The sequence below is a fragment of the Rhodococcus zopfii NBRC 100606 = JCM 9919 genome (genome assembly GCF_001895025.1).
Taxonomy (GTDB): domain Bacteria; phylum Actinomycetota; class Actinomycetes; order Mycobacteriales; family Mycobacteriaceae; genus Rhodococcus; species Rhodococcus zopfii.
On record NZ_BCXI01000050.1, the window covers coordinates 1 to 52,981 of the forward strand.

Sequence of the window (52,981 nt, forward strand, 5' to 3'; positions counted from 1 at the left end):
TGCAATTCTCGATCCTCGTGGCAGCGAGGATCGAAAGGTGCGAGGAAGCGCTCCCTCAGCCCACCTGGATAGGTCAGATAGCTTGGCGGTGTGCAATTCAGTGCGTTTGAGACTTATGCGGCCGAGCTGGGGATGGCTGTTGCGGTGACTCCGGAGATGCAGAACAGCGACTACGAGTCGGGCGTTGCCCAGCTCGGCGACGAGATGTGGCATATCCGGACTGCGCGAATCACCCCGACCAAGCCGGGTGCTTTTGTCGCCTTCTGGCAGCGGGACTCGGGCGGAACGACGATGCCCTTCAGCGATGACGATCCCGCCGCTGGCCTGTGCGTCTTCGTAGAACAACAGGGCCGACGGGGCGTGTTTCGGTTCACCGGCGCGCATCTCGCCGAGCTCGGCATCACCTCAGGGAGGCGTCCGGGTAAGCGCGGGTTTCGGGTGTATCCGAGCTGGTGCACGGGGTTGAACACTCAGGCCACGGCCACGCAACGTGCTCAGGCGTCCGCGTTCCAGGAGTATTGAGATCACGCCGTGCTGGTGAGCCAGTGGAGGGTTGCGGCGAGGCAGAGGCCGGCGTGGTAGTTGCGGGCTGTCTTGTCTGAGCGCATCGCGATGCCTCGCCATTGCTTGAGCTTGTTGAAGCAGCGTTCCACGACGTTACGGCCGCGGTAGCGGGCGCGCTGTGTGTCGCCGAAGTCGATGGGGCGACCCGGCTTCTTGCGGCGGTGCGTGATCTGGTCGTCCCTTTCGGGGATCGTCGCGGCGATCCCACGCTCGCGCAGCCATGCTCGGTTCGCTTTTGATGGGTACCCCTTGTCGGCCATCACCCGATCTGGTCTTGTCCGGGGGCGGCCTTGTCCGGCGGGCACCCGGATCTGCTCGAGCGTGGTCGCCATCATTCTGGTGTCTGCGGCCTGCCCGGGGGTGAGGACGCAAGCGAGGGCGCGACCTTTCCCGTCGCAGACCAGGTGGTTCTTCGTCGTCAGGCCGCCCCGGGAGCGTCCGATCGCGTGATCGGATGGCTCGTCACCAAACTTCTTGTAGTTCGACAGAGCCCCCTGTGCTGCGCGGCAGGGTCGCGCCGTGCTGGTGTACACGGACAATCGTGGAGTCGATCGAAGCGATCCAGTTCAGGTCGCCGGACCGTTGCGCGAGGGACTGCACCCGCTCCAAAACCCGAGCCCACACGCCCTGCTTGGACCAGCGGTTGAAGTTCCTGTAGATCGTGCTCCAGTTCCCGAACCTCTCCGGCATGTCCCGCCAGGGCGCACCGGTCCGGAACCGCCATACCGTCGCCTCAACTTCCGTGCGCCGATCCACCGGCGGTCGACCCGTCGACTTCACCGTCGGGAACAACGGCCCGATCACTGCCCACACTTCATCCGAGATCACATCACGCGACACGACATCCAGAATCTCTTGCGTGGCACTCAAACAGGTTTAGCAACAAGCCCTAGCTAGAACCCGCCCCGGAATACCTGCTCAGACTTCAACCGGAGCCGACAGCCTGGATGCCGCGGTTTTCGACAAGCGAGTGTGCGCGTGCGCTCAGGTTTCGTTGAATGCGACGACGAGGACCTGGGAATCGTCGCCTGCGGTGCTTCGGATCTTGTGTCCCATCGAGGCATCGAAGTAGGCGCAATCCCCGGTGTCCAACGACACGAGGTTTCCGGCATGGTCCAGTTCGATTGATCCCGAGATCACAAACACCAGCTCCTGACCTTCGTGTGCGGGATGAGGATCGGCAGCAAACTCGGTGCCCGGCCGGACGAGGAACGGCGACATTCTCTTGCCAAGCATCGCCGGCGCGATGGCCTGATAGCGCTCCGTGGCCGCTCGGGAGCCGGCGCGATCAACGGTCATTCGCGTGCCCGAGGCGTCGTCCGCGAAGAGCTGCCCCACATCGACACCCAGCGCCTTGGCAACCTTCATCGCCGCGGCGATGGATGGGTTGCTCTGTCCGCGTTCGATTTTCGACAGGTAGCTCTTTGTCAATCCGGTGTCGACAGCAAGCATCTCCAGTGTCAGGCCCCGCTCCTTGCGGAGCGTGCGCACCAGCTGAGTCACAGTTGCACTCCTCACGTTCATTCGGTCTGCAAGGAGTCTACGAGGCCTCGCGCGTATGAATCCCGCTTGATAGGACACTGTGTGTCCTATAGTGTACGTAGTGTCATTTGATCGATGCATAGGAGTCAGCGCGATGACCGAGACCTTCACAGCGACCAAAGCGGAGTTGATGCACCGGGCACAGGACCTGATGCGCACGCACATGGCGGATACTTCTTCCTGGACGACACGCCAAAAAATCGCGCTCACGTGCCGAGCGCTGTACGACGGTGGCCACGACTCGGGCCTGGCCGGTCAGATCACCGCCCGCGCCGAGCAGCCCGGCACGTACTACACACAGCAACTCGGCCTCGGATTCGATGAGATCACCGAGGAGAACCTCCTGCTGGTGGACGAGGACCTCCAGGTGCTCGAGGGCTCCGGAATGGCAAACCCAGCGAATCGATTCCATAGCTGGATCTACCGCGCGCGACCGGATGTGCAGTGCATCGTGCACACTCACCCGTTCCACGTCGCAGCGCTGTCCATGCTCGAGGTCCCACTGGTCGTGTCCCAGATGGACATCGCTCCCCTCTACGACGACTGCGCCTTTCTCCCCGACTGGCCGGGTGTTCCCGTTGGCAACGAGGAAGGCGAGATCATCAGCGCCGCCATCGGCGACAAGAAGGCCATCCTGCTCGCTCACCACGGGCATGTCGTGGCCGGCGCTTCCGTCGAGGAGGCCTGTTCCCTCGCAGTTCTGATCGAACGTGCCGCAAAGCTGCAACTGACCGCGATGGCAGCAGGAACGATCGCCGAGCTTCCCGAGCGACTCGCGCGGGAGGCTCATGACTGGACTCTGACGCCCAGGCGCAGTCAAGCCAACTTCGCCTACTACGCCCGCCGCGCGCTCGCTCGGCATCCCGACGCGATCAACAACTGACCCCAAAATTTGGTAAACCCGGCCGTGAGCTGGGTAGTGAGCGCAGAGGAAGACCATCACGATGAATACTTTCGAAGGCATCATCGCCTACCCGATCACCCCGTTCACCTCACGGGACAATGAATCCATCGACACCGTCGCGCTTGCGGCCCTCGTTGATCGACTGATTACCGACGGTGTCCATGCCATCGCTCCGCTAGGCAGCACTGGGGAGAGCGCTTATCTCACGGAGAAGGAGTTTGACACTGTCCTCGACACCACCGTTTCCGCGGTGGGTGGACGTGTACCGGTGGTGGCCGGTGTCTCCGACCTGACCACCGCCAACACTGTGCGTCGGGCGCGCCGCGCACAGGAGGTTGGCGCGGAAGCCGTCATGGTGCTCCCAGTCTCCTACTGGAAGCTCACCGACCGCGAGATTGCGTCGCACTACGCGACGGTGGCTGCCGCCATTGACATCCCGGTCATGGCCTACAACAACCCCGCTACCAGTGGGATCGACATGAAGCCAGAACTGCTGGTGTCGATGTTCGAGAGCATCGACAATCTCACCATGGTCAAGGAATCGACTGGTGACTTGTCCCGGATGCTGCGGATCACCGAACTCAGCGATGGACGTCTGCCCTTCTTCAACGGTAGAAACCCCCTCGTCCTCGACGCCTTGAAGGCCGGCGCGGCAGGATGGTGCACCGCAGCGGCCTGCCTGCGCCCGCAGTCGTGCCTCGACCTCTACTCAGCTGTTCGTGCAGGTGAGCTGGATCGAGCGCAGGACCTGTACGACGACCTGCAGGAGCTGCTCAACTTCATCGTGGCCGGTGGTCTTCCCGCCACGGTGAAGGCCGGCCTATCCATTCTCGGAACCGAAGTAGGAGATCCCCGCACGCCCCTGCTTCGACTCGATCCTGAGAGACACGAAGTACTCACCAGACTGCTGACGGCATCCTGATCGCATGCCTGGCGTGGCGCCGGAGTGCCACGCCAGGCATGAACCGTCTCGGCGCTCCCATATCGGTGACGGCTCCGGTTGTGGAGTCGACAGGTGAGCGTAGTACGCCGCCTCGAATTCATCCGGCGGGACGTATCCGAGACGACTGTGCAGGCGACTGCGATTGAACCAGTCGACCCACTCCATCGTGGCGTACTCGACGTCCTCGATGGACTTGCAGGGACCCGGATGGAACGGGTTTCCCTTGGCGATCACTTCGGTCTTGAACAACCCGATCGTGCTCTCGGCCAGAGCGTTGTCGTACGCGTCTCCGACGCCGCCGCTCGACGCGGCAATACCCTCCAGCACAAGGGTTTCCGCGAAAGGAGATGGAAGTGTACCGACTGCCGGCATCGCTAGGGTGGATCAACCCTGAGCCGACCGGGTGGCCCGTGTGGTCACGTCGCCACAGTGCGATCTTCACGGCGGTGGTGACCATCGCGGTGTCCTTGACACGGCGCGGTGCCCGTGAACGCACGCAGCCCCGCGGGCTGGTGAATCGTGTGGGGTCGTCGCCGATTTCGGCGAGGACGCGAGCGGCCAGGATTGGACCCTGCCGCAGGCGTGGCTGCTCGCCGAATGGCCCGACGGTGCAGCGCAGCCCACCGACTTCTGGCTCGCCACCCTGCCCGAGGACACATCCCTGTCGGAGTTGGTGCGTCTGGCCAAGATCCGCTGGCGCATCGAGCGCGACTACCGGGAGCTGGAAACCGGTCTCGGACTCGACCACTTCGAGGGTCGTTCCTGGCTCGGCTGGCATCGCCACGCAACCCTGGTTACCGCCGCGCATCTGTTTCTCACCACCGTGCGACCGACCGACCCAAAAGTGACCGGGCAGGCCTGACCCTTTACGCCGTCGTGTGCAAACTCCAACGTGCACTGGCTAATTGGATCGGGACCTGCCCGACGTGTCACCACAGGTTCCCGACCTGACAAAGTCCTACTAGGCCGTGTTCACAAACGCGCGCCCCGAAGCCGAGGATTGACCCCACGGCAGCAAGAGGCCCCTTCGCCGACACGGATCTGAATGGCTCGCCCACCGGTAGCGTTCAGGCCAGGCCCTTGAGCATGAGGTTCCAGTACATGAAGGGCAGTCCGTGCTTCTTCAGGTACCAATACGGACGATGCGGCTTTGCGGGATCGAGTATCGGAAAGGTCGGTTTCATCTGCATCGAATAGTCGAACTCGGCAAGCAGCATCGCGGTCGACGACGTGACGATCGGGCACGACGAATAGCCGTCGTATGCGGCCGGCAGGGGTCGGCCGCGCAGGAAGGCATCGAGGTTGGCGGCCACGACCGGTGCCTGTTTCCGTACGGCGGCACCGGTCTTGGAATTCGGTGTGGATCCGGCATCGCCGAGTGCGAACACGTTGGGATACCGCACGTGCTGCAGCGTGTGGGCGTCGATGTCGACGTATCCGTTGTCGTCCCCCGTCGACAACGGTCCGGCCTTGATCCAGTCCGGCGCCGACTGGTGCGGAGCGACATGCAGGACGTCGTAGGGCAGGGTCGTGCCGGTACCGCCCTCGGCGACGCTCGCCACCGTCACCTTGCGGCCCGAGGCATCGACGGAGGAGACCTCGGCGGAGGTGTGCAGGTGGATGCCGTAGTCAGCGACGACCGCGTCGAGACTGTCGGCGATCTCCGGGATGCCGAAGGTTCGCGGAGTCGGCAGGACCAGGTGCACCTCGATGTCGGACAGTACGCCTTCCCTCCGCCAGTGGTCGCACGCCAGATAGGCGATCTTCTGGGGTGCGCCGCCGCACTTGATCGGACCGGACGGCATCGTGAACACCGCAGTTCCGGATCGGGTGTTTCGGATGAACTCCCACGTTCGGGGGGCAAGGTCGAACCTGTAGTTCGACGACACGCCGTCCTTGCCGAGCGCGTCCTCGAGTCCTTCGGTGCGATCCCAGTCGAGTTGGAGTCCGGGACTCACTACCAGTACGTCGTACTCGTAGGTTGCTCCGTCGGTGCAGGTGACGATGTTGCTGTCGGGATCAATCGCCGCGGCGGCGTTCTTGATCCAGGTCGCGCCCTTGGGCATGACGGAGGCTTCGGGACGGGCGGAGGTTGCCGCAGTCGCCTGACCGCCACCCACGAGCGTCCACAGCGCCTGGTAATAGTGGGTGTCGGAAGGCTCGACGATGGCGACGTCGGAGTGGCCTTTGCGGAGCAATCGGGCCGCGACCGTGATGCCGGCCGTTCCGCCGCCCAGGATCAGGACTTGATGTTTCGCGGTTGTCATTACGGTTCTCCTCGTGTTTGTGCAGCTCGAGCTGCTTGTTCCCCGTACGGCGTGCCGGCTCAGCCGAGGACCCGTTGGTCCTCAGGCCATTCCATGTATTCGGGCGGTTCTATGCCCTGTTGTCGCATGAGTAGATCGATCTGGCCCAGGTGGAAGCTGTGGTGGCCGAGGACGGTCCACAGGAATCCGATCACGGTGTATCGCCGGCCGGCGAAGACGATTTCCTTTGTCACGTCGGCCTCGGTCGGTGCCTCGAGTTGTGAACGTCGCTCCGCGTAGCTCCTGCGGTACGTTTCCAGCAGTGGTGCACCGTCCGGGATCCCTTCGAGCACCGCGGCGTTGCTGGGGAACGGGATCACCCCACCGGGGGAGACTTCACGAACCTGCTCGAACCAGTGCGCCTCTGCGAGAAGCAGGTGTCGCACCAGGGCCCCGATGGCGATCTTGTCGACCCGCGTTCCGAGGAACAGGGCCGGCGTGTCGACGGGGACCGCGGCGTAGCCTGCGCGATCGACGAGTTCTGCGATCGTCTGGTCGACCACTTGGTCGAACAACGCCAAGAAGCGATTCGGTTCGGACATGGAATCCCCTTAGTTCCGATGCGTCATGACCGCGGTCTTTGATCCTCTCTACACGGGTCAATATACCCCATGGGGTATTAGGCGCCGCTAGTGTCGGCGTGGAATGCCCGCGTGCAACGAGGTGCCGGCGCAGAGGTCGGTGGGGCAGAGCCTGCCGGTACGGGCATGGGCCGGCCACGAGCGCGGTCGATCCGGGACGTTGCCACTCGCGCAGCGCAAATCTGCGGCGCGGCCCTCGGGGTTGTTGCCGATGCGCCGGGCAATCCCGTTTCGGGATCCAGTCCTCGCCGGGCGGCCGCGTCACGTGACACGGAAGCGACCCACCGACCTCGATGGGGCCCTGGTGGCCGCACCGCGGCCTCCGCCGGTCTTGGCCGGTCTTGGCGGACGCCTGGTCGCCGCCCTCCCGGACGGCGAGTGTGCCGTTGCTATCGAGGAATTCGCAGCCTCGCGGGACCGCATTGTGCGGTCGGTGCCATGATCACCACCTGGCACCGTCGCGACCGGGCTCTCTGCGGTCCCGTCTGCGACCTCGGTCCGAATACGCTACCGCTGCCGGCCGACGGCCGCGTCCTCCCTGAGGCCCGAATTCTCTTCTACAACAATCTATCTTGCATCCCATCGACGAGGAGTTCGCGTTGTTGCCGGACCGGCTGGGGCGCGTTCCCGTCCCGGGACTACTCGCCGGGCAGGGCCCCGACGGTGCCGCCGGTGCGTTCGAGGACGCGCAGCGAGCCGGTCACCGAGACCTCGGTGAACTCGCCGCTGTCGAGTGCACGGCAGTAGATCTCGTACGGCGGCCGGCCGCCGTCGGCGGGGTCGGGGAACACGTCGTGGATGATCAGGGCGCCGCCGACGCGCACCCACCGCGCCCAGCCCTCGTAGTCGGCCTGCGCGGCCGCGCTGCTGTGACCACCGTCGATGAACACGAATGACGCCGGCGTGCGCCAGAATCCGGCGACCTGAGCGGAAGCGCCGAGCACCGCGATCACGTGCGCTTCGAGGTCGGCGTCGGCGAGAGTACGGCGGAGACGCCCTGCGGTGTCGAGCCGGCCGCTGTGCGGATCGACGAGCGTCTCGTCGTGGTACTCCCAACCGGGCTGGTGTTCTTCCGACCCGTGGTGGTGGTCGACGGTGACGATCGTGCCGCCGGTCGCCTTCGCGGCCGCGCCGAGGTAGACGGTCGAGCGCCCGCAATACGTGCCGATCTCGACGCCGACCCCGTCTCCGAGATACCGCACCGCCGCGTCGTGCAGCGCCGTCCCCTCGTCCTCCGGCATGAAACCCGGTGTCGCCTCGGCGAGTTCGACCATCTCGCGGGGCAGGGTGGTGCGAGTCATCGGCGCGGTCTCCGTTCGCTGGATTGCGGTTCGGTGGCCCACACTACCGACGTCGACGACGTCGCGGAACCGCCGTCCCACGGACGGGATCCCGCGTGGGTGGGCGTCGACGTGGTATCGGGCACGGTCCGGCCCGCACCCCGGTGCGCGTGACGGAAGCGACGACGCACGAGCCCGCCACCGGGTCTACGACCGAGCGCTGGGCGGGAAGGCCCAACTCCCGGTGAGGATCTCCCGCCGTGGGCGGTGGCGGCGTACGAGATAGTCCCAGCCCTCGGTGGCCGGGATTGTCGTCGGTTCCACCGAACCGGACCGACTCGTACCCGCCGATCGGCAGCCCCGGATCCACCCCGATGCCGGTGGCCTCCTGGGGTCGGGAGCTCGCCCCGTGCCGTCGCCGCCCCGCGGGGTGGTCCGGGCACAGAGCATCAGCGCGTCGGGTCACGAGCGTGCCGCGGCCTTGCGCTGGTGCAGCACCTTGCCGACGGTGGTGTCGAGCTTGGTACCGAGCGGCCAGCCCACGTAGTGGCACAGGAACAGCGCGATCTCCCGCAGCTGCTCCTCGTCGAGCTCCTCGTTGTGCAGGGCAGCCCCGATCTGGATCTCGGCGACGTCGGTAAGGCCCTGCGCGGTCAGCGCGCCGAGCAGCAGCAGCCGTCGATCGCGGATGCTCAAGCCTGGCCTGGTCCAGATCTCCCCGAACAGGTGATCGGCGGTGACCTCGAAGTGACTGCCCGGTCCGTCCTGCATCTCCCAGCCGTAGACCTTCGACATCATGTCGAGGCCACGCTGCCGTCGTTCGTCGGTCACGCGTTCTCCTTCATCGAATACTGTTGTGCCAGTTCACCGGGACCGACACCGAGTCCGGTGCCGAGGTCGGCGAGAGCCTGGGTGCCGAGCGGAAGTTCGACACCGAGCCGGTCGCCCAGCTCGAGCGCCAGCGTCAGGTCTTTCTCGCCGAGCGATCGCGCGTGCGCGAGTATCGGGAACCACGGATCGTCCGGGGCCAGCGCAGCGGTGGTGTCGCGCAACATGATCGCACCGGCGCCGCCGGTGATCGCGTCGGTGTGCCGCACCACCTTGCCGAGCGCGGTGATGTCGAGCCCGGCCGCCTCGGCGAGCCGCTGCGCCTCCGCGGCGGCGTTGAACGAGATGAAGTGCAACAGGTTGCGCGCCAGCTTCATCCGGGTTCCGGATCCCACCGGCCCGGCGTGGATGACGAGGCCGGCCCACGTGGTGAACGGTTCACGGACCTTCGCGAACGCCGCCTCGTCCGCCCCGACCATCACGGCGAGGGTGCCTTTCCGGGCACCCGCCGCCCCGCCCGAGACCGGGGCGTCGACGAGGTCCACGCCGCGTTCGGCGCAGACCGCCGCGAGGTCGACGGCGGTGGCGTCGGAGATCGTCGAGTGGACGGCGATGACGGTGCCGGGCCGCGCGGTGGTCAACAGGCCCCCGGGTCCAGTGACGACGTCGCGGACCTGGGCGTCGTCGAGCACCGTCACGGAGATGACGTCGCAGCCGGCGGCAAGTTCGGCGGCGTTCGCGGCTGCGGCGGCGCCGGCCGCGGTGAACGGCTCGACGGCTTCGGGGCGGGTGTCGAGCACGGTCAGGCCGCCGGGCCACTCGAGCAGTCGCTCGGCCATCGGCGCACCCATGTTGCCGAGCCCGATGTAGCCGACGGACACGTCGGAGGGCGCGGTCACGACCGGATCACCTGGCCGCCGTCGACGTTGAAGATCTGGCCGGTGACCCAGCCGGCCTCGTCGGACAGCAGGAACAGGCACATGCCCACCAGGTCCTCGGGTGTGCCCATCCGTTTGAGCGGGAGCTTTCCGACCATGTCCGCCACCATGTTGCCCGGGGTGACGGTCCGGGTGGCCTCGGTGTCGATGGGACCCGGGGCGATCGCGTTGATGCGGATGTTGTTGCCGCCGAGTTCCACCGCGAGCTGCTGGGTCAGACCGTTGACCCCGACCTTCGCCAGTCCGTAGAACCCCGAGTAGAGCCACGCGGCGGTCGACGACTGGTTGACGATCGAGCCGCCCTTCTTCCGCATGTGCGGCCACACGGCGCGGGTGACGTTGAGTGCGCCGTCGAGATTCACGCTCATGAACTTCTTGTAGTAGTCCCACGGCACGGTGAGCAGCAGGTCCAGTTTCATGCCGCCGTAGATCGCGGCATTGTTGACCAGATGGTCGATGCCGCCGAATATTTCGACGGTCTCGGCGGCAAGCTCGGTGGCGGAGTCGGGGTCGGCGACGTCGACGGGAATGAAGACGGCGCTGCCGCCGTCGGCGACGATCTGCTTGGCGACCTGTCGGCCGGCGTCGGCGTTGAGGTCGGCGACCACCACGTTCGCGCCTTCGGCGGCGAGCGCGCGGGCGTAGGCCTCGCCGATACCCTGCGCACCGCCGGTGACGATGGCGGTGCGATCGGTGAAACGTCCCATGTCCGTAAACCTTTCTTAGGGTGCCGCGGGCTCCGCGACGAGCTTGGTCTCCAGGTATTCCTCGAAGCCGGCCACACCCATTTCGCGACCGATTCCGGACTGCTTGTAGCCCCCGAAGGGAGCGTCGGCGGCGTACCAGATGCCGCCGTTGACACCGAGGGTGCCGGTGCGGATCCCGGCGACGACGTGGGCGACCCGATCGGGGTCGGTGCCCCACACCGAGCCGGACAGGCCGTAGGGGGAGTCGTTGGCGATGTGCACCGCGTCGTCGTCGCCGTCGTGCGGCAGGATCACCAGGACGGGACCGAAGATCTCCTCCTGCGCGACGCGGGCGCTGTTGTCCAGGCCCGCGATCAGGGTGGGCTCGACGAAGAAGCCCTTGTCGTGCTCGGCAGGGCGGCCGCCGCCGACGACGATCGTGCCGCCCTCCTCGACCGCAAGTCTCAGATAGCCCTCCACGCGGTCGCGTTGGCGAGCGGAAATCAACGGCCCGCAGATGGTTCCGGGTTCGTTCGGATTGCCCGGGCGGATGCCACGCAGGACCTTGGCGGTGATGTCGACGGCTTCGTCGTAGCGTTCGCGGGGAACGAGGAGCCGGGTGGTGATCGCGCAGCCCTGCCCGGCGTGCGTGCACACCGTGAACGCGGCGATCGAGCAGGCGGCCTTCAGGTCGGCGTCGTCGAGGACCACGAACGCGGACTTGCCACCGAGCTCGAGGAATACCTTCTTGAGGGAGTCGGATGCCGCGCGCATCACGGACTTGCCGGTCGCGGTCGACCCGGTGAAGGAGACGAGGTCGATGCGCGGGTCGGTGGTGAGCTGCGCGCCGACCGAATGGTCGCTCGACGTCACGATGTTCACCACGCCCGGCGGGATGTCGGTCTCCTCGGCGATGATCCTGCCGACGAGCGCTGCGCACCACGGGGTGTCGGGGGCGGGCTTGAGGACGACGGTGTTGCCGGCGGCGAGCGCGGGACCGATCTTGGCGAAGTTGATCTGGTGCGGGAAGTTCCAGGGGGTGATCGCGCCGACGACGCCGACCGCTTCCTTGAGCAAGTATCGGTGCGTGGGGACGCCCATGGGGGACGCGTTGCCGAGATCCTGTTGCCATTCGTACTTCTCGGCGAGGTCGGCGAACCAAAGGAGGTCGTCGACGGGGCCTTCGAGGTGTGCGGCGGAGGTGAGGAATCGGGGTGCGCCGACCTCGGTGATGGTGATTTCGCGCAGCTCCTCGATGTGCCCGCGGAGCGCGTCGCGCAGCCGGCGCAGGCAGCGGGCGCGGAAGGCGTGGTCGCGGGACCAGTCGGTGGTGTCGAAGGCCTGCCGGGCGGCGGCGATCGCCGCGTCCATGTCGGCTGCGGTGCCGTCGGCGGCGTAGCCGAGGATGTCCTCGGTGGCGGGGTCGAGGATCTCGAAGGTGCCCCCGGATCCGGGGACGAGCTTGCCGTCGACCAGCAGCGAAGAGCTGTCGTTCGGGCTGTCTGTCGGGCGCAGGGCCATGGTGTGGTGCTCCCCGTTCTTGCGGTTCGGTGCAGACGTCGAGCGTGTGACGGTCCTCATAATCTGGACACTTGTCTGGACTATAGTTCGGACAGATGCGCGGTGCAATATCGCGCCGGACCGAAGGGGCGACATGACGGGTGGGGTGGCGATCGTGACCGGAGCGAACCGGGGCATCGACGCCCACCTGACCGGCACGTTCCGGACCTGCCGTATGGTCGCGCCGCGCCTGGTGGCGCGCGGAGGCGGTGCGATCGTCAACACGAGTTTGTTCGCGTTTCTCGGCGACTACAGCGGTACCGGCCATCCGGCGGGCAGGGCGCGGTAAACAGTCTCACCCTCGCGATCGCCGCAGAGCTGCGTGAACATCGGGTCCGGGCCAATGCGGTGTGCCCGGGTGCGCGGACGCGGCTGTCGACGGGCGAGGAGTACGAGCGGCAGATCGAGCAGCTCCACCGGCGAGATCCTCGCCGGTTCGGGATGTTTCGTCGGGCGGCTCCCGCGTCCGCAGCCGAGCCTGCTGGCGTGGCGCGACCACAACGCCGAGCCGCCGTGGACGATCGGGGAGATCGCGGAGATCGCGCGGTTCGTCGGCGGCGCAGCCGGGTAGGGAGGTCAGTCGTGTGAGGGCGACGGCGCGATCGCCGAGAGTGCGCCGTCCACTACCGTCTCGAAGATGTGGTCGAGGTCCATGTCGTCGCCGAGGAATCCGGTTCCCTCGATCATGGCGAATCCATGCACTGCGGCGAACAGGGCGACCGCGGTGTCGAGCGAATCCTCCTCGGGGACACCGTACGAGACGAGCACTGCGCGCAGGGCGGTATTCGCGTCGAGTGCGGCCGCCATCAGGGCGGCGCGGTCGATCGGGGCGGTGGTCAGCGCCCGATAGTGGCGGTGGTTCTCCACCGTCCACGACCGGTAGGCCGCGATGAGCTTGCGTAGTCCGTCGATTCCGCTGCGGCCCATGGCTTCTTCCCGCAGCCGGTCGCCGAGAGCGGCCATCGTCCGGATCTGGACCTCCGACCGGACGTCGTCGAGTCCGCGCACGTGGTTGTACAGCGACGCACCGGTGACACCCACCCGGGTCGCGAGCGTGCTCATCGTCAACTGCTCCCACCCGTGCTCGTCGACGACGGCGAGCGCGGCGTCGATCACCTTGTCTCGGGTGAGCGTCCTGCGTCGGACGGGGCGCTCGTTGTCACGTGCCATAAATCCATCCTACGGCCCTTCCATTCCAAACAAAGGGGAGTAGTTTACAACCGAGAGCCATTCGTTTCTCGAATCCACGAGACCCGAGGTAACCCATGACGGCGTACCGGACCGATCTCGAGAACCCGGATGTGTATGCGAAGGAGATGCCGCACGAGGCGTTCGACGACATCCGGCAGCGATGTCCCGTGCACTGGCAGCCCGAGGCGGACGGTCCCGGCTATTGGGCGCTGACCCGGCACGCCGATGTCATGGCGGTCTCCCGCGACAGTGCCACCTTCTCGTCGGCCCTCGGAACCACGCAGATCGACGAGTTCGACGAGGAGGCCCGGCTCAAGCAGGCCGCCATGCTCATCAACCTCGACGAGCCCGAACACACCCGGCTGCGCCGGCTCGTGAGCCGCGGTTTCACACCCCGGGCCGTCAAGCAACTCGAAGGACACATTCGCGACATCTGCGAACGAACCGTCGACGAGCTGATCGAGGCCGGGCGCGACGGCGCGGTCGTCGACTTCGTGCCGATCGTCGCGGCGCCGCTGCCGCTGGAGGTGATCGCTGCGCTGCTCGGCGCACCCGCGGAGGACGTGGGCCGACTCTACGACTGGTCCAACCGGATGATCGGCTGGGACGACCCCGAGTACGGCAGCACGCAGGAGGACGGCGAACTGGCCGCGGCCGAGATCTTCGTGTATGCCAACGAGATTGCCGCCCGGCGCCGGATCGAGCCGTGCGACGACATCGTGTCCGCGCTCGTGTGCCCGGACGAGAACGGAGACACGCTCACCGAGATGGAATTCTGTATGTTCTTCGTGCTGCTCGTCATCGCGGGGAACGAGACGACGCGGAACGCGATCACCGGTGGAATGCAGGCGTTCATGGATCACCCCGAGCAGTGGCGGCGGCTGCAGCGCGAGCCCGAACTCGTTCCGAATGCCGTCGAGGAGATCCTGCGCTGGGTGAGCCCGGTGATCGGTTTTCGACGCACCCCCATCTGTCCCGCGGTGATCGGGGAGCAGTCGGTGGAGCGCGGTGACAAGGTCGTCCTGTACTACCCGGCCGCGAACCGGGACGGGGACGTCTTCGAGGAGCCGCACCGCTTCGACGTCGGGCGCGAGCACAATCCGCACGTCGCGTTCGGGGGCACGGGCGTGCACTTCTGCCTCGGTGCGCACCTGGCCAGGCTGGAGCTGGAGACGATGTTCGAGGCGCTCTCCCGGCGCCTCGACCGTGTCGAACCGGCCGGACAGGCACGACGCTTGCGTTCGAACTTCGTCAACGGTGTCAAGGCGATGCCGGTCCGTATCCACCCGCGGCAGGACTGATTTCGTGCGGATGGGGCATTGCCGCGGTGCGATAACCGTAGTAATGTCCAGACACGTGTCCAGAAATGTGAATCTCGAATCCACCCGCCGGCGCCTCACCGAGAAGCAGGCGGACACCGTGGATCGCCTCACCCGCGCTGCGGTCGAGGTTCTTCGGGAGGAGGGATTCGCGGGTCTGACCGTGCGTACCGTCGCTTCGAGGGCGGGGGTCGCACCCGCCACCGCCTACACCTACTTCTCGTCCAAGGAACATCTCGTCGCCGAGGTCTTCTGGCGTCGGCTCGCAGCGACGCCCGAACCCGCCGACATCGTCGGCAGCACCGCGGACCGGGTGTCCGCCGTGCTGCGCAACATCGCGATGCTCATGGACGACGAACCCGAACTCGCCGGTGCCGTGACCAGCGCCCTGCTCGGTCGCGATCCGGACGTCGAACACCTGCGGGGCCGCATCGGCCTCGACATCCGCGAACGCCTGTCCGTGGCACTGGGTGCGGGTGGCGACCCGGATGTCCTCGAAGCCCTCGAACTGCTGTACGCGGGAGCGCTCGTCCGCGCCGGAATGGGATACGGCACCTACGCGAAGCTCGCCGATCGATTGGAAACCTCCGCCAGACTTCTATTGGAGTAGCCCATGTCTCAGGCCTCGCTCGACACCTCGCTGTTCGGGCCGTTGCTGTTCGATCCCTACGACTACGACTTCCACGAAGACCCGTACCCGACCTACCGTCGGCTGCGCGAGGAGGCGCCGCTCTATCGCAACGACGAACTCGGCTTCTGGGCGCTGTCGCGGCATGCGGACGTCATCACCGGATTCCGCGACAACACGAGACTGTCGAGCGCCAACGGTGTTTCGCTCGATCCGTCCGCCTACGGCCCGCACGCGCACAAGGTGATGTCGTTTCTCGCGATGGACGACCCCCGGCACCTGCGGATGCGTCAGCTCGTCTCCAAGGGCTTCACGCCCCGGCGCGTCTCCGACATGCAGGAGCGAATCCTCGAGCTCACCCTGGGACATCTCGAACCCGCCCTGGAAACAGGCGAATTCGACTGGATCTCGGAGGTCGCCGGCAAGCTGCCGATGGATGTGATCTCCGAGCTCATGGGCGTGCCCCAGCAGGACCGCGCCGAGATCCGCCGCATGGCCGACCTCGTCGTGCACCGCGAGGAAGGCGTACCCGACGTCCCGGTCGCCGCGATGGAAGCCTCGCTCAACCTCGTCGGCTACTACGCCGACATGCTCACCGAACGCCGCGCCCGCCGCACCGAGGACCTCACCTCGGCGCTGCTCGACGCGGAGATGGACGGCGACCGGCTCACCGACGACGAGATCATCGGATTCATGTTCCTGATGGTGGTCGCCGGCAACGAGACCACCACCAAACTCCTCGGCAACGCGCTCTACTGGGGCGCGGCCGGCAAGGACGAAGCGGCGAAGGTCCTGCGCGATCCGGAACGCGCACCCGAATGGACCGAGGAAACGCTGCGCTACGACACCTCGAGTCAGATCGTTGCGCGCACCGCCGCCACGGACATCGACCTGCACGGCCGTACCATTCCCGAAGGCGGCAAGGTGCTGCTGCTCATCGGCTCGGCGAATCGTGACTCCGAGGTCTTCGAGGATGCCGACGAATACCGGATCGGCCGCGACAGCACCAATAAGCTCGCGAGTTTCGGTGGGGGAGTGCACTTCTGCCTCGGCGCTCATCTGGCCCGTCTCGAAGCGAACACCGCGCTCGAACAGTTCGCCCGTCGTGTCGCCGACTACGACGTCGATTTCGACCGCTGCGAACGAGTCCACTCCACCAACGTCCGGGGCTTCGCCGCACTGCCCCTGAAAGTGACCCGCCGTCATGCCTAGATTCGAACCCCACCCGGCGCGCCGGCCCGCGATCGTCAGCGGAGCTTCCTCCGGAATCGGCACCGCCACCGCGTACGCCCTGGCAGAGCTCGGGCACCCCGTCGCGCTCGGTGCCCGCCGCGTCGACGAGTGCGAGGCCATCGCCGAGAAGATCCGTGCCGAAGGCGGACAGGCGATCGCCCACTTCCTCGACGTGTCCTCCACCGAGTCGGTCGATGCCTTCGTCACCGCGGCCGAGGCCGCGCACGGCCCCACCGAGATCGTGATCTCCGGTGCCGGCGACATGGACTTCGCGCTCGTGCACGAAATGGACCCGGACCGTTTCGAGTTCCAGGTCGACGTTCACCTCGGCGGCACCCAGCGGCTCGCGCACCGCGTCGTGCCCGGAATGATCGAACGCACCCGCGGCGACTTCGTGGTCATCGGCTCCGACTGTGCCGTCGAGGCACGGCCCCGTGCCGGCGCGTACATCGGCGCCAAGACCGGCCTCGAGGCCCTGGTGCGCCAGATGCGAATGGAACTCGAGGGCACCGGAGTCCGCGCCTCCACGGTTCGTCCGGGCCCCACCCAGACCGCGGCGGGCATGGACCAGCCGGAAGAGGTTGTCGGGCCGCTGCTCGAGGATTGGATCCACTGGGGCCTGGCGCGCCATCCCTACCTTCTGAGGGCCTCCGACATCGCCGCGGCCGCGGTGTCGGTGGTGTCGGCGCCCCGCGGCGCCCACATCGTGCTCGTCGAGGTCCAGCCCGAAGCGCCGCTGCGCAAGAACGACGATCGGACGGACCAGGCATGACCACCATCGCAACGGCTCCGCTCCGCGTCTCCGGAGGCGAACACGAACACGGCCACCTCGAGGAACTGCGCACCGATCCCATCGCGCTGATGAAGCGGGTCCGCGAGGAGTGCGGGGACGTCGGTGTCTTCCAGCTCGCCGACAAGAAGGTCGTGCTGCTCTCGGGAGCCGAGGCCAACGAGTTCTTCTTCCGCGCCGCGGACGAGGAGCTCGACCAGCAGGCCGCCTACCCGTTCATGAAGCCCGTCTTCGGTGAGGGTGTCGTCTTCGACGCCAGCCCGGAGCGGCGCAAGGAGATGCTGCACAACACGGCGCTGCGCGGCGAGCAGATGAAGGGTCACGCCGCGACCATCGACCGTGAAGTCCAGAACATGATCGCCGGCTGGGGCGACGAGGGCGAGATCGACCTGCTCGAGTTCTTCGCCGAGCTGACCATCTACACGTCGTCGTCCTGCCTGATCGGCAAGAAGTTCCGGGACGAACTCGACGACCGCTTCGCACATCTCTACCACGACCTCGAGAAGGGCACGGACGCACTGGCATTCGTCGACCCCTACGCGCCGATCGAGAGCTTCCGGCGCCGCGACGAGGCCCGCGAGGGCCTGGTCGCCCTCGTTCAGGAGATCATGAACGGCCGCATCGCGAATCCGCCGCAGGGCAAGGAGGACCGCGACCTTCTCGACGTGCTCGTCTCGATCAAGAACGAGGACGGCACCGAACGGTTCAGCGCGGACGAGGTGACCGGCATCTTCATCTCGATGATGTTCGCCGGGCACCACACCACCTCCGGCACGGCCGCGTGGGCGCTGATCGAGTTGCTGCGCAACCCGGACTACCTGGACAAGGTCACCACCGAACTCGACGCCCTCTACGCCGACGGTGCCGACGTGAGTTTTCATGCGCTGCGCCGGATCCCGGTCCTGGAAGCGGTGCTTAAGGAGACGCTGCGGCTGCATCCGCCGCTGATCCTGCTGCTGCGCGTCGCCCGCGGCGACTACGAGGTCGGCGGATACCGCATCGCCGACGGCGACCTGGTGGGCGCGACCCCGGCGATCTCCAACCGGATCCCCGAGGACTTCCCGAACCCCGATTCCTTCGACCCGGGTCGCTACATCGACCCGAACCAGGAGGACATCGTCAACCGCTGGACATGGATTCCGTTCGGCGCCGGCCGCCACCGCTGCGTCGGTGCCGCGTTCGCGTTGATGCAGCTCAAGGCGATCTTCTCGATCTTACTGCGCGACTTCGAATTCGAGATGGCACAGCCCGCCGACTCGTACCACAACGACCATTCCAAGATGGTGGTGCAGCTCGCGCAACCGTGCGCGGTGCGGTACCGCCGTCGCGCCCGGAAATGAGGAATCCCGTGAGGATCGAAGCGGATCTCGACCTCTGCCAGGGACACGCGATGTGCTCGATGGAAGCACCCGACGTCTTCACGGTCGCGAAACACGGGACGGTGGAGATCCTTATGGACACCGTCCCGGAACGGCTGCGCGCCGACGTCGAAGCAGCCGTCGAGTACTGCCCCACCCGAGCACTGAGCATCGTCGAAGACTGACCACAGGAGACACCATGGCCCCGTTCGATCGTGCCGAGCTGGACGAGATGATCCAGCGCTGGATCGATGCAAACAAGCGCGCCGAGGCCGACGGCGACTGGAAGCCCTTGGCGGACATGTACACCGAGGACGCCACCTACGGCTGGAATTACGGTCCGAAGGAAGAGTTCATGGCCGTCGGCCGTGAGGAGATCCGTGAGCTGGCCCTCGGCCAGGAGATGGACGGCCTCGAAGGCTGGGAGTATCCCTACCAGCAGTTCGTGGTCGACGAACGCACCGGCGACGTGATCGGCCTCTGGAAACAGGTCGCCGACGCCACCCGCGACGACGGCTCGCACTACACCGTCCAGGGCATCGGCGGCAGCTGGTTCCGCTACGGCGGCGACTTCCAGTGGTCGTGGCAGCGGGACTTCTTCGACTTCGGGAACGTCTCGCACCTGTTCCTCGAAATGATCACCGCCGGCGCGCTGTCCGACGGCATGAACAAGCGTATCGAGCGGTCGATGTCCGGTGAGAAGCTGCCCGGCTGGTATCCGGTCGGGAAGTCTCCGGTCCCGCTGTGGTGAGCGCCGCGGACGGACTCGCGCAATCAGGTACCGGCGACCGGGCCGCCCACATGTCGTTCGCGGCTCTCTCGCGCCGCGACCTGGCGGTGCTCGTGCCGGAACTGCTGCTGTGCGGCCAGCTCATCGACCGCTCCGGGATGGCGCACCTGATCTCGGCGTTCGGCCGCGATGGCATGGCCGAGGTCGCGATCGAGGAGTGGCAGGCGTCGAGCCCCTGGTACACCAAGCGCATGCAGCGTGCCCTGGGCTACGAGGGCGACGACGTCGTGACGATCTTCAAGGGCCTGCAGCTCGATATCGGTGCGCCGCCCCAGTTCATGGACTTCCGGTACCGGGTGGACGATCGGAACCACGGCGAATTCTGGCTTGACCACTGCGGCGCCCTCATGGACGTCGAGCCGCTCGGGGACGACTACGTGACGTCGATGTGCCACGACATCGAGGACCCGACATTCGACGCGACCGCCCTCGCCACCAATCCGCACGCACAGGTGCGTCCGATCCACCGTCCGCCGCGCCGACCCGCGGATCGGAACCCGCACTGCGCGTGGACCGTCGTCATCGACCCGTCGCACGTGCCGCCGCAGATGGAACCGCACACCGAGGCGATCGGGCGAGCCGTCGCGGTCACCGTCGAACTGAGCCCCATCGATCCCGGCGACGAGGGCAACGCCGACTATTCGGGGCCGCTGCTCTCGGACGTGCGGTTCGGCGACTTCTCTCACTCCGCGCTCGTGCGGATCGCGGAGGAGGTGTGCCTGCAGCAGCACTTGCTCACGCTCGGGTTCCTGCTCGGCGTGCGGAAACGGGCCGACGAGGAGTCGGCCCTGATCATCACCCGTAAGCAACTCACCGGCATCGCGGGCCTGACCGCCGAACGCATCCGGGCCGCGCTCGGTCTTCCCGCCGATCTCGAGGGCCTGGCGACGGTGCTGTCGGTGCACCCGATGTTCGCGCCGCAGCAGTACGTCGACCGCGACATCCGGTTCGACGGGCAGAGACTCGAGCTGTGTATCCGCCGCGGTGGGGGAGCGCACACGGACGGTGCCTGGCCGACACTGGTCGACGGCGAGCATCTCGGGGCACTGAATGCCCTTGTCCGCGGCGTGGATCCGCACTTCTCCGTGCGGGTCGTCGCCGAGGACGCAGTTGCGCTGATCGTCGAGGTGATCGTGGAGTCGGCGCCCGCGAAGGAATGCGGCGAGGTCGCTATCACCAGGTTCAGCTCGGGCGCGAGTTTCGTCTTTGCAGATCGAGGAATCCCTTTGCCGCTCACTGTGGTCTGAGCGCACGACCCGAAAGGATCTCTGCGTGGCCCACAACTTTGCGGACCTGCTCGAACACGCCGTCGACGCGGTGCCGGATCGTGTGGCGCTGATCGTCGGCGACCGTCAGGTCACGTTCCGGGAACTGGACGCTCGTGCGAACCGGCTCGCCCACCATTTCGCTGCCGCCGGATTCGGCGAGGGCAGTCACATCGGTATCCACCTGCACAATTCGGTCGAGGCCGTCGAAACCGTCTTCGCGGCGTTCAAGATCCGGGCGGTGCCGATCACCGTCAACTACCGCTACACGTCGGACGAACTCGCATACCTGTACGGCAACGCCGACCTCGACGCACTCGTGTTCCACCGGACGTACGGGCAGATCGTCGAGGACGTATGGCCGTCGGTGCCGAACCTGCGACACCGTCTCGTCGTCGACGACCGGCACGCGGACCCGTCGTCGTACGAGGAGGCACTCGCGGCGAGTTCACCCGAACGCGGCTTCGGTGCGCGCTCCGGCGACGACCGGTACATCATCTACACCGGCGGAACCACCGGCCGCCCCAAGGGCGTGGTGTGGCGGCAGGAGGACATCTGGCGGGTCCTGGCCGGCGGATCCGACTTCTACAGCGGCGAACCCGTCCCGGACGAATACCACCAGTCCCGGCTCGCAGCGGCCGCTGCCGAACCGAGCCGGTGGTTGCTGCTGCCGCCGCTCATCCACACCTCCGCGTTGATGACCACGTGCAACGCGCTGTTCTCGGGCAACACGGTGCTACTCGATCATCATTTCGACGCGCACCGCACATGGGAGATCGTGCAGCGGCACCGGCCGCAGGTCATGGTCATCACCGGGGACGCGATGGGCCGGCCGCTCGTCGACGCGCTCACCGGGGGCGGCTACGACCCGACCGGGCTCGGTGTGGTCGCGTCCGGTGCCGCACTGTTCTCGCAGTCGGTCAAGGACGCGATGTTCGACGCGGTTCCCGGTGTGCTCATCTCCGATTCGGTCGGATCGTCGGAAACCGGTTTCAGCGGCATCGGCATCGCGACCAAAGGTCTTGTGCAGGAGAGCGGACCGCGGATCGGTGCGGGACGGGGCTCCTGCGTCGTCGACGACGACGGCCGGCCCGTCACCCGTGGCGAGGGCTGGCTCGCGAAGAAGGGTCATGTGCCGGTCGGGTACTACAACGATCCGGTTCGATCCGCTGAGGTCTTCAGGGTGATCGACGGTGAACGGCTCGTCGTCACCGGCGACCGTGCCCGCGCCGAGGAGGACGGCACGATCACGCTGCTCGGCCGCGGGAACATGGTCGTCAACACCGGTGGCGAGAAGGTGTTCGCCGAGGAGGTCGAGGCGGTCCTCAAGGCGCATCCCGCGGTGTACGACGCGATCGTCATCGGTGTGCCCGACGAGCGGTGGGGACAACGGGTGGCCGCGGTGATCCGTCCCCGCGAGGCTGGCGTACTCGACATCGGCGACGTCGAACGGCACGCTCGCCGCACACTCGCCGGCTACAAGATTCCCCGTTCGATCTGGGTGTCCGACACCGTCGAGCGCACCCCGAGCGGCAAACCCGACTATCGCTGGGCGCACGACTACGCGTCGAGAACCGAGGCACACCACACCATCTGACGCACCGGTCCGCGGCGGAGCACCGACGCGGACCGGTCCCTCTCGCGAGGAGACATCCACGTGGATACTGCGCTGTCGCGCCGGACCCTGCTGGGCGGTGCCGCGGCCGCCGCACTCGCCCTGACCGTCGCCCGCACACCGCGGGCTCGAGCCGACGTCACCGAGGAACGTCACCGCGCCGTGGTGATCGGCAGCGGCTTCGGTGGCGCGATCACCGCCGCGCACCTCGGCCGCGCGGGTGTGCAGACGCTCGTGCTCGAACGCGGGCTGCGCTGGCCCACCGGGCCGAATTCGCAGACGTTCCCGCACATGCTGGCCCCGGACCATCGCGCATCATGGCTGTCGCCGCTGCCGGTGATGACCGGTGCCCCACCGATTCCGTCGCTGCCGTACACCGGTCTGATGGAACGGGTGAAGGGCAACGGTATCGACATCCTGTGCGGTGCCGGCGTCGGCGGCAGTTCTCTGCTCTATCACGGTATGACGTTGCAGCCGAACGAAGAACAATTCGCGCGGTCGGTGTCCGGCCGGATCGACTACGACCTGCTCGATCGCGAGTACTTTCCGCGGGTAGCGCGGACATTGCATCTGGCCACCATTCCCGACGACCTTCTGCATCACGAGAAGTATCGGTCCTCGCGTCAGTTCCTCGAGCGCGCCACCGCCGAGGGCCTGGACGCATTCCGGGTGCCGATGCCCATCGACTGGGACTTCGCGCGCCGGGAACTGGCCGGGGAGTTGTCCCCGTCGTACACCAACGGCGATCTCATCTACGGGGTCAACAACGGCGGCAAGTTCTCCGTCGACGTCACCTGGCTCGCCGAGGCCGAGGCCACCGGCAACGTCCACGTCGCAACCCTGCACCGCGTCAACGACATCGAACGCGACGCCGGCGGACGGTGGGTTGCGCACACCGACCGGCTCGCGACCGACGGCACCGTCGTCGAACGCAAGCGGATCGTCGCGGACGCGCTGTTCCTCGGCGCCGGATCACCCGGGACGACACGGCTGCTCGTCAAGTCGAAGGCGAAGGGATTGGTGCCGGATCTACCGGACGGTGTCGGTGCCGGCTGGGGCAACAACGGGGACCGGGTCTTCTCGGTGACCACGCCGCTGCTCAGCCCCGGTGCGTTCCAGGGTGGTCCGGCCTGCGTCGGGTTCCGGGACTTCGACAACCCGGCGGGTGCGCTGACGATCGTGACCGGCCCGGTGCCGTTCCCGGTCGATCTGGGAACCACCTCGGTGATCGGGTTCGGCACAGTCAAGGGGCTCGGCCGCTGGCACTACGACGCGACGCGCGACGATGCGGTGCTCACCTGGGACCAGGCCTACGATCGTGACCTGACCCGCGCGATCGCGGCGCGCATCCGTCAGATCGCAGGCCCCGCCGCGGTGCTGTTGGATGTCAATTCGCTGGACGTCAACACCTTCCATCCGCTCGGCGGTGCCACCTTCGATGCGGTGTGCGACGACGCGGGCCGGGTGCACGGGCAACGCGGGCTCTACGTCGTGGACGGGGCGAAGATTCCCGGCTCGACCGGCGCGTGCAACCCGTCGATGACGATCGCCGCGCTCGCCGAGTTCGGCGCCGACGACATCGTCCGCCGCGACCTCGGCACTCTCTTCTGATCGGCGGCGGGTGCCTGTTGCCGCTCAGCGGACCCTGATGAGTGACCGATGACGGCCCGTGCGGGACTCCGTACGGGGCCGTCGACCGGCATGTACGCCATCGTGAACGAACGCTTACCGGTAGGAGTCCGTCCGATCGGGATGTCGATCATCTCTGTGTCCGTTCCCCGCGTTGGTTGCCGGGTGTCTCACGACCATCCTGGCAACCAACGTGCAGAGCGGGCGGATTCCGAATCGGGAAGCATCCACCGGTGATGGGTGCCGGGGAGTGCGGGTGCGTCAGCCCTTGGCGGCGGAGATGCCGGCGCGGCGACCGAAGAAGCTGCCGTCGCCGAGGGAAGTTCCGCTCGCGTACCCCCCGGCACACACTCCGGACGTGCAGCGACCGGCCGCGAACAGGCCGGGGATCGGCTGGCCGGAGACGTGCAGCACCTCCGAGTCGACGGTGGTGCGCAGGCCGCCGAGAGTGAACCCGGCCGTGAAGTTGCGCAGGTCCAGCGCCGCGATCGGGGTGCCGATGGGCTTGACCCACTCGCTCTTCTTCCCGAGGACCGGGTCCTCGCCGTTCTCGGCATGCCGGTTGTAGACCTCGACGGTGGCCTGCAGGGTCCCGGCGGGCAGGCCCATCTCCGATTCGAGTTCCTCGACCGACTCGGCCACCCATTTCGGCTGGAACCGGAAGAACGGGGTGGAACTGCGTGCAGCGGAACCCTCTTCGTAGGCGGCCTCGTCGATGACGAGGAAGGCCTGGTTGTCGTTCTTGAGCAGGGTGAGCTGACCGATCCGGCCCGGGTAGGTGTCCTCCGGGACGTACCGCTGGCCACGTGCGTTCACGAGGATTCCGCGCGCCATGAGCTGCGGATCGCCGAAGAACGCGACCTCGGTGGCATCCATGTGCGCGAGGTCGGCGCCGAGGGCCTGCGCCATGCGGATGGCGCGACCGTCGTGTTCCTCGATGGCGGCACCGGGACGGCCGATCAGGTTCGGCGCGTAGGCCTCGATCATCTCCTTGTTGTACGCGAAGCTGCCGGTCGCAAGGACGACGCCGCGGCGCGCTCGCACGTGCAGGTCCTTGCCGTACCGCTTCGCGGCGATACCGACGACGCGCCCGCTGTCGTCGACGATCAGGCGCTGCACGCGCACGTCGTATTCTGCCTTGACGCCGAGCTTTTCGGCGGTCTCGGCGAGCGGCTTCATGATCATGTAGCCGCCGCCCTGCTCGCCGGTGCGCTTGTTGCTCATCTGCGGCACGTGCCCACGGGGCGCCGGGGTGGCGATCTCGTTGAACGGCGCGGCGTTCTCCCCACCGGAATACATGAGGCCGTCGTCGCCGGGGATCTCCCAGCCCGGTTCGCCCCAGAAACTCTCCTTGAACACGACGCCGTTCTCGACCAGCCAGTTGTAGTGGTCGACGCTGCCCTCGCAGTATTCGGTGAGCTTCGCGTCGTCGGTGCCGGGACCGAGCGCAGCCGCCATGAACGTCTTCATGTTCTCGGGGGTGTCCTCGAAGCCGAGTGCCTTCTGCAGCGGGGTGCCGCCGCCGAGATACAGGATGCCGCCCGACAGTGAGGCCGCTCCGCCCCAGCCGCCGGTACGTTCGAGGACCAGGACGTCGGCTCCGGCACGGGCAGCCTCGATGGACGCGGAGACCCCGGCGATGCCGTTGCCGGCGATGACGACGTCGGCTTCGAGGTCCCAGGCAGGGATCTCCTCGGCGCGCAAGGGGTGCAGGGGAGTTGAGGTCATTCGATGTTCGGCGCGGATGTTTCCTCGTTCACGAGGGAGAAAGCGCCGTCCTCCTTCCGAGTGTGTCGTGGTGTCGGGCAAACCTTGTCGGTGGGTCGGTCAGCCAATGCCGCGCATGCGAACCGAGTTGGGGCGCTACAATTACCGGCTGCCGCCGGACGCCACCGCCGAGGCCGGCCTGATCGAGGAGCGGCCACACCGGCGTCGACGTAGGTCACGGGGGATCCGCCTCCTTCGGGTGGTGGTGCTGGTGCGGTCTGAATCGGGAATCTTCCGTCTTCGGGCAGGAGAGGTGTTGAGGTGATCCGTTCTGGTCGTGGGGTTTCAGTATCCGGCGATCGTGGTCGCGAGACGTTCGATGTACGCGAGGACCTCGTCCTGGGAGCGGTCTGGCAGACCGAAAACTACTTCGGTGACGCCATTTTCGCGCCAGAGACGCAGTTCGTCGAGGTCGGGACGACCGGCCAGGGCGAGTACCTCGGGGCTGCCTTCACGTCCGGCCTCGGTCCACATCTTCTGCAGGCGCCGGACATGCTCGTCGATGTTGCGGTCGCGTGGGGTGGTGATCCAGCCGTCGGCGGAGCGGACGATCCACTCGAAGTTGCGGTCGGTGGGGCCGGCGCCGAGGAGGATCGGCGGACGCGGCTGCTGGATGGGCTTGGGCCACGCCCAGCTCGGGCCGAATTCGACGAACATGCCGTGATATTCGGCTTCTTCCTGAGTCCACAGCGCGGCCATCGCCTCGAGGTACTCGCGCAGTGCGGTCCGGCGCTTCTTGGGCGGAACGCCGTGGTCGGCGAGTTCCTCGGCGTTCCAGCCGAATCCGGCGCCGAGAACGACGCGTCCGCCGGAGAGATGGTCGAGGGTCGCGATGGTCTTGGCCAGGGTGATCGGGTCGTGTTCGAGCGGCAGCGCCACCGACGTGCCGAGACGGATGGTCGAGGTGACGGCAGCGGCGAGGCCCAGCGTGACCCACGGGTCCAGGGTGCGCATGTAGCGGTCGTCGGGCAGCGTCTCGTTGCCGGTTCCGGGATGGGCCGATTCCCGGTTGATCGGAATGTGGGTGTGCTCGGGCACGTAGAAGCTGTCGAAGCCGTGTGCTTCGGCGGCTTGCGCGGCCGTCTCGGGTCGGATGCCGCGATCGCTGGTGAACAGGGTGATGCCGTGGCGCACGGTGCTCCCTCTCTTTTCCGGTGACTGTCAAGAAATGTAACGCGTTCTATCCCGCGGGGAAAGAGCTAATTGGACAGGTGTCTGATTTTGTGTCCGATTGCTGAATATGCGCTGGTCCAGGGATGGCCGGGGCGCTCTCGCGGTCTCGTCGAGTGGGACACGGGGGTTCGTCGCGGGGTTGGCGTGCCGTGCCGTCGAGTGCGGAAGGTGATGAATGGCGCTCCACTAGGCTGGTCCGGTAGACCACACGGAAGGTGACGGTGATGGCGAAGGAGCCGACGACGGGCGAGGCGGAGCCGGGCGCGGGACTCAGACCCGCGCAACGCGCTCGGTACGACCGCATCATCGCCTCGGCGAAGGAACTCGCCGCGGAGGGCGGATACGACGCGGTGCAGATGCGCGCGGTCGCGGAACGCTCCGGGGTCGCGCTCGGTACCGTGTACCGCTACTTCCCGTCGAAGAACCACCTGCTCGTGGTGGCGATGCTGCAACTGTTCGAGCAGTTCGCGGCGCAGTTCGACGTCGAGCACACGCCCGGCTCGTCACCGCAGGAGCGGGTCATGTGGGTGCTGCACGGGGCGCTCGCGCAGCTCGAAAGCGAACGCCGGCTGTACGACGCGCTGGTGCGTGCGTCGATGTTCGCCGACGCCTCGTCGTCGGCCGAACTGGACCGCCTCGGCCGGGTCATCACCGGTATGTACGCGCGCGCTGCGGGAATCGAGACCATCACCGAGGAACTGCTCAACGCCGTGCGCATCATCACCGACGTGTGGATGTCGAGCCTGGTGAGCTGGGCGGCGGGCCGGCACACCGCGGAAGAGGTGATCGCGCACATGGATACCGCGGTCGGACTGGTGTTCTCCCGGCTCGAACGGTTGCAGCAGGCGGGCTGACCCGGCCCCACGCAGTGGGGGACCGGGTCGGCGGAGCTGTGGGGGTCGCGCCCCGAGTGCTATCCGGCTGTGGCGGGGACGTCGACGATTCCGACGGTCGGCAGGAAGAAGCACGACGTTTCGCCGTTGGTGACCGTGCCGAACACGGCCGCGAGGACCGTGCCGGAACCGGTGTCGACCGGCGCGACGCGGGCGCCGCCGAGCGGAACGGCGCTCGCGAAGAACTGGGAGATGGCCCCGGCGGCGAGCGACTTGAACTCGTTCGGAACGGTGTCCGGCACCGCGGCGGCCGCGGCCTCGGCGACCGTGCCCATCGGGACGAAACCGCCCTGGAACGTGCTGATGTTGAACCACGCGACCTGCATCCCGGTCGTGTCCTCGCCGTCGCGCTCGATCGCGGCCGGGACGAACGCGAACAGTGTCTGGCCGGCGTCGACGGCGTTGATCTTCAGATCCTTCAGCAGCGGGAGCGGAGCCAGGTTCGGCCACGGTCCGGGGACTGCGCCCGCGACGGCGGGTGCGATGCCGAGCGGCAGACCGCTGTTGTCGTTGCAGAAGGGTGCGCCGGTCGGGTACAGGAACGGCTCGATGCCGAGTTTGCGCAGGAAGTCGACGGCATCCTGGTAGGCGGTGACAGGGCTCGCGTCGGCGACATCGGTGACGCCACCGCGCGCGCCGGCGATCGCTTCCGCTGCGGCGACCGCGGTGGGGTCCACGCCCGCTGAGCTGCGAAGCGCATCGAGCACTGTGGGCAGGGGGTCGACTGCGGGTGCCGGCTCGGCGGGGGCGACGGGGTCCGCCGACGCAACGGTCGGGAGGGCGAGCGCGACGGCTGCCGTGACGACGGCTGCGGCACCTGTCAGACGCATCCGATGACGGGTGGTCCTGCGTGTCATGAACTGCTCCTGTGCGTGTCGGGACGGTGGTCGTCCGCACCCCGGGACAAACTCTAAAGTCTCAAGTGATAGTTGAGGGTGCTGGGGACAGCAGATCACACGAGCCGGACGAACGCGAGCCCGCCGCGCAACTGCGTTATGCAAACGAAATGTCTCGTGTGCCCGAATCGGATCGGCATCGATCGATGCGGTCGGATCCCCGTGGGATCGCAGAGGAGGACACTGGGAGCAGAGGACCCCGGAAACAGGGGGATTCGTCACCGGGAGTACGTCATGGGAGTGTTGAAGGGTCTGCTCGGCGTAGTGGTGGGACTTCTGACAGCCGTGCTCGGCACGGTCGTAGGAGTGCTCGCGGCGGTGGTGTGGCTGGTCGGTGCGGTGCTGTGCGTGACGATCCTGCTGCTGCCACTGGGAATTCCCGTCGTGAAACTCGCCAACCGGTTGTTCGGCCTGGCGGGACAGCTCATGCACCTGCCGTGACCGAGCGTCAGTCGTCCTTCCACAGCGTGCCCAGGTCGGGGCCGGGCTCGTCGTCGGCCGGTGCGCCCCGATAGCGCAGTGCGAACACGATCCACCCGATCACCGCGATCATCAGGAAGCTGATCAGGCGGTACACGACGACGGCCGACAGAGCCTGGGCGCCGGTCATGCCGCTCGCGGTCAGCGCCGGCACGAGCACCGCGTCCATGACGCCGAGGCCGGCGGGTAGCAACGGAATCGCGCGGCTCGCCGCGGTTCCGGCCGCGTAGGCGACCGCGATACCCGCCAGGCTGGGGGTGCCCCCGATCGCGTACGCGGCGAACGCCAGGCACGCCCCGTCGCACAACCAGTTGAGGATCGACCACGAGAAGGCCCTCAGCGTATGCGGCCGGTCCAGTTGAACGGCGCTGAGTTGGTCGACGATCCGCTTCCAGGCCCGCACCCACGTGCGTTCCGGCTTCTTGCGCAACCGGTTGAAACCGCGCAGCGCGATGATGCCGATCGACTCCAGCGATCCGGGATTGCTGGCCGCATACTGCACCAGCACGACGAAGGCTGCGAACCCGCCGATCGAGAAGATCAGGGAGAACGGGTTGGTGGCCGCGCCGACGAGCAGTGCCCCGACGAGCCCCAGCAGCGCCAGGCCCGCGACCTGCAGCAGGCCGGCCATCACCAACTGCCAGGTCGCGACCACCGGGCTCGCGCCCCACTTGCGCATCTGCCGATACGTGAAGGTGGTCCCCAGGACGGGCCCACCGGGAAGGGTGACACTCATGGAGTTCGCGGCATAGGACACCGACAGCGACTGGCGTTGCGTAACGGTGACATCGGCCGCGGCCAGCAGGGTGCGTTGCACCCGCGCGAAACTCGACATCTCCAGCAGCGACGCCCCGATCGCGACGGCGACCCACTGCCAGTGCAGATCGCCGAGGGTCTTGACGCTGTTCGACAGCTCCGGCCAGATCAGGATCGCCTCGACCGTCAGGACCACGACGAGCACGACCCCGACGATCCATTTCAGGTATCGCCGGTGCGCAGGTTTCAGGCCGTTCCCGTTCCCGGTGTCGCTGCCGTTCCCGGTGTCGCTGTCGTTCCCGGTGTCGCTGCCGTTCCCGCTGTTCCCGCCGTCCTCTCGACCCCGACCTCCGTCCCCACGACCCTGTGCGTCCCCCTCCCTACCTCCGTTGCCGCTGTCGCCGCGGCCCCCGTCGGTGTCGTGAGGCTCGCCGGAATCGCTGTCGCTCATGCTCGTTATACAACCGCAGGCCAGTGGGCGAGCGTGCGCCGGTAGAGGTTCTCGACGGCCCGGATCCATTCGTCGAGGTTCTCCTGCGTCCAGTCGCTCACGTCGATCGGTTCGAGGACCGCGACGTCGACCGTGCCGGATCGCACCAGTGTCGAGTGCTTCCACAGCAGTTCACCGGCGTTGCGGATCACCACCGGCACGATCGGCACGCCCGCCTGCATCGCCATGTGGAACGCGCCCTTCTTGAAACGCCCGATCTCGGGCGTCAGGGAGCGGGTGCCCTCCGGAGCGATGACGACGGACGTGCCGCCGCGCAGCGTGTCCACGACCGGCCCGAGGGCGGCCTTCGCGCGGTCGGTGTTGCTGCGGTCGACGAACGCGGCACCGACGAAGCGCAGCAACGGCCCGAACAGGGGATCGTTCGCCATCTCCTTCTTGGTGACGCCGGTGAAGTCGTGCCGCAGCACCTTCGCGAGGATGATCGGATCGAGCTGGCTCTGGTGGTTGAAGATGAACACCGCCGGGCGCTGTGCCCACACATTGGACTCGCCGTGCACACGCACGTCGATGCCGGCCAGTGCGAGGGACACGTCGGAACCGATGCCGAACATCGAATCCAGCGCGACCTTCTTGCTGCGGTTGACGATGCCGAGACCGATTCCGGTCCACACCGACCCGAACAGGCCGCCGTATGCCGCCGCGGTACGCACCACTTCCTTGGGTCCGGGTGTGCCGCGCGGCCGGAACCGCAGGATCGGCCATCGGCGTTCGGTGGCGATCTTCGTGAGCGTGCCGTCCGGGTTCGTGGGCGTCGGATTGCCCATCGTGGCAAGGAAATCGACGTCCTCACCACCGTTGGAGTAGGTGTAGCTCGCGGCACGATCGATGTCGTGTTCGTCCGCGAACGCGATCGCGGCCTCTGCTTTACCGCTGCGCCACAGTGACTTTCCGTCGACCTTGCCGGTGAGTATCCCGTCCTTCACCTCGAGCGGTGTGTACAGCATGTGCTCGACGCCGAGCACATCCGCCGACGCCTGGATCTGGTAGCGGGATGCCGACGAAGCGATCACCACCGTGTGCCCGGCCTCCTGGTGGGCCCGGATCAGTTGCCATGCTTCGGGATAGATGTGCCCGGCGATCGTCGATGCGAACAGTCGCTGCCCGATCTCGTACAGCTCGTCCTCGGTGTGCCCGCCCCACGCCTTGAACGCGACCGCGACGAACCTCTCGAAATCGGACTCGCTGTCGGTGCCACGTAGTCCGTTGAGCATCGTACCGGCCAGTTCCGCCGCGCTGACCTTCCCGGCGAGTAGCCGGTCCCGGAAGAAGTGCACCCCCGAGAACCCGTGCACGATGGTGCCGTCGAAATCGAAGAGTGCTGCGATCCGAGGTCCCTGCGGTCCGGTCCGGACCCGCTCCAGTGCCTGCTCGATGTTCACCGATCCGCCTTCCTGTTCGACACGTCGAGAGACTCCGCGAGCTGGACGCGCTTGCCGACGGCGAGCAGGTCCGCCGCGAACGCGCGGCGCCGCTCGCGGACCTCTTCTCCGCCGGTCTCGAGCAGACCTCGATTGCCCGCCAGCTGCAGCGCGGTCGCGAACAACTCCGACGACACCGATTCCGGTCCGTACAACCGGCCCTGCAGCAGCATCTGGGTACCCACCGCCACGCATTCGTCGAGGAACGCGGTGCGGTCCAGTTTCAGCGACGGGTCCCGCAACGCCAGCCGCTCGGCGACGACGAGCTGGGCGTCGAAGAACGACCGTAGCGTGCGGTGCACCATGAAGAACCCGGTCTCGATGAGCGCGGACAGCGCGACCTGCTCGGATCGGGGCAGCTCGTCGCTCCACTCGGCGACCAGCAGCGCCAGCTCGGCGCGCATCTGGGCTTCGAAGGTGTCGCGATCGGGGAAGAAGAACTCGAACTTGAGCAGGTCGCGCAGGTTCTTCGCCTCCTCCCACGCGACCACCACCGGGTTTTCGTCCGGGTTCATGTGTGCACAGAGGATCGACAGTTCGAGGATCGCGCGGTTGACGAACCAGTGCACCCCGCTGTTGCGGTAGAACGCGGCGACCAGGTGCTGGCCGCGCTGGATCGAGTAGACCGGTTCCTCACCGCCGGAATAGGTGGTGACCACGCCGGCGTCGGTGAGCGAGCCGAGTACCCTCGCGAGCCCACCCTCCATGTCCAGGACGGACAGTTCACCCTGCGGCAGGTTGCGGGCCTCGATGTACCGGCGTACCGGGGCGATCACCGCACGCACCTCGTCGAGCGTCAGCGCCCGGTCGCGCACGCCCAACAGTGCCAGTGTCACCAGGCAGTTCACCGTGATCGGGGTGGCGCCGTTGATGCCGACCGCGACCTCGAACGCGACCTTCTGCAGCGCTTTGCGGGTCCGTTCGGAATGCTCGGTCTCGTCTCGGGCGGGTTCGGATAGTTCGGGATCGCCGCTGCCGGCCAGCAGTCCGTGCATCGACAGAGGCTCCCCGAACCGGACGTACACGTTGCCGGCGCTGCGTCGTTGATTGCGGGCGTAGCGGGCCAGCCAGGTCAGGCCCTCCGGCTTCTTCGTCGCACCGGTCTGCTCGGCGGCGACCGCGGCGACCTCCGCGAGTCCCTCGTAGGTGATCGACACCGGCACCAGCATGGCGTCTTCCACGCGGCCGGTCCGGATCGCGTTGGCCACGTAGTTGAGCAGCCCGAACCTCGGCGCTCGCAGTTTGCCGGTGCGGGTACGCCCGCCCTCGAAGTACCACTCCAGGTTGAAGCGTTTCGTCAGCAGGTACGCGAAGTACTCCTCGAGTGCCGCTTTGTACACGGCGTCGTCGCCGAAACTGCGGCGGATGAACACGGTGCCGGTGCGACGCGCGATCGGCCCGATCGGCCAGAACGTCAGGTTCGCGCCACCCATCAGGTGATTTCGCGGGAATTCGTTGTTGGCGAGGATGTCACCGAGCACGAACGCGTCGGCGTACGAGCGGTGCGACGGAAGGAACACCAGCGGCCGACGCCGGTTGAGTTCCCGCAGCGACCGCAGTCCCGACTCGTCCGCGTGCACACTCCAGGCCGACGAGTGCAGCGGACGCATCGCCTGCGTGAACAGGTCGGTCACCAGGCGGGACTGCACGGCGACGAGTTCCCCGAGGACTGCTCGCGCCCGCGAGTCGACCTCCTCGCGGGAGATGTTGTGTTCCTCGGCGATCGCCTCGAGGCGCCGCCGGAACGACCCCGAATCCATGATCTGCTCGGCCACGAGACGCGGCACCTTGTAACGGTCGCCGATGACGGCGCGTTCGGAACGTTCGAGCGCAACTACGGCGCGCCGGGTGATGTGCCGGGCGAGCAAGTCCGGTGCCGGATCGCCGTCGTCCGCCTGCAGCGACGCCTGCAGCTCGCTCAGCGGCGCCGGGTCCGCGACAACGATGCGGTGCCGGTCCGAGGACCGGCCGACGAGCCACTGCTGGATCAGCCGGTTCGGATTGCGCGGATTGGTCAGCGCCAGTATGTCGGAGAACCGCACGCGACGGGCACCGTCGCGTGCGGAGGGCAGCCACACCACCTTCACCGGCACGATCAGTGGATCGTCGCTGCGTGGCACCAGTTCGGCGGCCAGAACCTTCGAATCGAGATCCAGGACCGCGGGGGTGGCGTCCGTGTCGTATTCGGCCGGCAGACCGCCGGAACGCATCCAGCGGGTGATCAGGTCTCGCTCGATCGACGTGGTGGCCGCGGCGACCACCACGGTCGGCCGGCTCGATGTCCCCGAGCCCGATACCTCCGAGCCGCTCTGCCCTTTCACACCCATGCCTCCCCGTCTGCCGTGCCGCCCCACAGCAAACTACCGCGTGAACAGGGCTGTGCTCGGTACAACGACACGACGGGGCCACCGCCCTGGCGTCGCCGGGCGAACGGGTGCACGCTGAGGCATGGTTGACCACGACGCGCCCGTACAGCGGAGCGGGTGTCGGGAACGGAGGGAAGACGGTGTCCGAAACCGGCCCGTACGCGCAGATCCGGGAGACCCACACGTCGGTGGTGTTCTTCGTCGGCGACCGGGTGCACAAGATGAAGAAGCCGCTCGACCTCGGTTTCCTCGACAATCGCACCCGTGCGGCGCGCGAGAGCATGTGCCACCGCGAGGTCGATCTCAACCGTCGGCTGGCGCCCGACGTATACCTCGGGGTCGCCGACGTCCACGGCCCCGACGGGCAGGTCTGCGAGCACCTCGTCGAGATGCGGCGCCTGCCGGACGAGCGCCGGCTGGCCGCGCTCGTGGCGCGTGGCGAGAACATCGACTCCGTCGTGGACTCGGTGGCCCGGCAGATCGCCGGGCTGCATGCCGAATCGCCGCAGGACCCGGCAATCGACCGATGTGCGACCGTGGATTTCCTGACGGACCTGTGGAGTCAGAGCCTCGACCATCTCGAGCGGCTTCCGGTCGGGATCGACGCCGCCGCGGTGCTCGCGAAAATCCGCACGTCCGCGACCCGGTACTTGGAGGGGCGGGGGCCGCTGTTCGCGGCGCGCATCGCGGACGGTCGTGCCGTGGACGGGCACGGCGACATGCTCGCCGACGACATCTTCTGCCTCGACGACGGCCCGCGCATCATCGACTGCCTCGAGTTCGACGACGAACTGCGTTACGGCGACGGTGCACTCGACATCGCGTTCCTCGCGATGGACCTCGAACGGCTCGGTGCCCGCGACTCCGCGCACCGGCTGATGAGGGCGTATGCGGAGTTCTCCGGGGACGCGTGTCCCGCAACGCTGATGCACCACTACATCGCCTACCGGGCGTTGGTGCGTGCGAAGGTCACCGCGCTGCGCCACGATCAGGGCGACGCGGCGTCCCGGGAAGTGTCGCTCGGGCTGCTCGGGCAGGTCGCCCGTAACCTCGACCGCGGACGGGTCCGGCTCGTCCTCGTCGGTGGTCTGTCCGCGACCGGCAAGACCACCGTGTCGCGGCTGGTCGGGGAGCACCTCGACGCGGTGGTGCTGCGCAGCGACGTCATCCGCAAGGAACTCGCGGGCCTCGATCCTACGACCGATGCGAGCGCCGACGTCGATTCCGGGTTGTACACGCGGGAACACACCGACGCGACGTATGACGAATTGCTGCGGCGCGCGAGGATCGCGCTGTCGTTCGGGACGTCCGTGGTGCTCGACGCGACGTGGCTGTCCGAGTCGCGGCGTGCCGAGGCGCGACGAGCCGGCGCCGAGGCGACCGCCGACGTGATCGAGATCGAATGCTGTGCCGACCCGGCAGTTCTGTTGCGCCGCATCATCTCCCGGCGGGAGCGCGGGGACGATGCTTCCGACGCGACACCCGCGGTGCTCGATGAGCAGCTGCACCGTCGGGAGGAGTGGCCGACCGCCCAGGTGATCGACACGACCGACGGCACACTGCCCGACACCGAACGCCTCGACGGGATGGTCGGTCCGGGCCCCTGGTGACGGTGGATGAGGACCGGGTTGACGGTGTGTGAGGACAGCCTCGCATTGCTACCGCGTTGTGCCGCAGCGTTCTAGCCTGACGGAGTGTCAACTCGCGAATCCACCGACCGTCCCGTCCACGAACCGCACGGGACGGGTACCGCCGCGAAGCTGAACTGGCTGCGCGCGGGTGTCATGGGGGCCAACGACGGCATCGTCTCGACGGCCGGTCTCGTGGTGGGTGTCGCGGCGGCGAGCACCGAGGTGTCGGCGATCCTCACCGCCGGGTTCGCGGGTCTGTCGGCGGGAGCGGTGTCGATGGCGCTCGGCGAATACGTGTCGGTCAGTACGCAACGAGACACCGAACGGGCGATGCTGCGGTTGGAGCGCCGGGAGCTCGAGGAGACGCCGGAAGCGGAACTCGAGGAACTGACCGGGCTGCTGCAGGCCAAGGGTCTCGGACCGGACACCGCGCGCGCGGCGGCGAAGGAACTCACCGAACGCAACGCGCTGGCCGCGCACGCGGAGGTCGAACTGGGAATCCGCCCGGACGAACTGGCGAATCCGTGGGCGGCGGCGTTCTCGTCGGCGGTGTCGTTCACGATCGGTGCGCTGGTGCCGCTGCTGGTGGTGGTGCTGCCGCCGGAGCATCTGCGGATCCCGATCACATTCGTGGCGGTGCTCTTGGCGCTGGCTCTGACCGGGTCTATCAGTGCGCGTCTGGGTGGTGCCCGGCGCGGGCGGGCGGTGCTGCGGGTCGTGGTCGGCGGTGCGATCGCGATGGCTGTCACGTTCGCGGTCGGCTACCTGTTCGGCACCGCGACGGGCTGACGAAGGTCTCGCCGGCCCGCCGCGGCCCGAAGGACGCCGCGCAGATAGTGCCGCGGCCCGAAGGACGCCGCGCAGATAGTGCCGCGGCCCGAAGGACGCCGCGCAGATAGTGCCGCGGCCCGAAGGACGCCGCGCAGATAGTGCCGCGGCCCGAAGGACGCCGCGCAGATCATGCCGCGGCCGGGTGCTACGTGTTGCGGGCGATCAGGACCGGGCAGGGGGCCTTGTGCACCAGGTTCTGGCTGGTCGAGCCGAGCAGGGCTGCGGCGAACTGGCCGCGGCCATGGCTGCCGACGACGACGAGCTGTGCGTCGTCGAGCTGGCCGAGCAGAACCTTCGCAGCGGGTCCGCGTTCGACGACGCGGCGCACCTCGACGTCGGGGTACTCGTCCTGCTTGCCGGCGAGTGCTTCCGCGAACACCGCGGTTTCCGATTCCTGCACCGCGTCCCAGTCCACGAGCGCCGCGGTCGCACCGGTGCCGAGCGCCGCGTCGCCGATCCAGGAATGCGCCGCGACGAGCGGCACTCCGAGGGCGTCCGCGAGCTTGAAGGCGTGTGCCACTGCCGTGCTGGACAGTTCGCTGCCGTCGACACCGACGACGATCGGCTTGTCGTTCGGCAGCGGGTTCGTGTTGTCGCCGCGCCACACCACGACAGGGCACGGTGCGTGATTGGCGATGCGCAGCACGGTGGAACCGAGCAAGAAGTTCTCGATCGCTCCGGCGCCGGTCGCGCCGACCACGACGACGTGGGCGTCGTCGGCGGCCTCGAGCAGCGAGTTGGTGGCGGGGCCGGGGCCGATGTAGCTCTCGACCGTGAGGCCGGGCTGTTCGGCGCGGATCAGGTCGCTGACGTCGGCGAGCAGCTTCTCGCCGTCGGCCCTGAGCTGATCGAACATCTGGGACTGGATGAGCACCGCGGACTCGCTGTAGAAGATGCCCTCGCTGGGGAGTGCGTGGACGAGGCGCAGGGGGAGATCCAGTCGGGCGGCGAGGGCTGCGGCCCACCGGGCGGCGGCGGCGGCGGTAGCGGATCCGTCCAAGCCTGCGACGACGGCCTTGGTCACGTGTGTGCTCATGGGTAGTGCCTCCATTCTCGTGAGGTGCACGACGAGCTTATCCGTTGCTGTTGCTGTGGCCGGTTGTCGGGCGGATTGCGCTGTCGGGGCGGGATGCACCGGGGTGGCGGTGCGCCCGCGCTCGCCGGCTGGTCACCGCGCGAGCGCGTCCTCGTCGCGATCGAGGGGATCGCGATCCAGCGGTACGAGTCCGTCGTCGTCCACGCGGAACGCGCTGTCGCACAGTCGGAGACTGGAGGGCCGGTGCGTTATCCACAGAACGGTGCGGTCCGCCCAGACGGCTGCAGGCGTTCGAGCACGCGGTTCTCCATTCTCTCGGCGACCGGGCTCGTTCCCTCATCCACGATGACGACCTGCCCGTCGTGGAGGATTGCGCGTGTGAGGGCGAGTCGTTGGCGTTGGCCGCCGGACAGTTCCGCACCGCGTTCGCCGACCCCGGTGTCCAGTCGGAAGCCGTGGCAGCTCACGGGTCCGTGGATCCCGAGCAGATCCCCGCGGCGGACCCGGACCTGGCGATCATCACCCCCGGCACGGGGGTGAATCCGCCGGCCTGACTGCCGACCCCGAGCAGGTCGTGCGGACCGACCCCGATGCTGTCCTCCTGGTGGACATGCTCGGCGCCGACCGGGACTCGTTCGTGCCGTTGCTGTCGAACCCCGCGGTGAGCGAACTGGCCGCGGTGCGCGGCGACCGAGTTCTCGTGCTCGACGGGAAGCAGGCTCAGGCCCTCGGTCTGCAGACGACGGCAGAAGGAGCACAACGGATCCGGGATTGGCTGGCCGGTCTCGACCGATCCTGACCGTTACGGTTCGCACCGCCGCGCACCGGGACAGGGGGTCACGGCACGAGCACCGCTGCCCCGGCGAAGCGGCCCGCGGACAGGTCCGCGAGTGCCCGGTCGGCCCGGTCGAGCGGGTACGGGGTCGTGGTGACGTGCAGGCGGTGTTCGCCCGCGAACGTGAGGAATTCGCGCGCGTCGCGGCGGGTGTTCGCGGTGACGCTGCGAACCGTCTTCTCCCGGAACAGGTGTCGTTGATAGTTCAGGGTCGGCACGTCGGTGAGATGGATGCCGGCCAGGGCGAGGGTTCCGCCCGCGTCGAGAGCTTCGAGTGCGGTCGGCACCAGTTCCCCGGCCGGGGCGAACAGGATCGCCGAGTCGAGCGGTTCCGGAGGTGCGTCGTACGCGCCCTGCGCCGACGACGCACCGAGGTCGAGTGCGAGCCGCTGCGCCTCCTCACCGCGGGTCATCACATGCACCCGGCTGCCTCGCGCGAGCGCGACCTGCGCGGTCAGGTGTGCACTCCCGCCGAAGCCGTAGATGCCGAGCGTGCCGCCGCGCGGAACCTCCGCGCGCAGCAGTGCGCGATAGCCGATGATGCCCGCACACAGCAACGGCGCCAACGTCTGCGGGTCGTACCCCGAGGGCAGCGGCAATGCGAAATCTGCCGGAACAGTAGCGAATTCTGCGTATCCGCCGTCGGCGTCCCAGCCGGTATAAGTGGAAGCCGGGCACAGGTTCTCGTCGCCGCGCAGACAGTACCGGCACCGCCCGCATGTGCTGCGCAGCCACGGAATCCCCACCCGGTCACCGACCGCATGCGACCCGAGGTCGCCACCGATCACCTCGGCGACCACCTCGTGACCGGGGACGACATGTCGCCGGTGCACCGGCAGGTCGCCCTCGGCGACGTGCAGGTCGGTGCGGCACACGCCGCACGCGAGCACCCGCACGAGCAGCTCGCCGTCCCCCGGTTCGGGCAGCGGCTCGCGAACCGCGCGCAGCGGACCCCCGGCCACGGGTCCCGGAGTCTGCACCCGCCAGGCCCGCATCCTCTGCTCGGTCATGTCGATTCCCCGATCACTTCCACAAGGGCTTTGCCGCGCGCAGCGCTTCCTTCCACGCGGCGTCGAGGTGCACCGCCTGCGCTTCACCGAGCAGCACCTCGTGCTGATACGCGATGCCGAGGCCGAAGCTCGACTCGGCGGCGTGCCCCTGCTCGGACACGATGTCCAGCAGGTGCTCTCGCGCGACCACCGAATCCTGGAACTCGCCGAGGAGATCCTGGAAGGCGTCGAAATGATCGAGTGCCCGGCCCGCACGCTTGGGATGCAGCGGACGGATCACCTCGATGGCGTAACGCATCCGCTTGGCGCCCTTGCGGGCCCGGTGCATCAAGGCGTCGCGTTCGTCCGGCGTCTCCGCATCACCGACGGCACGGACCCGCTTCGAGACCGTCTTCGCGAGGTCTTCCAGCGACCCTGTCAGGTCCCGGGCCTTGACCTTGCCGGTCTTGCGGGAGGTCTCCGGTGCGGCGGTCAGCCCCGCGAGCAGGGCATCGAGCGCGAGCAGCATCTGAAGGTAACGATCGGAATCGAGGGTCACGGCGGCCTCGATCGCCGCGATCTCCGACTGCCTCGAGAAGTACTCGTCGATGCGGGCCTTGGCGGGTTCTCGATGCGATTCCACCGGGATCTCGGCGACCCGATCGAGCAGCCGCTCCCACTGCACCTCGAGATCGCGGGACGGGCTGAGCCGGCGGCCGAGCCACCGCAGCTCCTCGACCACCGCCTCGTCGAGGGCGAGGTCGCCGGCGTAGGTCTGCAGGGCGCTGCGCGCGCGGCGGGCGGCCTTGCGCATGCTGTGCACGGCGTCGGGGGCCGCGCGCCGCACCGCGATGTCGGTGAGCTCGAGTTCGCGTAGTTCGGCGGCCAGATAGTCGCGCAGATACCCGGCGGGGCCGCCGACCACCGGATCGGCAGGGAGCAGATCACCGAGAACCCGGTGCAGCTTGGACGGGCTCGGCGAGCGCTCGATCCCTTCCGCGGTGAGCCGGTCGTCGACGGCGTCGAGCAGGCCCGCACCACCCGGTTGCCTCGTGCCGTTCCCGCCGAGTTCGACCTCGATCTCGCGCCACTGCACCTGCACGTCGTCGGCGCCGCGCACCGCGGTGACGTCGTCGACGACAATCTCGGCGAGCGTCGTCCCGTCGACTCCTGTCGCGCGGATGCGCCGACGGGAGGTGGTGAGCAGGGCGGCGAGTTCGACGGGCAGATCGCGCCGCACCCCTCGCAGCAGGCCGAGCAGTTCGGCCGGTGGCGTGCCGGTGGCGTCACCGAGAGGAAAGCGCAGTTCGGTGCGGGTGTCGAGTCCCGAGGGCAGCTTCAGATGCCAGCCGGCATCGTCGCCACCCTCCCGTCGGCGCAGGGTGATCCCCGCGCGGAGCAGTCGCAGATCCCTCGTGTCGTAGTACTGGGCGGACAGCTCGACGCGTTCCTCGGCGAGCGCCTCGACTCCCGGCAAGCCGGACAGATCGGGGAGAGTCAGATCTGCGTCGGCGGTGTACTTGCGCTCGGTTTCCTCTACCGTTTCGATACCCGACGGTTTCGTCGTCCCCACCCGGTCCTCCCATTCCTGCGGTGTTCACCGCCGAGATCTGCGGCGGCGTCAGCACACGGCTGTCTCAGCCCACACTGCCACCGTAGGTGGGGAAATGTCCTGAGCGAAACGGTAGTTTCGGGTCGCAGGGCCGCCGGATAGAGACTTTGGACCCTGTTTTGCGGTGAGATGGGCGGGTGATCATGGACGTACGCGGGTGCTCTGGAGGCTTTGGATGAGAATTCTGGTGTCGGCGGCGAGCAGGCACGGTTCGACCGCAGAGATCGCCACGGCACTCGGAGCGGCGCTGCGCGACCGCGGTGCGCTGGTCGATGTCGTCGAACCACACGACGTGGGAGATGTGACCGATTACGACGCGGTCGTGCTCGGTAGCGCCGTCTACCGCGGGCGCTGGCTGCGCCCGGCGAGGGAGTTCGTCGACGCCCACGTTGCGGAGCTGCGCCGACGGCCGGTCTTCCTCTTCTCGTCCGGACCGATCGCGGATCAGGACTGGCCGGTGAACAATCCCTATGACGTGTTCAACGTGCGCCACCGCACGGGGGCCCGGGAGCACCGCATGTTCGCGGGCAAGCTCGATCCCGAGGCGTTGAGCGTGGGGGAACGGATGCACGTGCGGATGTCCGGGGGCCGGGCCGGCGACTTCCGCGACTGGGACGCCGTCGGGGGATGGGCCGGGACGATCGTCGAAGCGGTGTCCGACCGTGAAGCTGCATCCGACAGCGAAGCGGTGTCCGGCCGCGAGGTGGTGTCCGACGACGACACGGTCTCGCCCACCGGCGCCTCCGACGATGCGCGGACCGGCGAGCAGGGTCGTTGAGGCGAGCGGGGTCATCGAGGTTGGGCCGACTCGGGGGCTGGATCAACGGGTTGGGTCAACTCGCCGGATTCCGGTAGTGCTCGGCGAGTTCGGCCGCGCGATCCCACGGTGACCAGTCCACCGGGCGTCCCGCGAGCTGCGCTTCGACGACCTCGAAACCGGCGTGCCACCCCGCGCCGTGCGCGTACGCGTTCTCCTCGTCGTCGGTGGTGTGCGTCAGCGTCAGCCAGCAACCGCCGCTGCCGTCCGGCACCAGTTCCCAGTGCAGGACATCCGCGTCCCACATGATCTCCAGGACGCGCGCCGGACGGACCGTGATGACGGTGCCCTGCGAGATCGGGCCGATGGGCAGCGAAAATCTGCGGATCTGCTCCTCGGTCGTGGTGAACTGCAGCGGCGCGCCCGGCTCGAGGACCAGGTCGACCCGGGCGGGGAACCACGCGCCGAGCAGATCCGGATCGGTGATCACCTTCCAGACCTGCTCCGGCGGCTGAGGAAACGCACGTTGGAAACGCAGCGCCACCCGGCCGTCGTAGGTACGGGAAACGGTGCCGATATCCATGGGTTCCTCCAAGACATGAGCCCGTGTCATCAGCGGGGTCCTGGTGTGCTGTGCCTCCATGCTGCCAGGTTTCGTCGGCTCGCGAAGTATCTCCGGCTACCCGAAAATGGATCGTCGAATTCGATCTTGCGTGCCAGCAACCGCAGTGGCTGCGAAAAGTCTTGTGGCGCAATATCTTGCACCGCCGGATACAGTGGATCGCCGAGGATCGGAATTCCGAGGGAATTCATGTGCACACGTAACTGGTGGGTCTTTCCGGTCCTCGGCAGCAGCCGATAGCGGGCGACCGTGCTGTCGGTGTCGAGCAGTTCGACCCGGCTGATCGCGTTGATCTCGCCGGGAACCTCTCGCGCCTGCAGCACCCCGCGCTGCTTCTCGATCCGGCTGCGGACCTCCCGCGGGAACGTGAGGTCGCTCGCGGCGGGGGCGAGCGCCTCGTATTCCTTGTGGACGCGCTGTTCCGCGAACAACGACTGGTACGCGCCTCGCGCCCCCGGCCGGACGGTGAACACCAGCACGCCGGCGGTGAGGCGGTCCAGTCGGTGAGCGGGACTGAGTTCGGGCAGATCAAGTTCCCGCCGCAGCCGCACCAGCGCGGTCTCGGTCACCCATCCGCCGCGCGGCATGGTCGCCAGAAAGTGCGGTTTGTCCACTACGAGCAGATTCTCGTCGCGGTGCAGGATCTCGACGGCGAACGGCACCGTTACCTCGGCCGGCGGGTCGCGGTACAGGTACACGAACTCGCGCGCGGCGAACGCAGTGGTGTCGGTGATCGAGGTGCCGTCGCCGGCCACGACCTCACCGAGCGCGACCTTCTCGCGCAGGCGCGCGGCGTCGTGCGGGAACCGCGCCACCAGGTATTCGAGCACCGTGGTCCAGTCCCCCGCGTCGGGCAGACGCAGCCTGGACGGATTCAGGCCGTCGCGGACGGGGAGCGGGGTGGAGGCCACATCGACACGGTAGTGGCCGCGCCGTGTGCGCAGATCGGGTGCCTCGCCTCACGGTCACCTGCCCGACGACCACGGCGGAAAGCGTCGACACAACCACGACATTTCGGTATCCCACAGGTCACGGAACGGTACTGACCGAGAAGAACGGAGACCGTAGCGATACGCTGAGACGCCGGTAACAGATATGTAAGAGTGACCGACAGACGTTCAGGCACCCCACCGGGGGTGCCGTGGCCCGCTGCAGTGACGCGAGCGCGGCCGGTGTCCGACCCGAGGACACGCAGACACACAAGGGGAGCTTGGTGTGACAACTTCTTCGATGACCGGAACGCGGCCGAAGGGGGTGCGCGCGCTGGTTCGAATGCTGGTGGCGGCCGTGATCCTGCCGCTGGCCGTTGCATTCGTGGGTGTCGGAACGGCCTCCGCCGACCCGTACACCCGCTTCGCCGAGGACTGGGTACCCGCGCCCGGCGGTGTCGGACAGATCAAGGTCCGGATCTGGTTCGCGAACAACGGCAGCAACAAGGCCGTGTATCTGCTCGACGGCCTGCGCGCCACCGACGACGTCAGCGGGTGGGAGCACGAGACCAACGCCGCATGGCTCGCCGACAACGGCATCAACGTCGTCATGCCGGTCGGTGGCCAGTCCAGCTTCTACGCCGACTGGTACAGCCCGAGCAACCTCAACCGGCAGCCCTACACCTACAAGTGGGAGAGTTTCCTCACCCAGAACCTGCCCGACCACCTCGCGCGCTACGGCATCAGCCGCAGCAGCAACGCGGTCGTGGGCCTGTCGATGGGCGGCAACGCGGCCCTGATCCTCGCCGCCTACCACCGCGACCAGTTCGCGTTCGCCGGCTCGTTGTCCGGCTACCTGAACCTGTCGGCGCCGGGTATGCGTGAGGCGATCCGTGTTGCGATGCTCGACGCCGGTGGTTACAACGCGGACGCGATGTGGGGGCCGCCGTGGAACTCGGCGTGGCTGCGTCACGACCCGTTCGTCGCCGCACCGAAGATGCGCGGCCTGTCGATGTGGATCTCCGCGGCCAGCGGCCTGCCGGGTCAGCACGACCGCCCGAACTCCCTGGTCGGGGCGTTCAACACGAGCAATGCGATGGGGCTCGAGGCGTTGGCGCTCGCGCAGAACCGTGCCTTCCAGGTCCGCCTTGCGACGCTGGGTATCGACGCGCACTTCTCGTTCCCGGCTCGCGGTACCCACACGTGGGGCTACTGGCAGGACGAGTTGTGGGCGATGCTGCCGACGATGAAGAGCGCAATTGGCGCCTGAGGTTCCGTCGCTGCGTGGCCGCACCTTCGTGGTGACCGGTGCGACCAGCGGCGTGGGCGAGGCCACGGCCCGGGCACTCGGGACGGCAGGCGCCCACGTGGTACTCGCCGGTCGCAACGTCGCCAAGGGGCAGCACATCGCCGGACAGATCGGACCGAACGCGACGGTGCGTCGGCTCGATCTGTCCGACCTCGCGTCGGTGCGCGAATTCGCCGACGGGATCGGCGAGACACACGACAAGATCGATGTGCTCGTCAACAACGCCGGGGTGATGGCAGTGCCACTGGAGCGGACCGCGGACGGTTTCGAGATGCAGATGGGCACGAACCACTTCGGGCACTTCGCGCTGACCGGGCTCCTGCTCGGCCGGATCACCGACCGGGTCGTGACGGTCTCGAGTGCCGCTCACCGTCTGGGGCGCGTCGATCTCGACGACCTGAACTGGGAGCGCCGCTCGTACAGCCGCTCCGGTGGCTACGCGCAGTCGAAGCTGGCCAACCTGCTGTTCAGCCTCGAACTGGAACGTCGGCTCGCGGCGAGCGGATCACCGGTTCGTGCAATCGCCGCGCACCCGGGCTATGCGGCGACCGAGGTCGGCAGCCACACCGGCACCTGGTTCGACCACCTGTTCGGTTTCGGTAAGAAGATCTTGCAGCGCACGCCCGCGCAGGGCGCCGAATCGGTCGTGTATGCCGCGACCGATCCGGCATTGCGCGGCGGATACGTGGGCCCGGGCGGGTTCCTCGGGCTGTACGGTTCGCCGCACGTCGCGTCGGTGTCGTCCCGGGCCCGCGACCCGGAGACCGCGCGCAGGCTGTGGGAGTTGTCGGAGACGCTGACCGGGGTGCAGTTCGAGTTCTGATCCGGTGCCGTGAACACGCAGAAGTTGTCGCGGCGCGCCGGGTCGCCGCGACAACTTCTGCGCACTCGGCGCCGTATCCGTCGTTTTCGACTGTCAGGCCAGCGCGAGCGCGGCGAACGCGGCCAGGCCGACGAGCGCGGCGCCGGTCACCGCCTGCACGCGGCGATCGACTACGCACATCACCGACAGGAACCCGGGCATCGACCCGCCACGGCGGGTGTGGACGATGGCGGCGACGCTCGGCATGCACCGGCCGAGTGAGACGACGGTGAACATCGCCGCGCCCAGTGCGGGGGAGCCGACCGCGAGCACCCCCAGCACCAGCAGGTAGTACGCGCTGGATCGGATGAAGATCAGGAATCCGGGGCCGATGATCGCGCCGAACAGCAGTGACACCTTCCACGGCGCCATGGTCCGGCGCAGGTGCCGCGGAAGCTGGCGACGACGCATCGGGGCCGGCATCGTCAGTACACCGATTTCGTGCAGGCCGTAGGCGAACGCGAACAGGGCCCATCCGGCGAGCAGCCACAGCGGCGACAGGTGCGCCGCGGTGACCGAACCGATCGCGCCGAGCAGCGCACCTGTGACCGCGCCGGTGCTCACCGAGCCGAGCGCATGCCAGCCCAGCCGCCGCAGCGGCGTCGAGGATCCCTTGCGGTCGGGCTGCTTCGGTGCCGCGACGACTCCGGCCACCGACATGCCGCAGGTCGACCAGTTCGCGGCGAGAGAGGTCACGAGACCGGCACCGACCACCGCGGCGGTCAGCGCCGTCGACGTCGTCGGGGAAGCGAGGGTCGCGACACCCGCACCGACGACGGCGGCACCGGCCGCCATGCCCAGGCGTGCCCGGGCGGACACGGCGCCGTCGAGCGTCGGGCGGATGTCGGGGAGATCGGTCTCGATCGGTTGATGGGACAGGACGGTGGTCATCGGAAACCTCCTGGGTCGTTGCTGTTTCGAATCGCCCCGCTGGTTCCTCAGCGGACGGTGACGGTGCCGGTCATATACGGATGTATCGAGCACGTGTACGTGTAGGTTCCGGCCCGGTCGAACGTGTGCGTGTAGGTGCCGTCCCCGGTGATCCCGCTGTCGAAGGCGCCGGGCGACTCGACGTGGTGGAGGACGCCGCCGTCGTCGAACCGCCACTCGACGGTCCCGCCGACCGGTACGACGGCGTCCATCGGGGTGAACTGCACATTGCTGATCTCGATCACCGTATCGGGCGGCTGCGCCGCCGCGCATCCGGCCGTCGCGGTGGCCAGGGCGCACCCGGCGAGTATCCACGTCGATCGAGACACTCTGCGCGGCCGCACTATTGCACGATCACGGTGCCGACCATCGACGGGTGTGGAGTGCAGTGGTACGTGAACGTGCCGGCCTCGTCGAAGGTGAATTCGTAGGTGCCCTCGGTGAGCAGCTCGCTCTGCAGCACACCGTCGAGCGGGCCGTCGCCGGCGACGTCGTGGGGCAACCCGTTGTCGTCGAACCGCCACTGCACGGTCTGGCCCTTCTCGATGGTGACCGACGCGGGCGTGTACGACATGTTCGCCACATCGATCACCACGGCGGGTTCGGTTGCCGCCTCGGACGATCCGCACGCGGTCAGTCCCGCGGTGGCGATCAGCGCTGCGGCCAGCGGAAGCAGTTTGTTCACGGGGTGTCCTCTCATCGGATGTACCGCAGGTTCGCAGTCATCCCGGCCTCGAAGTGATAGGCGTTGTGGCAGTGGAACATCCACTCGCCGGGGTTGTCGGCGTCGAACTCGATCGCGAGCTCGGTGCCGGGCAGCACGTTGACGGTGTCGCGCCGGAGCCCGCCGTAGTCGGGGACCGCGAACGTGTGTCCGTGGGTGTGCATCGGATGCCACATCGTGGTGGTGTTCGCCATCGTGATGCGGACCCGTTCCCCCTGGCGCATGACCAGCTTCCCGGCATCCGGTCCGGCCATGCCCCACACGTAGCGGTCGCCGGCCTGGATCAGCTCGACGCGGTAGTCCCGGTCGACGGGCCGCGGATCGAGCTTGACCGACTCCGCCGGCCGCAGCGCGCTCTCGGCGAGCAACCGCCCGTCGAGTTCAGGGATAACCGGCCCCACATCGGGATTCGGCAGGGGTACCGCATCGGTGGAGCGTAGAACGGTCGATGCGTGACCGTCCCGGCCCTCGACCTTCGCGACCACCGGCCATGCACCGGACTTCACCGTGACGAGCACGTCGTACCGCTGCGCCATCCCGATGATCAGCGTGTCGGTGGTCGTCGGGGTGACATCGAACCCATCCGCTGCGATCACCGTCAATTCGTGCCCGGCGACCGCGAAGCGATACGGCGTCTCGGCGGCCGCGTTCACGATCCGCAGCCGCACCCGGCTGCCCGGTGCCGCGGTCACGACCTCGGGATCGTTGGGCGGACGCCCGTTGATCAGGTGCATCGGGTATCCGATGTGCTGGGTCATGCCGCCGAGCGGTACCGACGACCCGTGCCCGCCGGACACGAGGGTTTCGGCGACCGACATCTGCTCGGCGCTGTGCTCGACGACGGTACCGCCGCCGTGCCCGCCGTGGCCACCGGTCATCGCGGGATTCAGTGCCGCCAGCACCGCTTCCGGGGTGGTGTCGAGGCCGTCGATCCAGTCGTCGAGCACGAGCACGACGTCGACGTCCGCGCCGGAGCGATCGTCGGGATCCTCGACGACGAGGGCGCCGAACAGCCCGCGATCGGCCTGCAGGCCGCTGTGCGAGTGGTACCAGTGCGTTCCGGGGTCGGGAACGACGAAGTCGTACACGAACTCGCCCGCGGGTGCGATCGGATCCTGCGTCACCGGTGCCGCGCCGTCCATGTCGTTGCGGATCCGGATGCCGTGCCAGTGCAGGGTCGTGTCCACCGCCAGCTCGTTGCGTACCGACACGAGCATCTTGTCGCGCACGCTCGCCCGCAGTTCCGGAGCCACGGCCCGGCCGCCGTAGGACCAGGTGTCGACGAGGCGACCACCGAGATCGACGGTGGCCACACCTGCGGCCAGGGCGACGGGGACCTCCCTTCCGTTCCATCCGCGTGCCTGCTCGGCAGCCGCGACTTCGGGGTCGGTGGGGGCGATGAAATCGGGTGGAGTGCCTGCGTCGCCCGCGTCGGCCGAACTGCAGGACGCCGCACCGAGACCCAGGATCCCCAGGCCCACCGCACCGGCTCCGAGGGAGCCGATGCGGAGGAACCCGCGGCGATCGAGGGTCGGTCCTGATCGGGTCATTCCAATACCTGGGGAGTGAGTAGTGTTCCGAAATCGTCTACATTGCCGGTGATTTCGGCGGAGCTGACCCGGTCGCCCGTCGCGGAGGAGACTCCGACGATCGTCTGCGTGGTCTCACCGTCGACCTCGGGGCCGTCACCGAGCACGTACAGCGTGCCGCCGTCGACGGAAAACGCCATGCTGGTGATGCCCGTCAGGCCGAGCGCGGCGAGATCGAGCGTCTTGACCGGTGCGAAGTTCGACGCGTCGTGCAGTTCGATCTTCACGACGTCACCCCCGCGAGCGGAGTGTGGGTGGACGACGCTGTCCGTGTACTCGATCGCGAGACGGCGACCGGTGTTGTCGACGGCGTTTCCGGCGAACCGTCCGCCGTCCTGGCCGGCGTTGCCGATCGGGGTCACCGCGGACTCGGGCAGCCCCTTCGAGAAGTCGAAGACGTAGACATCACCGTTCTCGCTCAGCAGCAGTGCCTTCTTCGCGTCGGCGGCCCAGGTGACCTTGCGTGTGCTGACGAAGTCGTCGGGCAGGACCTTCGCCCGTTTCGTCTCGGTCGGCACGCCGGCATCGTCGATCGAGATCTGGATCAGCTCGCGGGTGTCCTCGCAGACGCTGTAGAGCTCGTGGCCGTCGAGCCAGGTGAACGGGCCGCAGCCGATGACCTGCAGTGCCCCGCTCTCCTTCCCCGCTGCGAGGTCGACGACGCGGACGCCGTAGAGGCCGTCGTCCCAGGTCACGAAGTATTTGCCGTCCGAGGTCACCGCGTTCGAACCCGGCCGGGAGTGCACACGCGCGTAGTCGGGGAGCAGCACTTCCGCCGGTTCGAGCAGGTTGCCCGAGTACGTGCTGACCGTGAAGTCCGCCGCGCCGCGCGAACCGCGCGGGCGCCACACCTCGGCGGCGAGCACGGCGGGATCGGCAGGGGTCTCGCCGACGAACCCGTGGATCACCGGATCCCAGATGCCCGGTCCCACGACGAAGCGGCTGCCGGCCACACCGGTCACCGGGTCGAGGGCGTTGACGCCGAGTTCGAGCTTGCCGAAGCCGCCCGCGACGGCGATCAGGTCCGTCGACTTGATGGGCTCGATTTCCCCGACGTGCACGGTTTCCGGGATGGTGTCGCCGATCTCCTGGTCGTCGTGGCCGAGGGAAATGCCCTCACCGGGTGCGACGACCGGAACGGTGGGATAGGTGACCTCGCCGGATGCCGTTGCGTCGTCGTCCGAGCTGCAGCCGGTCAGGACGAGTGCGGCGGCGAGCGGGACCGCCACCGCGGCGGACCGGGAAAGACGCTTGGTGCGTGCAGGATTCATGCTCCGGCACCGACTTTCGGACGTGCCGCGGGGCGAGTCTGGCAGTCCTCGCCGATGATCGGCGCCATGGTGCAGGTGTACGCCTGGGACTCGTCGGAGACGCACCAGATGATCTCCTGGTCGTAGCTGCCCGAGACCGGGTTGTACATGATCGCCTGCATGTCGGGCTCGCCGCAGAACGCGTTGGAACACGACGGTGCGCCACAGCAGTCGTAGTAGGCGATCAGGTAGGTCTTTCCGGTGTCGGGGTTGGTGCAGCAACCGACCCAGAACTCGGCGCCGGGCTTGCTGCCGGGCGCGCAGGTGGTCACGCCGCCGCCGTTGCAGGCCGCACACGAAGTGCCGTCCATGTTGCACCAGCGCCAGTACTCGCACTCGGCCGGGTCCTTGCCGTCGAACGTGATGAACTGGGGTTCGGGCGCTTCCGGCGCGGGCGGAGCTTGCGGAGTCTCCTGGGCCATCGCGGTCCGGGTGACGGGGAGCGAGCTGATCAGCGCGACACCCGAGACGCCCATCGTCCAGCGCCCGATCCTGCTGAGCATCGACCGACGCGAAGTGCGTTCGGACAGTTTGCGTCCCGTGCGGCTGACGAAGGACCCGCCCTCGCCCGCCATCCAGGCGGCCTGTTCACGAACGGTGTCTTCGTCGACCGGATATCGCTGCTCCGTCACCTCGTGTGGTTCCGGGTTGTGGTGGTGCATGGCGGTTCGCCTCCTTCTATCGGGGGATGGGTCAGGCGGACTTCGCCTGCGCGTGGAGGTGCTGGAGGGACGGCGTACCGGATTCGAGGGCGTTGAGCAGACTTTCGACCTGCGCCATGTGATTGGTCAGGCCCTTGCCGCGGATCTTGCCGTGCTCGTCGAGGATCACCCCGTACGGTGTCGTCCCGACCTGGTAGGCGATGCCGACGTCACGCGCGTCGACGTAGCTGAGTTCGGTACCGATGTTGCTGCCTGCCAGGAACTCCCGATGTTCCTCGGGTGTTCCGTCGGAGATGATCACGACGTCGAGGTCGGACTCGGCGCGGGCCATCGCGCGCAGGCCCGGCAGCAGGCTCTTGCAGGTGCTGCAGCTCGGTGCCGTGAACATCAGCAGCTGCGCGCGGTCCCGGTGGCCGCCGACCCGCACCGACCGTCCGGCGTGATCGACGAGACCGGCGAACGACGGCCCGGCCTGATCGACCTTCGGTCCGGTGTCCATCATCCGGGCGCCGAGCGGACCGAGTCGCACCTGGACGCGGCCGATCTCTCGGGCGAGGGCGAGGGTCATGAGGAACAGCAGTGCGACCGCGACGGTCAGCACGGCGACGGCGACCACCAGAAAGTTCGTCATCGGGTTCAGTCCTGTCTGTACGAAAGGTGTTTCGGGAACGGTGGAGTCAGGAGCCGTAGCGGGAAACGGTGCTCGTGGCCCGGAGCCGGATCGAGGCGGCGGTCAGGTAGTCGTCGACCGGGCGTCGTCCGACGTGCACGACCGAGCGGATCTGCGCGACGGCGACGACCGCCAGCACGGCCAGCAGTCCGCCGACCACCGCGGCGACGCGTTCGGGTGCGGTGGCTTCGACGGTCCCCGCCGACGCGAGTACCAGTGCCGCCGCGGCGAACGACGCCGCTCTCCCCGCGTGGAACCAGCCGATCCGCGGGACCTCGTGGGCACCGAACGCGAAGCAACCGCAGTCGAGATCACGGCGACCGCGCACCAGGTTCACGGTGAGTCCCGCTGTGAAGGCAGCGAACAGGAGCGCTGCCGCCGCGGCCGGCCACGGACCGCCGATCCCGAGGATCAGCGCGATGCCCACCGCAACCTCGACGAACGGAAGTGCCGTTGCCACCCCGCGTTCCGCTCCGGCCGGCAGCAACCGGTATCCCTGCACCACCGTCAGCAGACCGTCCCGGTCGCGGAGCTTCGGAAAGCCAGCGAGCAGAAGCGTCCCGCCGAGGATCGATGCGAGCACCACCCAGACCATGTCCCGTCCTCTCTGTCGTCCGGGGCAATCCTGGCGAGCCGATGAGGCGGTTTCGCTGCGCGGAGGAAACAACTGTGCGGTGCGTGAGTGGAAACCGGGGGTGGCGCTCCGGCGTCGCTGTCCGTGCTGGTGGGCGGACCCTCCGAGGTCTGTGGGTTGCGTGATCGACCCGCGCCGGGGTCGCGTCGCGAGCCGGTCCGTCCGACCGGATTTCCACTTGCGGTTACATGATCGCAACGGTCGATGCGGCCCTGTCACACAGAGGGTGACCGGCGACCGAGGGGTGTCACCTGTGCCATCTCGCAAGGTGCAGGAGACGCGCGCCGTCGACAGGGGCCCGCACCCGGGGCGGGCATCTCGAGCACCGGAGTTCATGGACGTGTTCTGGTACTGCTACCGGAATGTGCGCCAGTGCTCCGTCGTTGACGGCGGGGGTGAAGGCGCACGCGGGAGGCCCGCCAGGGCCGAACGTGCTCTCGCCGTGGAATTCGACCGGCTCGCGAGTGGCGTACAAGGAGAGCGTCCTGCCCGGCGGGGTCGGATCACTGTGTCGGACCCTGTGGTTATGGTCGCGGTGTGCAGCTCCGGTACCGGTACCGCCTCTGTCCGACGCCCGGCCAGCAGAACGCGCTGGCGCAGGCGTTCGGGTGCGCACGGGTGGTGTTCAACGACGCTATCGCGGCACGCGAGCATGCTCGCCGGGCGGGGTTGCCGTACCCGACGGACGCGGAGTTGTCGAAAGCCCTCACCGCGGCGAAGAAGACTCCCGAGCGGTCGTGGCTGGGTGAGGTGTCGTCGGTGGTGTTGCAGCAGGCCCTGGCGGACGCGAACACCGCCTACCGTAATTTCTTCGCCTCGCTGACCGGCAAGCGCCAGGG

Annotated in this window: 55 protein-coding genes and 2 pseudogenes; 25 read left to right on the top strand and 32 right to left on the bottom strand. The window is 67.8% G+C overall.

Features of this window, described 5'->3' with window-relative positions; translation table 11 throughout:
• The first annotated feature begins 90 nt into the window (after positions 1 to 90).
• On the top strand, positions 91 to 522 hold the full coding sequence (locus tag RZ1_RS25360) for a MepB family protein (RefSeq protein WP_072815374.1): 432 nt from the start codon (positions 91 to 93) through the stop codon (positions 520 to 522).
• A 2-nt stretch (positions 523 to 524) separates the two neighbouring features.
• Here RZ1_RS25360 and RZ1_RS31940 read toward each other — a convergent pair whose 3' ends face one another.
• The 3 genes from RZ1_RS31940 to RZ1_RS25375 all read right to left on the bottom strand — a co-directional run bounded on the left by RZ1_RS31940 (position 525) and on the right by RZ1_RS25375 (position 2,067).
• Positions 525 to 1,097: an IS5 family transposase gene (locus RZ1_RS31940; protein WP_443706287.1), complete on the bottom strand. Its 573-nt coding sequence runs from the start codon at positions 1,095 to 1,097 to the stop codon at positions 525 to 527.
• Positions 1,027 to 1,434: an IS5 family transposase gene (locus RZ1_RS31945; RefSeq protein ID WP_445009303.1), complete on the bottom strand. Its 408-nt coding sequence runs from the start codon at positions 1,432 to 1,434 to the stop codon at positions 1,027 to 1,029. The genes RZ1_RS31940 and RZ1_RS31945 overlap by 71 nt, the downstream gene beginning before the upstream one ends.
• 114 nt (positions 1,435 to 1,548) lie before the next feature.
• Complete coding sequence (locus RZ1_RS25375; RefSeq protein ID WP_072815378.1) at positions 1,549 to 2,067, bottom strand: helix-turn-helix domain-containing protein; 519 nt, start codon at positions 2,065 to 2,067, stop codon at positions 1,549 to 1,551.
• 133 nt (positions 2,068 to 2,200) lie between these two features.
• On the opposite strand from RZ1_RS25375, the gene RZ1_RS25380 reads away from it, so the two are divergent.
• The gene (locus RZ1_RS25380) at positions 2,201 to 2,989 is read left to right on the top strand and encodes an aldolase (protein WP_072815380.1); all 789 of its coding nucleotides are present in this window, start codon (positions 2,201 to 2,203) and stop codon (positions 2,987 to 2,989) included.
• Between the two features lie 61 nt (positions 2,990 to 3,050).
• Positions 3,051 to 3,932, top strand: coding sequence for a dihydrodipicolinate synthase family protein (locus RZ1_RS25385; protein ID WP_072815382.1), 882 nt, complete (start codon positions 3,051 to 3,053; stop codon positions 3,930 to 3,932).
• On the opposite strand, the gene RZ1_RS31910 is transcribed toward RZ1_RS25385, so the two are convergent.
• A complete protein-coding gene (locus tag RZ1_RS31910; RefSeq protein WP_083583911.1) occupies positions 3,831 to 4,325 on the bottom strand; it encodes an integrase core domain-containing protein in 495 nt (164 codons plus the stop codon). The two genes, RZ1_RS25385 and RZ1_RS31910, sit on opposite strands and share 102 nt — an antisense overlap.
• Positions 4,326 to 4,524: 199 nt before the next feature.
• Between RZ1_RS31910 and RZ1_RS25395 the strand changes: the two are divergent.
• A pseudogene (locus tag RZ1_RS25395) lies at positions 4,525 to 4,815 on the top strand (transposase); the annotation flags it as partial.
• A 205-nt stretch (positions 4,816 to 5,020) separates the two neighbouring features.
• Here the strand turns inward: RZ1_RS25395 and RZ1_RS25400 are convergent.
• From RZ1_RS25400 to RZ1_RS25430, 7 genes are all read right to left on the bottom strand, one after another.
• Positions 5,021 to 6,220 (bottom strand): NAD(P)/FAD-dependent oxidoreductase, encoded by a 1,200-nt coding sequence (locus RZ1_RS25400; RefSeq protein ID WP_072815383.1) that lies wholly within the window; start codon positions 6,218 to 6,220, stop codon positions 5,021 to 5,023.
• A gap of 59 nt (positions 6,221 to 6,279) precedes the next feature.
• Positions 6,280 to 6,801, bottom strand: a complete 522-nt coding sequence (locus RZ1_RS25405; RefSeq protein ID WP_072815385.1) for a DinB family protein — start codon at positions 6,799 to 6,801, stop codon at positions 6,280 to 6,282.
• A 677-nt stretch (positions 6,802 to 7,478) separates the two neighbouring features.
• The gene (locus RZ1_RS25410) at positions 7,479 to 8,141 is read right to left on the bottom strand and encodes a class I SAM-dependent methyltransferase (protein WP_072815441.1); all 663 of its coding nucleotides are present in this window, start codon (positions 8,139 to 8,141) and stop codon (positions 7,479 to 7,481) included.
• A 441-nt stretch (positions 8,142 to 8,582) separates the two neighbouring features.
• Positions 8,583 to 8,951: a carboxymuconolactone decarboxylase family protein gene (locus tag RZ1_RS25415; protein ID WP_072815387.1), complete on the bottom strand. Its 369-nt coding sequence runs from the start codon at positions 8,949 to 8,951 to the stop codon at positions 8,583 to 8,585.
• Entirely contained in the window at positions 8,948 to 9,847 is a 900-nt protein-coding gene (locus RZ1_RS25420) for an NAD(P)-dependent oxidoreductase (RefSeq protein WP_072815389.1), read from the bottom strand. The genes RZ1_RS25415 and RZ1_RS25420 overlap by 4 nt, the downstream gene beginning before the upstream one ends.
• Positions 9,844 to 10,593, bottom strand: a complete 750-nt coding sequence (locus tag RZ1_RS25425; protein ID WP_072815391.1) for an SDR family oxidoreductase — start codon at positions 10,591 to 10,593, stop codon at positions 9,844 to 9,846. Before RZ1_RS25425 ends, RZ1_RS25420 begins: the two co-directional genes overlap by 4 nt.
• Positions 10,594 to 10,608: 15 nt before the next feature.
• Positions 10,609 to 12,093: an aldehyde dehydrogenase gene (locus tag RZ1_RS25430; protein WP_072815393.1), complete on the bottom strand. Its 1,485-nt coding sequence runs from the start codon at positions 12,091 to 12,093 to the stop codon at positions 10,609 to 10,611.
• A 175-nt stretch (positions 12,094 to 12,268) separates the two neighbouring features.
• Between RZ1_RS25430 and RZ1_RS29765 the strand changes: the two are divergent.
• Positions 12,269 to 12,703: pseudogene (locus RZ1_RS29765) on the top strand (SDR family NAD(P)-dependent oxidoreductase); the annotation flags it as partial.
• 5 nt (positions 12,704 to 12,708) lie between these two features.
• Here RZ1_RS29765 and RZ1_RS25445 read toward each other — a convergent pair.
• Complete coding sequence (locus tag RZ1_RS25445) at positions 12,709 to 13,302, bottom strand: TetR/AcrR family transcriptional regulator (RefSeq protein ID WP_072815400.1); 594 nt, start codon at positions 13,300 to 13,302, stop codon at positions 12,709 to 12,711.
• Positions 13,303 to 13,397: 95 nt separating this feature from the next.
• Between RZ1_RS25445 and RZ1_RS25450 the strand changes: the two genes are divergently transcribed.
• The 10 genes from RZ1_RS25450 (at position 13,398) to RZ1_RS25495 (ending at position 23,932) form a co-directional block, all read left to right on the top strand.
• Positions 13,398 to 14,624 carry a cytochrome P450 gene (locus RZ1_RS25450; RefSeq protein WP_072815402.1) on the top strand — a complete coding sequence of 409 codons (1,227 nt, stop codon included), beginning with the start codon at positions 13,398 to 13,400 and terminating at the stop codon, positions 14,622 to 14,624.
• A gap of 67 nt (positions 14,625 to 14,691) precedes the next feature.
• Entirely contained in the window at positions 14,692 to 15,252 is a 561-nt protein-coding gene (locus tag RZ1_RS25455; RefSeq protein WP_072815404.1) for a TetR/AcrR family transcriptional regulator, read from the top strand.
• 3 nt (positions 15,253 to 15,255) lie between these two features.
• Entirely contained in the window at positions 15,256 to 16,482 is a 1,227-nt protein-coding gene (locus tag RZ1_RS25460; protein WP_072815406.1) for a cytochrome P450, read from the top strand.
• Positions 16,475 to 17,275, top strand: coding sequence for an SDR family oxidoreductase (locus RZ1_RS25465; protein ID WP_072815408.1), 801 nt, complete (start codon positions 16,475 to 16,477; stop codon positions 17,273 to 17,275). Before RZ1_RS25460 ends, RZ1_RS25465 begins: the two co-directional genes overlap by 8 nt.
• Complete coding sequence (gene cyp51, locus RZ1_RS25470) at positions 17,272 to 18,633, top strand: lanosterol 14-alpha demethylase (protein ID WP_072815410.1); 1,362 nt, start codon at positions 17,272 to 17,274, stop codon at positions 18,631 to 18,633. Before RZ1_RS25465 ends, cyp51 begins: the two co-directional genes overlap by 4 nt.
• 8 nt (positions 18,634 to 18,641) lie before the next feature.
• On the top strand, positions 18,642 to 18,836 hold the full coding sequence (locus RZ1_RS25475; RefSeq protein ID WP_072815412.1) for a ferredoxin: 195 nt from the start codon (positions 18,642 to 18,644) through the stop codon (positions 18,834 to 18,836).
• Between the two features lie 14 nt (positions 18,837 to 18,850).
• Positions 18,851 to 19,402, top strand: coding sequence for a Cif family virulence factor (locus tag RZ1_RS25480; protein ID WP_072815414.1), 552 nt, complete (start codon positions 18,851 to 18,853; stop codon positions 19,400 to 19,402).
• A gap of 50 nt (positions 19,403 to 19,452) precedes the next feature.
• Positions 19,453 to 20,688, top strand: coding sequence for a hypothetical protein (locus tag RZ1_RS25485; RefSeq protein WP_072815442.1), 1,236 nt, complete (start codon positions 19,453 to 19,455; stop codon positions 20,686 to 20,688).
• A 25-nt stretch (positions 20,689 to 20,713) separates the two neighbouring features.
• Positions 20,714 to 22,303, top strand: coding sequence for an acyl-CoA synthetase (locus tag RZ1_RS25490; protein WP_072815415.1), 1,590 nt, complete (start codon positions 20,714 to 20,716; stop codon positions 22,301 to 22,303).
• 60 nt (positions 22,304 to 22,363) lie between these two features.
• On the top strand, positions 22,364 to 23,932 hold the full coding sequence (locus tag RZ1_RS25495; RefSeq protein WP_072815416.1) for a GMC oxidoreductase: 1,569 nt from the start codon (positions 22,364 to 22,366) through the stop codon (positions 23,930 to 23,932).
• Positions 23,933 to 24,211: 279 nt separating this feature from the next.
• Here the strand turns inward: RZ1_RS25495 and RZ1_RS25500 are convergent, their stop codons facing one another.
• Together RZ1_RS25500 and RZ1_RS25505 are read right to left on the bottom strand one after the other, a co-directional pair.
• Positions 24,212 to 25,678, bottom strand: a complete 1,467-nt coding sequence (locus RZ1_RS25500) for an FAD-dependent oxidoreductase (RefSeq protein ID WP_072815417.1) — start codon at positions 25,676 to 25,678, stop codon at positions 24,212 to 24,214.
• 324 nt (positions 25,679 to 26,002) lie between these two features.
• Positions 26,003 to 26,851: an LLM class F420-dependent oxidoreductase gene (locus tag RZ1_RS25505; protein ID WP_072815418.1), complete on the bottom strand. Its 849-nt coding sequence runs from the start codon at positions 26,849 to 26,851 to the stop codon at positions 26,003 to 26,005.
• Positions 26,852 to 27,114: 263 nt separating this feature from the next.
• Here RZ1_RS25505 and RZ1_RS25510 point away from each other — a divergent pair, with 263 nt between their 5' ends.
• The gene (locus RZ1_RS25510; protein ID WP_072815419.1) at positions 27,115 to 27,744 is read left to right on the top strand and encodes a TetR family transcriptional regulator; all 630 of its coding nucleotides are present in this window, start codon (positions 27,115 to 27,117) and stop codon (positions 27,742 to 27,744) included.
• 59 nt (positions 27,745 to 27,803) lie between these two features.
• On the opposite strand, the gene RZ1_RS25515 is transcribed toward RZ1_RS25510, so the two are convergent.
• A complete protein-coding gene (locus tag RZ1_RS25515; protein WP_072815420.1) occupies positions 27,804 to 28,640 on the bottom strand; it encodes a hypothetical protein in 837 nt (278 codons plus the stop codon).
• Positions 28,641 to 28,913: 273 nt separating this feature from the next.
• Between RZ1_RS25515 and RZ1_RS25520 the strand changes: the two genes are divergently transcribed.
• The gene (locus RZ1_RS25520; protein ID WP_072815421.1) at positions 28,914 to 29,120 is read left to right on the top strand and encodes a hypothetical protein; all 207 of its coding nucleotides are present in this window, start codon (positions 28,914 to 28,916) and stop codon (positions 29,118 to 29,120) included.
• 7 nt (positions 29,121 to 29,127) lie between these two features.
• Here the strand turns inward: RZ1_RS25520 and RZ1_RS25525 are convergent, their stop codons facing one another.
• Genes RZ1_RS25525 through RZ1_RS25535 form a run of 3 tightly spaced genes read right to left on the bottom strand, consistent with a single transcriptional unit; the run spans position 29,128 to position 34,165 of the window.
• Complete coding sequence (locus RZ1_RS25525) at positions 29,128 to 30,366, bottom strand: lysylphosphatidylglycerol synthase transmembrane domain-containing protein (protein WP_238071668.1); 1,239 nt, start codon at positions 30,364 to 30,366, stop codon at positions 29,128 to 29,130.
• 5 nt (positions 30,367 to 30,371) lie between these two features.
• Positions 30,372 to 31,805, bottom strand: coding sequence for an HAD-IB family hydrolase (locus RZ1_RS25530; RefSeq protein WP_072815422.1), 1,434 nt, complete (start codon positions 31,803 to 31,805; stop codon positions 30,372 to 30,374).
• Complete coding sequence (locus RZ1_RS25535) at positions 31,802 to 34,165, bottom strand: glycerol-3-phosphate 1-O-acyltransferase (RefSeq protein ID WP_280522838.1); 2,364 nt, start codon at positions 34,163 to 34,165, stop codon at positions 31,802 to 31,804. Before RZ1_RS25535 ends, RZ1_RS25530 begins: the two co-directional genes overlap by 4 nt.
• A 185-nt stretch (positions 34,166 to 34,350) precedes the next feature.
• On the opposite strand from RZ1_RS25535, the gene RZ1_RS25540 reads away from it, so the two are divergent.
• Positions 34,351 to 35,820 carry a bifunctional aminoglycoside phosphotransferase/ATP-binding protein gene (locus RZ1_RS25540; RefSeq protein ID WP_072815444.1) on the top strand — a complete coding sequence of 490 codons (1,470 nt, stop codon included), beginning with the start codon at positions 34,351 to 34,353 and terminating at the stop codon, positions 35,818 to 35,820.
• 84 nt (positions 35,821 to 35,904) lie between these two features.
• Positions 35,905 to 36,630, top strand: coding sequence for a VIT1/CCC1 transporter family protein (locus RZ1_RS25545; protein WP_072815424.1), 726 nt, complete (start codon positions 35,905 to 35,907; stop codon positions 36,628 to 36,630).
• Between the two features lie 187 nt (positions 36,631 to 36,817).
• On the opposite strand, the gene RZ1_RS25550 is transcribed toward RZ1_RS25545, so the two are convergent.
• Together RZ1_RS25550 and RZ1_RS31915 are read right to left on the bottom strand one after the other, a co-directional pair.
• The gene (locus RZ1_RS25550; RefSeq protein ID WP_072815425.1) at positions 36,818 to 37,708 is read right to left on the bottom strand and encodes a universal stress protein; all 891 of its coding nucleotides are present in this window, start codon (positions 37,706 to 37,708) and stop codon (positions 36,818 to 36,820) included.
• Between the two features lie 248 nt (positions 37,709 to 37,956).
• Positions 37,957 to 38,175: an ATP-binding cassette domain-containing protein gene (locus RZ1_RS31915; protein ID WP_072815426.1), complete on the bottom strand. Its 219-nt coding sequence runs from the start codon at positions 38,173 to 38,175 to the stop codon at positions 37,957 to 37,959.
• Here RZ1_RS31915 and RZ1_RS30985 point away from each other — a divergent pair.
• Together RZ1_RS30985 and RZ1_RS30990 are read left to right on the top strand one after the other, a co-directional pair.
• Positions 38,101 to 38,262, top strand: a complete 162-nt coding sequence (locus tag RZ1_RS30985) for a hypothetical protein (protein WP_218020491.1) — start codon at positions 38,101 to 38,103, stop codon at positions 38,260 to 38,262. The two genes, RZ1_RS31915 and RZ1_RS30985, sit on opposite strands and share 75 nt — an antisense overlap.
• A 20-nt stretch (positions 38,263 to 38,282) precedes the next feature.
• Entirely contained in the window at positions 38,283 to 38,507 is a 225-nt protein-coding gene (locus tag RZ1_RS30990; RefSeq protein ID WP_072815427.1) for a hypothetical protein, read from the top strand.
• Positions 38,508 to 38,545: 38 nt separating this feature from the next.
• Here RZ1_RS30990 and RZ1_RS25565 read toward each other — a convergent pair whose 3' ends face one another.
• Together RZ1_RS25565 and RZ1_RS25570 are read right to left on the bottom strand one after the other, a co-directional pair.
• Positions 38,546 to 39,553, bottom strand: a complete 1,008-nt coding sequence (locus RZ1_RS25565; RefSeq protein ID WP_218020490.1) for a zinc-binding alcohol dehydrogenase family protein — start codon at positions 39,551 to 39,553, stop codon at positions 38,546 to 38,548.
• A 13-nt stretch (positions 39,554 to 39,566) separates the two neighbouring features.
• On the bottom strand, positions 39,567 to 41,105 hold the full coding sequence (locus tag RZ1_RS25570; RefSeq protein ID WP_072815428.1) for a CYTH and CHAD domain-containing protein: 1,539 nt from the start codon (positions 41,103 to 41,105) through the stop codon (positions 39,567 to 39,569).
• A gap of 214 nt (positions 41,106 to 41,319) precedes the next feature.
• Here RZ1_RS25570 and RZ1_RS25575 point away from each other — a divergent pair, with 214 nt between their 5' ends.
• Positions 41,320 to 41,922: a flavodoxin domain-containing protein gene (locus RZ1_RS25575; protein ID WP_139281973.1), complete on the top strand. Its 603-nt coding sequence runs from the start codon at positions 41,320 to 41,322 to the stop codon at positions 41,920 to 41,922.
• Positions 41,923 to 41,977: 55 nt separating this feature from the next.
• On the opposite strand, the gene RZ1_RS25580 is transcribed toward RZ1_RS25575, so the two are convergent.
• Together RZ1_RS25580 and RZ1_RS25585 are read right to left on the bottom strand one after the other, a co-directional pair.
• Positions 41,978 to 42,484, bottom strand: a complete 507-nt coding sequence (locus tag RZ1_RS25580) for an SRPBCC family protein (protein ID WP_072815429.1) — start codon at positions 42,482 to 42,484, stop codon at positions 41,978 to 41,980.
• A 29-nt stretch (positions 42,485 to 42,513) separates the two neighbouring features.
• Positions 42,514 to 43,434, bottom strand: coding sequence for a pseudouridine synthase (locus RZ1_RS25585; RefSeq protein WP_072815430.1), 921 nt, complete (start codon positions 43,432 to 43,434; stop codon positions 42,514 to 42,516).
• 319 nt (positions 43,435 to 43,753) lie between these two features.
• Here RZ1_RS25585 and RZ1_RS25590 point away from each other — a divergent pair, with 319 nt between their 5' ends.
• Both RZ1_RS25590 and RZ1_RS25595 read left to right on the top strand, forming a co-directional pair.
• A complete protein-coding gene (locus RZ1_RS25590) occupies positions 43,754 to 44,722 on the top strand; it encodes an alpha/beta hydrolase (protein WP_072815431.1) in 969 nt (322 codons plus the stop codon).
• The gene (locus tag RZ1_RS25595; RefSeq protein ID WP_072815432.1) at positions 44,712 to 45,584 is read left to right on the top strand and encodes an oxidoreductase; all 873 of its coding nucleotides are present in this window, start codon (positions 44,712 to 44,714) and stop codon (positions 45,582 to 45,584) included. Before RZ1_RS25590 ends, RZ1_RS25595 begins: the two co-directional genes overlap by 11 nt.
• Before the next feature lie 93 nt (positions 45,585 to 45,677).
• Here the strand turns inward: RZ1_RS25595 and RZ1_RS25600 are convergent, their stop codons facing one another.
• The 8 genes from RZ1_RS25600 to RZ1_RS25635 are packed head-to-tail and all read right to left on the bottom strand — an operon-like array spanning position 45,678 to position 52,103.
• Complete coding sequence (locus RZ1_RS25600; RefSeq protein WP_072815433.1) at positions 45,678 to 46,514, bottom strand: methylamine utilization protein; 837 nt, start codon at positions 46,512 to 46,514, stop codon at positions 45,678 to 45,680.
• Between the two features lie 47 nt (positions 46,515 to 46,561).
• Complete coding sequence (locus RZ1_RS25605; protein WP_072815446.1) at positions 46,562 to 46,882, bottom strand: cupredoxin domain-containing protein; 321 nt, start codon at positions 46,880 to 46,882, stop codon at positions 46,562 to 46,564.
• Positions 46,883 to 46,896: 14 nt separating this feature from the next.
• On the bottom strand, positions 46,897 to 47,238 hold the full coding sequence (locus RZ1_RS25610) for a cupredoxin domain-containing protein (protein ID WP_072815434.1): 342 nt from the start codon (positions 47,236 to 47,238) through the stop codon (positions 46,897 to 46,899).
• Between the two features lie 11 nt (positions 47,239 to 47,249).
• On the bottom strand, positions 47,250 to 48,827 hold the full coding sequence (locus tag RZ1_RS25615) for a multicopper oxidase family protein (protein ID WP_072815435.1): 1,578 nt from the start codon (positions 48,825 to 48,827) through the stop codon (positions 47,250 to 47,252).
• Positions 48,824 to 50,137 carry a hypothetical protein gene (locus tag RZ1_RS25620; RefSeq protein ID WP_072815436.1) on the bottom strand — a complete coding sequence of 438 codons (1,314 nt, stop codon included), beginning with the start codon at positions 50,135 to 50,137 and terminating at the stop codon, positions 48,824 to 48,826. The genes RZ1_RS25615 and RZ1_RS25620 overlap by 4 nt, the downstream gene beginning before the upstream one ends.
• Positions 50,134 to 50,838, bottom strand: a complete 705-nt coding sequence (locus RZ1_RS25625; RefSeq protein WP_072815437.1) for a methylamine dehydrogenase light chain — start codon at positions 50,836 to 50,838, stop codon at positions 50,134 to 50,136. Before RZ1_RS25625 ends, RZ1_RS25620 begins: the two co-directional genes overlap by 4 nt.
• A 31-nt stretch (positions 50,839 to 50,869) precedes the next feature.
• Positions 50,870 to 51,469, bottom strand: a complete 600-nt coding sequence (locus tag RZ1_RS25630; protein WP_072815438.1) for a redoxin domain-containing protein — start codon at positions 51,467 to 51,469, stop codon at positions 50,870 to 50,872.
• Positions 51,470 to 51,515: 46 nt separating this feature from the next.
• The gene (locus RZ1_RS25635; protein WP_072815439.1) at positions 51,516 to 52,103 is read right to left on the bottom strand and encodes a MauE/DoxX family redox-associated membrane protein; all 588 of its coding nucleotides are present in this window, start codon (positions 52,101 to 52,103) and stop codon (positions 51,516 to 51,518) included.
• Positions 52,104 to 52,679: 576 nt separating this feature from the next.
• On the opposite strand from RZ1_RS25635, the gene RZ1_RS25640 reads away from it, so the two are divergent.
• Positions 52,680 to 52,981: helix-turn-helix domain-containing protein (locus RZ1_RS25640; RefSeq protein WP_139281974.1), on the top strand; the 302-nt coding region annotated here is incomplete at its 3' end.

Bases quoted from the DNA above. Each gene is read 5' to 3' on its own strand.
- RZ1_RS25380 (WP_072815380.1), top strand. From the start codon at position 2,201: ATGACCGAGACCTTCACAGCGACCAAAGCGGAGTTGATGCACCGGGCA.
- RZ1_RS25385 (WP_072815382.1), top strand. From the start codon at position 3,051: ATGAATACTTTCGAAGGCATCATCGCCTACCCGATCACCCCGTTCACC.
- RZ1_RS31910 (WP_083583911.1), bottom strand. From the start codon at position 4,325: ATGCCGGCAGTCGGTACACTTCCATCTCCTTTCGCGGAAACCCTTGTG.
- RZ1_RS25400 (WP_072815383.1), bottom strand. From the start codon at position 6,220: ATGACAACCGCGAAACATCAAGTCCTGATCCTGGGCGGCGGAACGGCC.
- RZ1_RS25405 (WP_072815385.1), bottom strand. From the start codon at position 6,801: ATGTCCGAACCGAATCGCTTCTTGGCGTTGTTCGACCAAGTGGTCGAC.
- RZ1_RS25410 (WP_072815441.1), bottom strand. From the start codon at position 8,141: ATGACTCGCACCACCCTGCCCCGCGAGATGGTCGAACTCGCCGAGGCG.
- RZ1_RS25425 (WP_072815391.1), bottom strand. From the start codon at position 10,593: ATGGGACGTTTCACCGATCGCACCGCCATCGTCACCGGCGGTGCGCAG.
- RZ1_RS25430 (WP_072815393.1), bottom strand. From the start codon at position 12,093: ATGGCCCTGCGCCCGACAGACAGCCCGAACGACAGCTCTTCGCTGCTG.
- RZ1_RS25445 (WP_072815400.1), bottom strand. From the start codon at position 13,302: ATGGCACGTGACAACGAGCGCCCCGTCCGACGCAGGACGCTCACCCGA.
- RZ1_RS25450 (WP_072815402.1), top strand. From the start codon at position 13,398: ATGACGGCGTACCGGACCGATCTCGAGAACCCGGATGTGTATGCGAAG.
- RZ1_RS25460 (WP_072815406.1), top strand. From the start codon at position 15,256: ATGTCTCAGGCCTCGCTCGACACCTCGCTGTTCGGGCCGTTGCTGTTC.
- RZ1_RS25465 (WP_072815408.1), top strand. From the start codon at position 16,475: ATGCCTAGATTCGAACCCCACCCGGCGCGCCGGCCCGCGATCGTCAGC.
- cyp51 (WP_072815410.1), top strand. From the start codon at position 17,272: ATGACCACCATCGCAACGGCTCCGCTCCGCGTCTCCGGAGGCGAACAC.
- RZ1_RS25480 (WP_072815414.1), top strand. From the start codon at position 18,851: ATGGCCCCGTTCGATCGTGCCGAGCTGGACGAGATGATCCAGCGCTGG.
- RZ1_RS25485 (WP_072815442.1), top strand. From the start codon at position 19,453: ATGTCGTTCGCGGCTCTCTCGCGCCGCGACCTGGCGGTGCTCGTGCCG.
- RZ1_RS25500 (WP_072815417.1), bottom strand. From the start codon at position 25,678: ATGACCTCAACTCCCCTGCACCCCTTGCGCGCCGAGGAGATCCCTGCC.
- RZ1_RS25510 (WP_072815419.1), top strand. From the start codon at position 27,115: ATGGCGAAGGAGCCGACGACGGGCGAGGCGGAGCCGGGCGCGGGACTC.
- RZ1_RS25515 (WP_072815420.1), bottom strand. From the start codon at position 28,640: ATGACACGCAGGACCACCCGTCATCGGATGCGTCTGACAGGTGCCGCA.
- RZ1_RS25520 (WP_072815421.1), top strand. From the start codon at position 28,914: ATGGGAGTGTTGAAGGGTCTGCTCGGCGTAGTGGTGGGACTTCTGACA.
- RZ1_RS25525 (WP_238071668.1), bottom strand. From the start codon at position 30,366: ATGAGCGACAGCGATTCCGGCGAGCCTCACGACACCGACGGGGGCCGC.
- RZ1_RS25550 (WP_072815425.1), bottom strand. From the start codon at position 37,708: ATGAGCACACACGTGACCAAGGCCGTCGTCGCAGGCTTGGACGGATCC.
- RZ1_RS25565 (WP_218020490.1), bottom strand. From the start codon at position 39,553: ATGACCGAGCAGAGGATGCGGGCCTGGCGGGTGCAGACTCCGGGACCC.
- RZ1_RS25575 (WP_139281973.1), top strand. From the start codon at position 41,320: ATGAGAATTCTGGTGTCGGCGGCGAGCAGGCACGGTTCGACCGCAGAG.
- RZ1_RS25580 (WP_072815429.1), bottom strand. From the start codon at position 42,484: ATGGATATCGGCACCGTTTCCCGTACCTACGACGGCCGGGTGGCGCTG.
- RZ1_RS25590 (WP_072815431.1), top strand. From the start codon at position 43,754: ATGACCGGAACGCGGCCGAAGGGGGTGCGCGCGCTGGTTCGAATGCTG.
- RZ1_RS25600 (WP_072815433.1), bottom strand. From the start codon at position 46,514: ATGACCACCGTCCTGTCCCATCAACCGATCGAGACCGATCTCCCCGAC.
- RZ1_RS25615 (WP_072815435.1), bottom strand. From the start codon at position 48,827: ATGACCCGATCAGGACCGACCCTCGATCGCCGCGGGTTCCTCCGCATC.
- RZ1_RS25620 (WP_072815436.1), bottom strand. From the start codon at position 50,137: ATGAATCCTGCACGCACCAAGCGTCTTTCCCGGTCCGCCGCGGTGGCG.
- RZ1_RS25625 (WP_072815437.1), bottom strand. From the start codon at position 50,838: ATGCACCACCACAACCCGGAACCACACGAGGTGACGGAGCAGCGATAT.
- RZ1_RS25630 (WP_072815438.1), bottom strand. From the start codon at position 51,469: ATGACGAACTTTCTGGTGGTCGCCGTCGCCGTGCTGACCGTCGCGGTC.
- RZ1_RS25635 (WP_072815439.1), bottom strand. From the start codon at position 52,103: ATGGTCTGGGTGGTGCTCGCATCGATCCTCGGCGGGACGCTTCTGCTC.